We start from the raw sequence: 56,321 nt of genomic DNA, 5'->3' as shown, positions 1-56,321 counted from the left end.
GCGACGAACGGATCGATGTCGATCTGCTCCCAGCCGGCCAGGTCGGTCAGCTGGTTCAGCCAGATCTGGATGCTGTAGAACAGCAGCAGCATCAGGACGAGATCGGGCACCGAGCGGATCAGCGTCGTATAACCGGTCGCGAGCGAACGCAGCGCCCGGTTGTGCGACAACTTAGCCACCGCGCCGATCAGCCCGAGCACCACCGCAGTGGCGAGCGACAGCACCGACAGCTCGATCGTCTGCACGGTGCCCGCCCACAGGACGGGACCAAAGCCGTAAAGAAACACGCGCGTCTCCAGAACGTGAATGAAAGCCGGCACAATTTCCTGTCCGCGCCGGGCTGACGCGCATAGTCGCAAGCGAAAATACTTGTCTCAAATTAGTGTCCGCGCGGTTGCTGCGTCGCAACAATCCGCTTCACGATTCGCAACTGCGTGCTAATTGCCTGTTTCGAAACGAAAAAGCCCGCTTCCTGACAGTCGGGCAACAGGTCGGGAAGCGGACTTTTTGCAATATTCCGGTCGCTTTTTCGATATAGCGACGGAGGCGGACGATTGATGACGAAACGGTCGCGGACGGCGCGCCGCGGTCAGCGCCCTTTCAGGATGTCGGAGCGCGACGTCGTGTACACGCGCCCGTCCGGGCCGAAATGCACGTTGAAGAACGCGTCCTGGTTGACGCCGTCCTCGAGCCAGCGCCAGCTCCACACCGTTTCGGGCTTGAGCGGATATTGCGCGATCTCGCCCGGCTTGCCGAGCAGGCGCCGCACCTCGTCCTCGCTCATCCCGGGCGCCACCTTCGCGAAGTTGGCCGCGGTCAGCACCTGCGTCGCGCCCATGTAGCGCCCGTTCGCGTCGATATCGACGAACCAGGTCTGGTTGCCCATCGGGCCGCGCGGATACTCGAAGCGCTTCGAGCCGTCGGTGAACACGCGCTCGGTCTCCGGCGGGCCCATCGTGCCGCGGATGTCGGCCTCGGTCGACTCGCCCGGCTTCAGGCCCTTCAGCAGCAATTGAGCCGGCTTGATCGCCTTGAAGAAGTCCCGGATGCGTTGCACGTTGAGCTCGCCTTGCTTGTCGTCGCACGCGGACAGCGCCAGCGCGGCAGCCAGCACGGCGACGGGGAACAGCCTGAAACGGAAAGTCATCGATGGAAATGCGCGTCGTGGAAAACACGCGGCAAGCATACCCGCGCGCCGCCAAAAGCGCGAGACGGGCGCGCGGCCCGTCTCGTTCAGTGCGTCGGTTCGGTTTCGCGCGCGGCGGCCTGCGCCTGCGCCTGCGGTGCGGGCGGCACGCTCGCCGTCATCCGGCGCCGCGTATGGGCAAGCTCGGCGAGCTGCCAGGAGCCGAGCGCGAGGCAGCCGAACACGACCTCGCGGGCGCGCTTCACGAGCGCGAGCGACAGCGCCGTATCGCGGTCGACGCCGAACATCTGCGCGAGCAGCACGACGGTCGCCTCCTGCACGCCGAGGCCGCCCGGCACCATGAACGCAGCGTGGCGCGCGGCCTGGGTCATCGCCTCGATCGCGAGCGCGCCGCCGATCGACACCGGATGGCCGAGCAGTTCGAGCGCCCAGTAGATCTCGAGCGCGCCGAGCGCATAGCCGGCCAATTGCCAGAAGAATGCGCTGAACAGCAGGCCCGTGCGCGACATCAGCGCGTCGATGTCCGCGTCGAGGCGCCGGCCGTCGACGCCCTGCAGCAGCCGGTGCGAATCGCCGAGCAGGCGGCCCGCGAAGCGCTCGATCGCATGGAAGATGCCGCCGCGCCGCATCAGCACGACGCCGAGCACCGGCAGCGGCAGCGACAGCAGCAGCGCGAGGCCGATCGTCCCGGCATCGACGTCGCGCGTCGTCGCGAGCAGCAGCACGAGGCCGAGCGCGGCGAACGCATACTGGACGACGATCGTCACGAGCACCTCGACGATCACCGACGCGGTCACGCGGCTCGCGTCCGGGGTCCGCCAGCGCACGAGGCGAATGCCGACGATCTCGCCGCCGATGCCGACCACCGGCAGCAGCCGGTTCACGGCCTCGCGCACGGTCGCGACCCACCACAGGAACGGCAGCGAGCTGCGCTTGTCGAGCAGCAGGTGCCACGCATACGCGTCGAGCAGCAGCGGCAGCGCGTGGAACGGCACGAGCCACAGGAGCGCGAACCCGGCGCGCCCGATCATCTGCGTGACGTCGCCGACGCCGTCATGCAGCACCAGCGCGAGCAGGATCGCGATGCCGATCGGCCAGCCGAGCCATTTGATCCACTTGCTCACGACGGCTGCGCTCCCGGTTGGCGCGCCGCGCGCGGCGCGCGCGACGGCGGGGTCTGGCCGAACACGTCGGCGAAACCGCCCGTCGCGACGCCGGCCGCCTTCAGCGCGGCGGCGACGCGCGGCGACAGCAGCGCGTCCAGCTCGTCGACGGGACGGTAGCCGGCCATCGTCGGTGTGATCGGGCCGTCGCCCGCCTCGGCCGGATGGCAATAGATCTCGCCGACGCCCGTCGGCAGGCTCGCGAGCGCGTCGAGCAGCACCGCCTCGTCCATGCCGCCCGTGTGCTCGATGCCGACCACGTAGTCGTTGTGTGCAAGCCCCGCGCGGTCGAGCCGCGCGCGCACGAGCCCGATCCACGGCTTGAGCCATGCGGGCGCGGTCGTCTCGTACGGCAGCCGGACCGCGCGCAGCCCGTAGTCGCGGCCGATCTCGACGATCATCGACAGCACGGTCGGATGCAGATGGAAATGCTTGTGCGCGTTCACGTGGTCGAGCGGCAGGCCGCTCGCCGCGAACGCGTCGAACTGCGCGCGGATCTCGCGGCGCAGCTGCGCACGAACGTGCGGCAGGAAGAAGAAGCGGCAGCCGTCCTTCGCCATCGCGTCGCCGAACCGCCCGTCGGGGCCGACGAGCGCGGGAATCTCACGGGCGGGCAGCGTGGCCGGGCCGTCCGCGAGGACGAGATGCAGGCCGACCGCGAGCGACGGCAGCCGCCGCGCGCGTTCGATCGCATCGGCCGCGGCCGGCGCGGCGACCATCAGGCTCGCGGCGTTCAGCACGCCGTCGCGATGCGCGCGCTCGACCGCCGCGTTGACGCGCGGATGCAGCCCGAAGTCGTCCGCGGTGAAGATGAGCGCCCGCGCCGCCCGCTGCGTCGTCACGAATCAGGCCTCGTGCGCGCGCAGGAAACGGAAGAATTCGACGCCCTCGCGCAGACGGCGCTTCATCATGTCCCAGCTCGTCAGCATCTCGCGGACGATCTCCCAGATCTTCGACGGACGGAAGTAGAACTCGCGATAGAACTGCTCGAGATGGTGATAGATCTCGTCGCGCGACAGATGCGCGTAGCCGATCGCCGCGAGCTGCACGCCTTCCTTGCTCACCAGGTTGATGGTCTTGTTCTCTTCCATCCAGCCGTTTTCCACGGCCTGCTTGTAGAGCGTCGTGCCCGGATACGGCGCGGCGAGCGAGACCTGGATCGTGTGCGGATTGATTTCCTTCGCGTACTCGATCGTCTTCTTGATGGTTTCCTGCGTCTCGCCCGGCAGGCCGAGAATGAAGGTGCCGTGGATCTTGATGCCGAGCTTCTTGCAGTCCGCGCTGAAGCGGCGCGCGAAATCGGTGCGCACGCCCTTCTTGATGTTCACGAGGATCTGGTCGTCGCCGGATTCGAAGCCGACCAGCAGCAGGCGCAGGCCGTTTTCCTTCATGACCTTGAGCGTCTTGTACGGCACGTTGGCCTTCGCGTTGCACGACCACGTCATGCCGAGCTTGCCCAGACCGATGGCGATCGCTTCGGCGCGCGGCAGATCGTCGGTGAAGGTGTCGTCGTCGAACATCAGTTCCTTCACTTCCGGCATGTTGTCGCGGATCCACTTCGCTTCCGCGAGCACGTTCTCGACCGAGCGCGTGCGGTAGCGATGGCCGCTGACCGTCTGCGGCCACAGGCAGAACGTGCAGCGCGACTTGCAGCCGCGGCCCGTGTAGATCGACACGTACGGGTAGTTCAGGTAGCCGATGAAGTAGTTGTCGATCTTCAGGTCGCGCTTGTAGATGGGCGCGACGAACGGCAGTTCGTCCATGTTCTCGAGGATCGGACGCGCTTCGTTGTGCTCGATCGAGCCGTCCTTCGCGCGCCAGCTCAAGCCCTTGATCTCGGGGAACGGCTTGCCTTCGGCGATTTCCTTGCAGGTGTAGTCGAATTCCTCGCGGCACACGAAGTCGATTGCCTCGCTCGCCGTGAGCGAGTTGTGCGGATCGACCATCACCTTCGCGCCCACCATGCCGACCAGCATCGACGGCTTCATCTTCTTGAGGTCCTGCGCGAACATCGCGTCGGTCGGGAACGACGGCGTGCTCGTGTGGATGATCACGAGGTCGTAGTCGTTCGCGATCTTCAGCGTTTCCTCGACCGACAGGCCGTCGGCCGGCGCATCGACGACGCGGCTGCCCGCCACGAGCGCGGCCGGCTGCGCGAGCCACGTCGGATACCAGAAGGAACGGATTTCACGCTTCGCCTGGTAGCGCGAGCCGGCACCACCGTCGAAGCCGTCGTACGAAGGGGCCTGCAAGAACAGGGTTTTCATCAATGCTCCGGTAGCCTGCATAGTTCGAGTTCGTTTCAAGAATCTAGTAAAAAAAACCGCGGGCTGCCCACCTGGGCGCCCGCCTCTCGTCATGGTTGGTCGGCCTGCGCCGTGCCGTTCAGCGGCCGTCGCCGCCCTCCACGGCCGTCGCGCGCTCGCCGCCGACGACCGTCATCCTGGCGCCGCGCCACACGACCTGCGTGCCGAACGCCGCAACGAGCCACTCGAGCGCGAGCAGCGTGTCGCGCACCGCGATCAGCGGCAAATCGCGCCAGAACGCGCGCCAGCCGTCCTCGCCGCGCGCGTGCAGCACGAGCCGGCCGAACGCGCCTGCCGCCGTCGCCGCGCCCGCCAGCGTGCCGGCGAACGTGCCGTCGAGACGCAGCGCAAGCCCCGCGCCGATCGCGAGCCACGGCGCGGTGAACGTGATGAACAGGAACGCGAAACCGGCCGGATTCAGCGACCGGATCGTGCGCAGCCAGCGCGTTTCGCGGTGCCAGAGCGGCCCGAACGCCGCCTCGATCACATCGGTCGCGACTTCGACCTCCGACAGCACCGTGCGCCGCCCGAGGCGGCGCGGCAGCTCGGCGAGCCAGAAATCGTCGGCCAGCTCGTCCTTCAGCGCCTTGAAGCCGCCGATCCGGTCGAGCGTGTCGCGCGTCAGCGCGAGCGTCGCGCCGAAGCCGAAGCGGCTCGAGCGACCGAGGTGCGTGATCCGCACCGACGGCGCGAACCACGCGTCGACGAACTGCGCGCCGATGCGCGTCCAGAACCCGCCGACACTGCGCGCATGATACAGGCAAGTGACGACGCCGACCGACGCATCGGCGAGCGGCGCCGTCACGCGCTCGAGATAATCCGGCTTCACCGCGATGTCGCTGTCGGCGATCACGATCCGCCCGTACTTCGCGCGCTCGGCAAGATTGATCAGGTTGCTGACCTTCAGGTTCTTGCCGTACACGCGCGCGTCGATCACGAGCGTGATGTCGCACTCCGGGTAGTCCGCGCGCAGCCGCTCGACGACCGCCACCGCCGGGTCCGACGCCGACGCGACGCCGAACAGCACCTCGTAGCGCGGATGGCGCTGCTCGCAGAACGTCGCGAGATTCTCGTACAGGTGCGGCTCCGCGCCGCACAGCGGCTTCAGCACGCTGACGGGCGCGAAACCGTCGCGCGCGGCCGTGCGCGGCGTGCGCGGACGCGGCGCGAACGCCGCGACGAGCGCATACCCGGCCGCAGCCAGCGTGAACGCAACCAGCAGCCACTCGATGAGCGATACGGCTGACGACGTCATGCGCACCGCCCTGCGGCGGCCGTGCCGCGGCGGTGATCGAACGGACAAGCGATGATGGATGATTCGATTGGGACGAACGCGGGCACGACCCGACTCCTTGTTCCGGCAGCGTCTGTATCAGGGGCATGCGATGCTCGAAAGCAGCCCTGCCCCGCTTGAGAGGCGCTCCTGCGCAACGCGCGGGCAAAACGCAGAAAATGCGAACGGCAACCGTGAGCGCGAGATGGACAATCGCCGGATTTTAACAGCCGGCGATACCCCGCGCTCGAACACGCCATGAAACGGACTGATGCAAAACCGTCAAATCCGGACGGCCGCCATTCTTTCGATGCAGCCTCGTTAACCCTAGCGTAAGCGGTTTGCAGGCGTATTGCAGTCTCCAAATCTTGGCCTTTCGTGGTTTTTTGTGTCTACGCACAAATTCGCACCCAATCTCCGTAAAATTTCGTAATTTTCAGATTATTACGTTGATTACGGAAACAATCGATACGCACGGCCCGGGCATCCCTGATGGCCGCAGGGATATCCGCGCGTCGCCAGCGCGATCCGGAACCCTTTGGCAAAATCTTCCGCATCTGTTGCGTCCGCGCATCACCGCGCGCCCTCACGTTCGAAGGCCCATCCGATGATTCCGTTTTCCGTACTCGATCTCGCCCCCATTCCGACCGGCGCCGACGCCGCGCAGGCGTTCCGCAACACCCTCGATCTCGCGCAGCATGCCGAGCGCTGGGGCTACCACCGCTACTGGCTCGCCGAGCACCACAACATGCCGGGCATCGCGAGCGCGGCGACCGCCGTCGTGATCGGCCACGTCGCCGGCGGCACGCGGACGATCCGCGTCGGCTCGGGCGGCATCATGCTGCCGAACCATTCGCCGCTCGTGATCGCCGAGCAGTTCGGCACGCTCGCGTCGCTGTACCCGGGCCGGATCGATCTCGGCCTCGGCCGTGCGCCCGGCACCGACCAGACCACGTCGCGCGCGCTACGCCGCGACCTGCTCGGCAGCGCCGATGCGTTCCCCGACGACGTGGCCGAGCTGCTGCGCTACTTCGCCGAGCCGGCGGCCGGCCAGCGCGTACGCGCGGTGCCCGGCGCGGGGCTCGACGTGCCGGTCTGGCTGCTCGGCTCGAGCCTGTTCAGCGCGCAGCTCGCCGCGATGCTCGGCCTGCCGTTCGCGTTCGCGTCGCACTTCGCGCCGGACTACCTGACGCGCGCGCTCGAGCTCTATCGCGCGCAATACCGGCCGTCGGCCGCGTGGCCGAAACCGTATGCGATGGTCGGGGTGAACGTGTTCGCGGCGCAAACCGATGCCGAGGCGCGACGCCTGTTCACGTCGCTGCAGCAGCAGTTCCTGAACCTGCGGCGCGGCACGCCGGGCAAGCTGCCGCCGCCCGTCGACGTGCTCGAGGCAACCGAGCTGGAGCTGGCGAGCGTCGCGCATTCGCTGTCGTTCGCCGCGGTCGGCTCGCGCGATACCGTGCGCGACAGGCTGCGCGAGCGGATCGCGCAGACCGGCGCGGACGAGCTGATCATCACCGCGCAGATCCACGATCACGCGGCGCGGCTGCGCTCGTTCGAGCTCGCCGCGCAGATTCGCGACGAGCTTGCGAGCGAGGCGCGCTAGCGCAGCACGTCAGGCAGCACGCCTGCCGTCGCGCCGCAGGGCGGCCCCGCTATTGCGGATGCGCCTGCGCGAGCCCGTCGAGCAGCGCCTTGTGGAACGCGTCCGGATCCTGGATCTGCGGCGCGTGGCCGAGCGCCGCGAACTCGACGAGCTGCGCGCCGGGAATCGCCGCCTGCGTGCGCTTCGCGAGTTCGGGATAGCGCCCGAGCTTCGCGTGGACGTCGGGCGGCGCGACGTCCTTGCCGATCGCGGTGGTGTCCTTGTCGCCGATCATCAGCAAGGTCGGCACGCGGATCGCGCCCAGCTCGTAGACCACCGGCTGCGTGAGGATCATGTCGTAGAGCAGCGCGGAATTCCATGCGACCGCGTCGCGGCCCGGCCCGCGGTACATCCCCGCGAGCATCTGCACCCAGCGCTCGTAGGACGGCGACCACTTGCCCGCGTAGTACGTCGCCTGCTCGTAGCGGCGGATGCCGTCGGCGCTCGTCTTCAGCTCGCGTGCGTACCAGTAGTCGACCGACAGCGGCGGCACGCCGAGCGCCTTCCAGTCTTCCAGCCCGATCGGGTTGACGAGCACGAGCTGCTCGGTCGCCTTCGGATACATCAGCGCGTAGCGCATCGCGAGCATGCCGCCCGTCGAGTGGCCGACGAGCGTCGCCGACTTCACGCCGATCGATTCGAGCAGCGCATGCGTGTTGCGCGCGAGCTGCTGGAAGCTGTACTGGTAGCGCTCGGGCTTCGACGACTTGCAGAAGCCGATCTGGTCCGGCGCGATCACGCGATAGCCCGCGTGGCTCAGCACCGCGATCGTCTCCTCCCAGGTCGCCGCGCAGAAGTTCTTCCCGTGCAGCAGCACGACGGTGCGCCCGTTCGGATGCGCGGGCTGCACGTCCATGTACACCATCTCGACGGTCTCGCGCTGCGACACGAACGAATAGCGGTGCACCGGCTCCGGATACGTGAAGCCTTCGAGCCGCGCGCCGTACGCGGGCCCGTCGTTGCCGGCGGGCGCCGGCGCCGGTGCCGCGGCGGACGCCGCGCATGCGGCGGCGAGACCGGCGCCGAGCATGGCGGTGCGGGCGGCGGACAACATCTTGCAAATCGAAACCATGGCGAACACGATGAGTGGAGACGCACGCGAATCACCGGACGGCGCCGCGCACCGCGATTCTACGCGGGTCGCGTTGACGACGGCGCGCAACACTCCGTTGCCGGGCGGCTTTCTCGCACACGACGAACTCGGGTATCGTGTGACGTGAACCTGGCCCGCGTGCAGGCGAATCCCCATGAAAAACGTCCTCAGCATTCAGTCTCACGTGATCTACGGCCACGCCGGCAACAGCGCGGCCGTGTTTCCCATGCAGCGCCTCGGCGTCAACGTCTGGCCGCTCAACACCGTCCAGCTGTCGAATCACATGCAGTACGGCCACTGGGCGGGCAGCGCGATCGACGCCGCGAAGATGGAGCAGCTCGTCGACGGCATCGCCGCGATCGGTGCGCTCAAGCGCTGCGACGCGGTGCTCTCCGGGTTCCTCGGCTCGCCCGCGCAGGCCCGCGCGACGGTCGAGATCGTGCGCGCGGTGAAGGCGACCAATCCGAACGCATGGTACTTCTGCGATCCGGCGATGGGCCAGACGGGCGGCATTCGCCCGGAGCCGGGCGTCGAGGAGTTCATCGTCCACGAGATGCCCGCGCTCGCGGACGGCATGGCGCCGAATCACACCGAACTGCAGAAGCTGGCGGGGCGGCGCATCGAGACCGTCGCCGAAGCCGTCGACGCGTGCCGCGCGCTGATCCGCCGCGGCCCGCAGATCGTGCTCGTCAAGCACCTGCACGACCGCAACAGCCCGGCCGACCGCTTCAACATGCTGGCCGTCACCGCCACCGAGGCCTGGATCGGCCAGCGCCCGCTGTATGCGTTTCCGCGCCATCCGGTCGGCGTCGGCGACCTGACGAGCGCGGTCTTCGTCGCGCGGCGGCTGCGCGGCGATTCGGTGCGCGCGGCGTTCGAACACACGCTCGCGGCCGTGCACGCGGTCGTCAAGGCGACCTATGACGCGCGCCGCTACGAGCTGGAACTGATCGCCGCGCAGGACGAGATCGCGAGCCCGAGCGAGTGGTTCGGCGCGTGGGTCACGGACGTCTGACGGCGCGCGCCGCGTGACGACGCCCGACGCGCATCGCCCGCCGCCGGTCCGTGCCGCGGTTCGTCCCGCGGTTCGCCCCGATGCAGCGGCCGCGACGCCGCACGCTTGCGCACGCCATCCCGCCGCGCTGCCCTGCCCGAGCGCGCAAACGTTTCCACCGCTTCACATGAATGACACCGTTTCGCCGCTATGCTCGCGGCGGCACGGCCCGGCACGCGCCCGCATTCGCGCGCCGGGGCAGCACGCTTGCCTCACTCCCCGCCATCCGGCGCCCATCTTTTCCGCACGATACCGACCATGACCCGATCGACCCGTCGTGACTTCCTGCGCGTCGCCGCCGGCACCGCCGGCGCCACCGCGCTGAACCTCTTCCCGCCCGTGATCCGCGACGCGCTCGCGATTCCCGCGAACCGCCGCACCGGCACGATCCGCGACATCGAGCACGTCGTGATCCTGATGCAGGAGAACCGCTCGTTCGACCATTACTTCGGCACGCTGCGCGGCGTGCGCGGCTTCGGCGACCCGCGCGCGCTGCGCTTGGCGAACGGCAAGTCGGTGTTCCACCAGCCGGTCGGCCTCGCGGAGCTGCTGCCGTTCCATCCGCGTGCCGACAAGCTCGGCATGCAGTTCCTGCAGGACCTGCCGCACGGCTGGCAGGACATGCACGCCGCGTGGAACAAGGGCCGCTACGACCAGTGGGTGCCGAACAAGGGCACGACGACGATGGCGTACCTGAAGCGCGACGACATCCCGTTCCACTACCAGCTCGCCGACGCGTTCACGATCTGCGACGCATACCACTGCGCGATCCCGAGCTCGACCGACCCGAACCGCTACTACATGTGGACGGGCTACGTCGGCAACGACGGCGTCGGCGGCGGCCCGGTGCTCGGCAACGAGGAGAAGGGCTACGGCTGGACCACCTATCCGGAAGTGCTCGAGCAGGCCGGCGTGTCGTGGAAGATCTACCAGGACGTCGGCACGGGCCTCGACGCGAACGGCTCTTGGGGCTGGACGCAGAACCCGTACATCGGCAACTACGGCGACAACGCGCTGCTCTACTTCAACCAGTACCGCACCGCGCAGCCCGGCTCGCCGCTGTACGAGAAGGCGCGCACCGGCACCAACATCAGCGCGGGCGGCACGCTGTTCGACGTGCTGCAGCAGGACGTGAAGAACGGGACGCTGCCGCAGGTGTCGTGGATCTGCGCGCCGGAAGCGTATTCGGAGCACCCGAACTGGCCGGCCAACTACGGCGCGTGGTACATCGAGCAGGTGCTGAAGACGCTCGTGTCGAACCCGGACGTGTGGAGCAAGACCGCGCTCTTCATCACCTACGACGAGAACGACGGCTTCTTCGACCACGTGCCGCCGCCGTTCGCGCCGCAGTCACGCGACAACGGACTGTCGACGGTCGCGACCACCAACGAGGCGTTCCCCGGCGACGCGTCGCACATGGCCGGCCCGTACGGCCTCGGCCCGCGCGTGCCGATGCTCGTCGTGTCGCCATGGACGAAAGGCGGCTGGGTCTGCTCGCAGACGTTCGATCACACGTCGCTGCTGCAATTCATCGAGGCGCGCTTCGGCACGCAGTACGCGGTGACGGCCGGCAACGTGTCGCCGTGGCGGCGCACGGTGTGCGGCGACCTGACGTCCGCGTTCGACTTCGCGTCGACCGACGCGAGCTGGCCGCAACTGCCGGACACGAGCGGCTACGCGCCGCCCGACCGCAACCGCCATCCCGACTACATCCCGGTCCCGCCGCTCGCGCAGAAGCTGCCGAAGCAGGAGGCCGGCCTGCGGCCGGCGCGCGCGCTGCCCTACGAGCTGTTTGCGTACGGCCGGATCGACAACGCGAGCGGCCAGTTCCGGCTCACCTTCGCGAACACCGGCCGCGCGGGCGCGGCGTTCCAGGTCCAGGCGCGCAATCGCGTCGACGGCCCGTGGACCTACACGGTGGAAGCCGGCAAGCGCCTCTCCGACACGTGGAGCCCCGCGCCGTCGCTCGGCCTGTACGACCTCGACGTGTACGGCCCGAACGGCTTCTACTGCCACTTCCGCACCCCCGCCGCACCGGCGGTCGGGCCGGCGAGCGTCAATCCGGAAGTGATCTACGGCTACGACGTCGCGAACGGCAACATCACGCTGCGCCTGATGAACCGCGGCCACCGGGCGGTGCGCCTCAAGGTGACGAGCGCCTACGGCCATGCGCATCCGCGCGTGTTCGACCTGGCGCCCGGCGCGCGCGTCGACGACTACTGGGACCTGCGCGGCAGCCACGGCTGGTACGACCTGACCGTCAGCGACGGCAAGCCGCTCGGCTTCGTGCGCCGCTTCGCCGGCCACGTCGAGACGGGCCGCCCGAGCACGAGCGATCCGCTGATCCGCACCGAGCCGGCATCGGCGTCCGCCGCTGACGACGCGGTCGAGGCCGAGGTCGGGGCCGCCGAGTAACGCCAGCGCCGACACCAAGCCCTGCGCCGGCCGTTCGATGCGGCCGGCGCCCCCTTCCCGCCGCTGCGGACGCGGCATCCGCCACCACGCCCGCCCCGCCGCCGCCCGGCGCGGGAATTCCCTCATCGCCGCTTTCCCTTGTCGCACCGACGCTGTGCGGAAATCCGCACGTTTCGTGCGCCGAATCGACAAGACTCGCCCAATTTGGCCCCCTATAACTCGTCGTCAGACGCTCGGGCCTGCCTTCGGCCGTGCTCGCAGAAGCGTCGCCCGCGCGCGCCGTTGCGCGCGTTCTCGTGTCTCGCCGTCCAAGGAATGAATATGAAATTCCGCCCATCGCTGCTGTCCCTCTCGCTCGCCACCGCGCTCGCCGTCCTCTCGCATCAGGCCGCGCAGGCGGCCGGCGACACCGACATCAAGGTCGGCTTCGCCGCGCCGCTCACCGGCGTCAACGCCGGCTACGGCAAGGATCTGCAGAACGGCGTCCAGCTCGCGCTCGACGACGCCGCCGCGCAGAAGATCCAGATCGCCGGCAAGCCGGCGCGCTTCGATCTCGTCGTGCAGGACGACCAGGCCGACCCGCGAATCGGCGTGCAGGCCGCGCAAAGCCTCGTCGACCAGAACGTGTCGGTCGTCGTCGGCCACTTCAACTCGGGCACGACGATTCCGGCGTCGGTCGTCTACGACAAGGCCGGCATCCCCGTGATCGACCCGGCCGCGACCAACCCGACGCTCACGTCGCGCGGGCTCGCCAACATGTTCATGGTGATCGCGACCGACGGCCAGAACGCCGGCAACGCGGGCCGGTACGCGGTCGACGTGACGAAGGCGAAGCGCATCGCGATCGTCGACGACCGCACCGCTTTCGGCCAGGGCGAAGCGGACGAATTCGAGAAGGCGGTGAAGGCGGCCGGCGGCGCGATCGTCGCGCGCGAATTCACGAGCAACCAGGCGGTCGACTTCCGCGCGCAGATCACCAGCCTGAAAGGCAAGAACCCCGACCTGATCTTCTTCGGCGGCCTCGATTCGCTCGCCGCGAACTTCATCAAGCAGATGCGCCAGCTCGGGCTGAACGCGCAGTTCGTCGGCGGCGGCGGCGTGAAGGACAACGAGTTCATCAAGATCGCCGGCCCCGCCGCGGAAGGCGCGATGGCGTGGGAATACGGCCGGCCGCTCGACGAGCTGCCGCAAGGAAAGGATTTCGAGCAGCGCTTCAGGAAGCGCTTCGGGGCCGACGTGCTGTCGTACGCGCAGTTCGGCTACGACGCGACCTGGGCCGCGATCAAGGCGATGCAGGCGGCCGGCTCGACCGATCCGAAGGTCTATCGGCCGGCGCTCAAGAAGATCGACTTCGAGGGGATCACCGGCCGCATCTCGTTCGCGAACGACGGCTCGCTGAAGAGCGGCATGTCGACGCTTTACCAGGTGAAAAGCGGCGCCTGGAAGACGATCGTGACGAAGGGCGGTTGAGTGCGGAACGCCCGCGCCGGCCTTGCGTCGGCGGCGCGGGCGTCGTCATTCGACGTGATGCACGCTGCAATCATACGATGACTGATATTTGATGAAACCGCGCCGCCGCGCCGAGCCCCGACGGCGCGCGCCGGCGGACCGGCGGCCTACTCGGCGTGCGCGTCCCGCCCCGCCTCGGCCGCCTCGTGCGCGCGGCGCAGCCGCTCCCGGCTGTTGGTCAGGTGCGTGCGCATCGCGGCGCGCGCCGCTTCCGGGTCGTGGCGCGCGATCGCCTCGTAGATGTCCTCGTGCTCGTGGTTCAGCCGGCCCACGTAGCGCTCCAGGTCGTCGCCCGCGAAGCGCGCGGAATTTACCCGCGTGCGCGGGATGATCGACGCGCCGAGCTGCGTCATGATGTCGACGAAATACCGGTTGCCGGTCGATTGCGCGATCTGCAGGTGGAACTGGTAGTCGAGCTGCGCGGTGTCGCGGCCGCCGCCCGAGCCCGATGCGATCGCGTCGAGCGCGCGCCGCAGCGCCGCGAGGTCCGCATCGTTCGCGCGCTGCGCGGCGAGGCTCGCGCACTCGCTCTCGAGGCTGATGCGCAGCTCGAGCACCGCGAGCACGTCGCGCAGCGTCGTGATCGTCGCGGGATCGATGCCGAGCGCCTGGCGGCGCGACGGCTCGAGCACGAAGCTGCCGATGCCGTGACGCGTCTCGACCAGGCCGCTCGCCTGCATCCGCGAGATCGCCTCGCGCACGACCGTGCGGCTCACGCCCTGCGTCGCCATCACTTCGGTTTCGGTCGGCAGCTTGTCGCCGGGACGCAGCGTGCCGTTTTCGATCTGCGCGGTCAGCGCGTCGACGACATCTTGTGCGAGGCTGCGCGCGCGACGACGCGGCGCTGCGGGGAGCGTAGGCACGGACATGGGCCGGTTCCTTTTTGAATATCGTATCGGTAAGCCGAGGGTTTACGCGGGGTTTGAGCGAAAGCCGTCGATTCATTATACTGCGTCACAAGTCATCCGACGACTGATGATCGCTCGATCTGTCTCCTGTCGACCAACGCTGGCATCGGACGATTCGCACCGCTATCGTGGATTCATCGCCCCAGTGCCGCGGTCGTTGCCGTTCCGCGCACGTCGGTTGTCGAATGATCGCACCTCCTGCCGCGCCCGGCAAAGCTTTTGCGGGGCGCGGCGCCCCCCACCCATTTGCCATCGCCGCCCATGAACGCCGCCACTTCCCCGCCCCGACACGACACGCCGCGCATCGTCGACCTGCAAGCGATCCCGGTTGCCGGCCACGACAGCATGCTGCTCAACCTGAGCGGCGCGCACGGTCCGTTCTTTACCCGCAACCTCGTGATCCTGACGGACAGCGCGGGGCGCACCGGCGTCGGCGAAGTGCCGGGCGGCGAGAGCATCCGGCGCACGCTCGACGACGCGCGCGCGCTCGTCGTCGGCCAGCCGGTCGGCAACTACCACGCGGTGCTCAATGACGTGCGCCGCCGCTTCGCGGACCGCGACGCGGGCGGCCGCGGGCTGCAGACCTTCGACCTGCGCACGACGATCCATGCGGTCACCGCGCTCGAAGCCGCGCTGCTCGACCTGCTCGGCCAGCACCTCGGCGTGCCCGTCGCCGCGCTGCTCGGCGAAGGCCAGCAGCGCGAGCGGGTCGAAATGCTCGGCTACCTGTTCTACGTCGGCGACCGCACGCGGACCGCGCTGCCCTACCGCGACAGCAGCGGCGCGACCGACGACTGGACGCGCGTGCGCAACGAGCCCGCGCTGACGCCGGAGGCCGTCGTGCGGCTCGCCGAGGCCGCGCATGCGCGCTACGGCTTCAACGACTTCAAGCTGAAGGGCGGCGTGTTCGAAGGCGCGCGCGAGATCGAGGCCGTGACCGCACTGGCCGAGCGCTTCCCCGGCGCGCGCGTGACGCTCGATCCGAACGGCGCGTGGTCGCTCGACGAGGCCGTGCGGCTGTGCCGCGACCTCCATCACGTGCTGGCGTACGCGGAAGACCCGTGCGGCGCGGAGAACGGCTACTCGGGCCGTGAAGTGATGGCGGAATTCCGCCGCGCGACGGGGCTGCCGACGGCGACCAACATGATCGCGACCGACTGGCGGCAGATGGGCCACGCGGTGCAGTTGCACGCGGTCGACATCCCGCTCGCCGATCCGCATTTCTGGACGATGCAGGGCTCGGTGCGCGTCGCGCAGATGTGCCGCGACTGGGGCCTGACGTGGGGCTCGCATTCGAACAACCACTTCGACGTGTCGCTCGCGATGTTCACGCACGTCGCGGCCGCCGCGCCCGGCAAGGTCACGGCGATCGACACGCACTGGATCTGGCAGGACGGCGAGCAGCTCACGCGCGAGCCGCTGAAGATCGAGAACGGGCTGGTGGACGTGCCGCAGCGGCCGGGGCTCGGCGTCGAGCTCGACATGGACGCGGTCGCGGCCGCGCACGCGCTTTACAAGCAGCACGGCCTCGGCGCGCGCGACGATGCGGCGGCGATGCAGTACCTGATTCCGGGGTGGACGTTCGACAACAAGCGCCCCTGCCTCGCGCGCTGAGCGGCGGGCAGGCCTGCGGCGACGGATCAAACGCGGGCCGGCATTGTCTCCCGCACCGACGCAATGACGCGGCGCGCCGCGCCGGACATGTCAGACGATCTGCTTGAGCGCCGCGTCGAGCGCGAGCACCGCGACGCGGTCACCCTCGGTCGCGAGCGGCGCACGCATCACGATCTGCCGGTTATGGCCGACGGCCGCCGGCGAATCCCACAGCAGCTCGACTTTCGGCCGCTTGAACCAGCTGCCGCGGGGCAGCGCGACGGGCGGCGGGCAGTCCTGCGGCGGGTCGCCCTGAACCTGGCGGCTCGCCGAGCCGGAGCCGGAGTGGCCGGGCCAGCGCACCGACAGCTCGCGCGCGTCGTATTGCCCGACCTTGCGGCTTTCCATCCAGACGATCACGGTGCGCGTCAGCGTATCGAGGGAGATCGCGTAGCGGCCGACCGCGAACCGCCGCGCGGCGACGTTGGTGCGCCACAGCGGCCGCGGCCGGCAGATCCAGACGACGGCCGCGTACAGCGCCGGCGCGGCGACGAGCCAGCCGTTGGTCGCGGTCACCGCATGCATCGCCCGGCGCCAGCCGGCCGCCCACACGTAGACGCCGATCGACCAGACGGCGAACAGGAAACCGATCAGCGCGAAGAAACGGAGCGCCTGGCGCAGCCATTGAGGCAGCGGATGGAACGGGCGCTCGGCGCGCGCGACCGCGCCCGGCAACGCGAGCAGCAGGAAGATCAGGACCAGGTAGACGAATGCCCATGGCGACGACGCCATCGCCGACAACGACTCGCGATAGCCCATCTGCGACATCGAGAACAGCCACCGGGCGAGCAGCACGAGACCGATCGCGCGCAACGCGAAGATCACGCCGGCGCCGGGGGCCGGGGCTGCGCGCGTGGGTTTCGTTCTCGCCAAGACTGCTCTCCTCTCGATGATCTGCGGGGCCGGATTTTACGGCACGGCCATTATAGGGACATTACCGGCTGGACAGACGAACAGCAGGCATGCGCAGGCGCGTTCCGGCCCGTCGCGGCCGCCGCGCGCGGCGAGAATACAACACATTGGCCATCGGCGCCGCAAATGCGACGACGCCCCGCCGGATGACCCGGACGGGGCGTCGCCGTGAAGCCAGCCGCCGCGAGGCGGCCGGCCGGACTCAGCCTGCGTTGACTTCGCGCAGCACGGTGCGGCGCTTCTGGCGCAGCAGCTCTTCGTAGCCCTTCACGTAGTTCTGCGCCATCACCTTCGACGAGAAGCGCGCTTCGAACGCGGCGCGGACCTTCTCGCGCGGCAGCGTGTCCAGGCGCTTGAGCGCCGCGACGGCCGACAGCTCGTCCTCGACGACGAAGCCCGACACGCCGTTCTCGATCACTTCCGGCACCGAGCCGCGCTTGAACGCGATCACCGGCGTGCCGCAGGCCATCGCCTCGATCATCACCAGGCCGAACGGCTCCGGCCAGTCGATCGGGAACAGCAGCGCGTGCGCGTTGCCCAGGAACTCGGTCTTCTCGGATTCGCTGATCTCACCGATGTACTCGACGTGCGGCAGCGCGAACAGCGGCTTGATCTTCTCTTCGTAGTACGCGCGGTCGGCCTTGTCGAGCTTCGCGGCGATCTTGATCGGCAGGCCGGCCTGCTCGGCGATGCGGATCGCCGTGTCGACGCGCTTTTCCGGCGAGATGCGGCCGAGGAACGCGAGGTAGCTCGGCTTCACGTTCGGGATCGGCGTCAGCAGGTTTTCCGGCAGGCCGTGGTAGACGGTCGACAGCCAGTTCGCCTGCGGCAGCGGGATGCGCTGGTTGTCGGAGATCGACACGACCGGCACGTCGCTGAACGCATTGAAGATCGGCTGCAGTTCGGGCAGGTCGAGACGGCCGTGCATCGTCGTCAGATGCGGGACCGGCTGGCGCGAGAACAGCGAGAACGGGTAGTAGTCGATGTGGCAGTGCAGGACGTCGAACTCTTCCGCGCGGCGGCGCACCTGCTCGAGCAGCAGCATGTGCGGGGCCATCACGTCGCGGATCGTCGGGTCGAGGCGCAGCGCCTGCGGCCAGCAGGCTTCGAGCTTCGCGGAGGTTTGCGAATCGCCGCTCGCGAACAGCGTGACGTCATGCCCCATCTCGACGAGCGCTTCGGTCAGGTAGGACACCACCCGTTCGGTACCACCGTACAGCTTCGGGGGAACCGCTTCGTGCAACGGAGCGATTTGGGCGATTCGCATGCGTAACTCCTAAAAAATCGGCAATAAACCAAGCATTGGGTCAGCAGCCTGCCGGCGATCCTGGCTGGACGCAGTTCATCCGACATTCGGACGATTCGGCCTGCTGGCGGCGTCGAACCCGCGCTGCTCGAGGAGCGTCGGCGACGCGACAGGCATAGAACGTTTGAAACGAAGACCCGTTGACAGGGGTTCGTAAAAATACCAAGGCGCGAACCCGGAGCCGATTATCTAGGGTTAATCCCGATACGGCGCACAACATTTCAAACACTTTACTTTGTTACAAAGCGGCAACACTTTGCAACCCGCGGACTTTGGCGTCCGTTCTAGAGTGGAAGGCCCTTTTGGCATTCCTCGCCGCCATCCGCACGACCGGGACCGCGAACGCGGCACCCATCGCATGGCGCGGAATGCCGAATTTTATCCCAAAATTAACTCAGCGCCTCCTGCCGTCGGCAAGATTCGCGCAGCGCGAGGCACGGCCTTGTTTACAATGCCGGATTACGTTGCGCCTGGCCCAAGGTCGGCATCCGGTCCGGCTGCAACGTTCAACCACCGATTCACCGCACGCATATTTTGGAAGCTCTCACCCCTGCCCAGCGCAACGCCTACAACGCGAAGCTGTCGAGCTACGCGCACCGGCCACTCGCGTTCCTGTTCCGCTACATCCGCCTGCATCCGGTCGCGCACTTCGTCGTGCTCTTCAGCGTGCTCGCCGCCGTCGGCTGCGCGCTCGGCTCGCAATACGCGATCAAGCACCTGATCGACGTCCTCGCGACCGGCCGCCACCACCCGGGCCCGCTGTGGAGCGCGTTCGCGCTGCTCGTCGGCCTGATCGCCGCCGACAACCTGCTGTGGCGCGTCGGCGGCTGGTTCGCCGCGCACACGTTCGTCGCGGTCACGGGCGACCTGCGGCGCGACCTGTTCCAGTACCTGATCGGCCACTCGCCGACGTATTACGCGGAAAAGCAGCCCGGCACGCTCGCGAGCCGCATCACCGCGACGTCGAACGCCGTCTATACGTCCGAGAATACGATGGCGTGGAACGTGCTGCCGCCGTGCATCGCGGTGATGGGCGCGATCCTGATGATCATCGTCGTCAACCCGCTGATGGCGGCTGGCCTGCTCGGCTGCTCGGCGGTGCTCTCCGTCGTGCTGTTCAAGCTCGCCGGACGCGGCTCCGCGCGCCATCACGCGTTCGCGGCGAAGGCCGCCGCGGTCGACGGCGAGCTCGTCGACGTGATCGGCAACATGGGCCTCGTGCGCGCGTTCGGGATGACGCTGCGCGAGCAGAAGCGCTTCGGCGCGACGGTCAAGGCCGAGATGGACGCGCGCCAGCAGAGCCTGCTCTATCTTGAAAAGCTGCGGCTGCTGCACGCGGTGATCACCGCGATGCTGTCCGCCGGCCTGCTCGGCTGGGCGCTGTGGCTGTGGGACCAGGGCAAAGCGACCTCGGGCGACATCGTGCTGGTCAGCTCGCTCGGCTTCACGATCCTGCACGGCACGCGCGACCTCGCGGTCGCGCTCGTCGACGTCACGCAGCATGTCGCGCGTCTCGCCGAAGCCGTGAAGACGCTGCTCGAACCGCACGGGATGCCGGACCACTCCGACGCGGTGCCGCTCGCCGCATCGGGCGGCCGCGTCGACTTCGAGCGCGTGACGTTCGCGTATCCGCACCGCCGCCCGATCCTCGACCACTTCGAGCTGCACATCGAGCCGGGCCAGCGCGTCGGCCTGATCGGCAAGTCCGGCGCCGGCAAGTCGACCGTACTCGCGCTGCTGCAGCGCTTCTACGACACCCAGGACGGCGTCGTGAAGGTCGACGGCCAGGACGTGAAGTCGATCACGCAGGACAGCCTGCGCCATGCGATCGCGCTCGTCCCGCAGGACATCTCGCTGATGCACCGGTCGATCTACGACAACATCGCGTACGGCCGCCCCGACGCGTCGCGCGACGAGGTGCTCGCCGCCGCGCGCGATGCGCGCTGCGCGGAGTTCATCGAGGCGATGCCGGAAGGCTACGACACGATCGTCGGCGACCGCGGCGTCAAGCTGTCCGGCGGCCAGCGCCAGCGCATCGCGATCGCGCGCGCGATCCTGAAGAACGCGCCGATCCTGCTGCTCGACGAGGCGACGTCGGCGCTCGACAGCGCGTCGGAGGAAGCGATCCAGAGCGCGCTCGACCGCCTGATGGTCGGCCGCACGGTGATCGCGATCGCACACCGCCTGTCGACGCTGCGCAATTTCGACCGGATCATCGTGATGAGCAGCGGCAAGGTGATCGACGACGGCAATCCGGAAGTCCTGCGCAACCGCCCCGGCCTGTACCGCGACCTGCTCGCGAAACAGCACGGCCGCCAGCACGTGGCGCCCGACGGCGGCCCGGCGGCCGGTGAACGCGTCGCCTGACGCGCGGCGCATCCGCTCAAAAACAAAGCCGCAGTGCATCACGCACCGCGGCTTTTTTCATTCCCGACGCCGCCCCGGGCGGCGGCTCAGGCGCGCTGCAGGTCGCGCAGGAAGTTGTCGCGCCACACCGACACGTTGTTCTCGCGCAGTTGCGCGATCATGTCCGCATAGCGCGCGCGCCGCTCGGCGAGCGGCATCGACAGCGCCCGCGACAGCGCTTCGGCCATCCCCGCGATGTCGATCGGATTGACGATCAGCGCGCCCGTCAGCTCGCGCGCGGCGCCCGCGAAGCGCGACAGCACCAGCACGCCCGGATCGTCGGGGTTCTGCGCGGACACGTACTCCTTCGCGACGAGGTTCATCCCGTCGCGCAGCGGCGTCACGTAGCCGACCCGCGCGAGCCGGTACAGCGCGGCGAGCAGCTGGCGGTCGTACTGGCGATGGATGTAGAGGATCGGCGCCCAGTCGAGCTCCGCAAAGCGTCCGTTGATGCGGCCCGACTCCGCTTCGAGCTGCAGGCGGATGTCCTGATACGCGCGCAGTTCCGCGCGGGTCGACGGCGCGATCTGCAGGAACGACACGCGGTTGCGGTGCGACGGCTCGTGCTCGAGCAGCTTCTCGAACGCGCGGAAGCGCTCGACGAGCCCCTTCGAGTAATCGAGCCGGTCGACACTCATGATCAGCTTGCGGCCGCGTAGCGACGTTGCCAGCGTGCGTACCCCCTTGCCGTGCTCGCCCGCCTGCGCCAGCGACGCGATCTCGTCCGGATGCACGCCGATCGGATACGCGGCTGCGCGCAGCGTCCGGCCGAACGCGCGCACGGTCACCGTGCGAACGTCGCGACCGTCGCGTTCGACCACGCCGTCCGCTTCCGACTCGACGTAGTCGCAGAACGCGCGCAGGTCGGGCTCGGTCTGGAAGCCGAGCAGGTCGAACGCGCACAGCGCCTCGACGAGCTCGCGATGCGGCGGCACGTTGACGAGCACCTGCGCCGCCGGAAACGGAATGTGCAGGAAAAAGCCGATGCGGTTCTTCACGCCGGCCGCGCGCAGCGCGCGGGCGAACGGGATCAGGTGATAATCGTGCACCCAGATCACGTCGTCGTCCTGCAGCAGCGGCACGAGCTGCTGTGCGAGCCACACGTTCACGCGGCCGTAGCCTTCAAACTCGTGGCGGTCGTACTGGATCAGGTCCGCGCGGTAGTGGAACGCGGGCCACAGCGTCGCGTTCGAGAAGCCGCGGTAGTACTGGTCATAGTCGCGCCGCGACAGGCCGATCGTCGCGAACGTGACCGGCCCGTGCTCCTCGACGCGGATCTGCGGCGCGCCGGACGCGACGACCTCGCCGCTCCAGCCGAACCACATGCCGCCGGTTTCCTTCAGCGCGTCGTACACGCCGATTGCAAGCCCGCCCGCCGCCGGCTCGCCTTCGGAAATCGGCGCGACGCGGTTCGAAACAATGATGAGACGGCTCATGCGTGCTGCGGCTCCACGTCGAGCCAGCGGCGAATCTGCGCGTGCAGCGCGTCGACCGAGTCGAGCCGCACGCGCGCCGACGTCTCGCCCGCACCGACCTTGATCGACAGGCCGCCGCGCGCGTTGACGACCGCGAACCCCTTCTCGTCGGTCAGGTCGTCGCCCGCGAACACCGGCGTGCGGCCCGCGAACGGCGGCTCGTCGAGGAAGGCCGCGAGCGCACGCCCCTTGTCGACGCCCTTCGGCTTGATCTCGAACACCATCTTGCCCGGCTGCAGCACGTACGCGTCCGCATAGTCGGCGACGAGCCGCTCGGCCGCCTCGCGCGCAATCGCCTCGCGCTCGGGCGCATTGCGGTAATGCAGCGCGACCGCCGCGCCCTTGATTTCGAGCAGCATGCCCGGATAGCGGTCGACGACGTCCGCGAGCTCGCGCTCGATGCGCAACAGGCGCGCGTCGTTGAAGCCGACGCGCTGCGTGTCGCCGTTGGCGTCGCGCCGCTCCGCGCCGTGCAGGCCGGCGACCGGCAGGTCGGGCATCTTCAGGTGCTGGTCGATGTTGTCGATGCCGCGGCCGGACAGGATCGCGACCGCGCCGTGCGCGCGGCGCCGCAGCGCGTCGATCAGTGCGAGCAGCGACGGCGGCACGTGAATGCTGTCGGGCGTCGGCGCCAGCTCGACGAGCGTGCCGTCGAAGTCGAAAAAGAACGCGGTATCGGTCAGGGACAGGGAAGCCGGGACGGATTGCATCGAGTCGATAGTCTGAGCGGCGGCCCGCAAGACCGCCGCTCTACGAGAGGAATTGTGCGCATCTTACCGCGCCTTCGCGTCCGGATGGGCGAAACCGGCGTGCGGCGCGGGCGATGCCTCCCAATAGGGCCGCTGCGACATATTGCCCCGCCACGGTGCGTCGCACGCGTTTCGCCGGGACGCTCGCGCGCGAATTGCGCTACAGTCGCAACCGCCGGCCGCGCGACGCTTGGCGTCGCGCCGGCCGTGCGTCCGTTCCGTCCGATCGAGCCCCTGGATGCCGCCTGCCCCATCTGCTCCATTTGTCCGTTGCGCGCCGCGCCGGCGCCTCTCCCGCGTCGTCCGCACCGTCGCGGCGCTCGCCGCCGCCGTGGCGCTCGCCGCCTGCACGCGCGGCGAACCGCGCTGGCGCCTGACTGACGTCACCGGCCACCTGCCCGACCTGTCGTTCACGCTGACGGGCGGCGACGGCCGGCCGGTCGACGCGTCCGCGTTCCGCGGCCGGGTCTCGCTCGTCTATTTCGGCTACACGCACTGCCCGGACGTCTGCCCCGAAACGATGGCGCGGCTGATGGAAGTCCTCGCGCAACTCGGCCCGCAGGCACGCAACGTGCGCATCCTGTTCGTGTCGGTCGACCCCGCGCGCGACACGCCGCAGGCGATGCAGTCGTATGTCGCCGCGTTCGACGCCGAGCACGCGCGCGGCCTGACGGGCACCGACCGCCAGATCGAATCGCTCGCGAAGCGCTATCGGGTCGCATATCAGATGGAGCAACGCGATCCGTCGGGCGGCTACGAAGTGACGCACAGCTCGGCGGTCTACATCTTCGACGCGAACGGCCGCGCGCGTCTGCTCGCGACCGACCGCGACAAGCCCGACGCCATCGCCGCCGATGTGCGCCGGATCCTCGACTCCGCTTCCTCCACCTGATCCCGAATCATGACAATGAAACTCAAGACGCTCGCCCTCCTCGCCGCGCTGTCCGTCGGCGCGCACGCCTATGCCGCCGGCGCGATCTCCGCGCAGAACGGCTGGGTGCGCTGGCTGCCGAACAAGCTGCCCGCGGGCGGCTACGTGACGCTCGTCAACACGAGCGACAAGCCGGTCGACCTCGTCGACGTCGACAGCCCCGACTACGGGATGGCGATGCTGCACCAGACGGTGTCGAACGGCTCGACGCAGAAGATGGAGATGGTCGACAAGCTGACGATTCCCGCGCGCGGCAAGGTCGACGTCGCGCCGGGCGGCTATCACTTCATGCTCGAGGAGCCGAAGCACGCGATCAAGCCCGGCGACACGGTGCGCATGCGCCTGAAATTCTCCGACGGCCAGACGCTCGACACGCCGTTCGTGGTGAAGTCGCCGGCCCAGGTGAAGTAACGCCGCGCGATGGATCTCCTGTACTGGCTCGATCCGTGGGAACCGTCGCCGACCGTGGTCGTCGCGGTGCTGGCGGCCGGCGTGCTGTTCGCGCGCGGCGTGAAGAAGGCCAGGGTCACGCCGCTGCGGCAGTTCTCGTTCTGGCTCGGGCTGACGGCGCTATACGTCGCGCTGCACACGCGGCTCGACTACTTCTTCGAGCACGAGTTCTTCCTGCATCGCGCGCAGCACCTCGTGCTGCATCATCTCGGGCCGTTCTTCATCGCGCTCGCGTATCCGGGCGCGGCGATCCGCGCGGGCATTCCGTTCCGCTGGCGGCAGCGCTTCGTGCGCCCCGCGCTCGCGTGGCGGCCGGTGCGTGCGACGCTCGACGTCGTGTTCAACCCGGTCGTCGCGGTCGTGCTGTTCGTCGGGCTGATCTATTTCTGGCTGCTTTCGCCGATCCACTTCGTCGCGATGCTCGACTGGCGCCTCTATCGCGTGATGAACTGGAGCATGGTGATCGACGGCCTGCTGTTCTGGTGGCTCGTCGTCGATCCGCGCCCGGCGCCGCCCGCGCGGCTCGCGCCGGGGCGCCGGATCCTGGTCGTCGTCGCGGCGATCCCGCCGCAGATCGTGCTCGGCGCGATGATCTTCTTCACGCCGCGGGAGCTGTATCCGATCTACTCGATCTGCGGACGCGCGTTCACGTGGCTGAGCCCGCTGCGCGACCAGCAGATCGGCGGCCTGCTGCTGTGGATTCCGGGCTCGATGATGAGCGTGATCGGCGCGGTGATCGCGCTGCGCCACTGGCTGCGGCTGTCCGCGCGCGGACGCCTGCGGGACGAACGCGCTGCGAAACGCGAAGCCGGGCGCGAGGCCGGCCGAGCGGTCGCGCACACCGTGCACGGCGCGCCGTGACGCGGCGCGCGCCGCCGCGTCAGGCGCGCGCGCTGCGCATCCACACGTGCGGAATGCCGTCCTCGTCGTGCACGTCCGAACTCGGCGCGAAGCCGAACGCGCCGTAGAAGCGCTGCAGATGGGCCTGCGCATGCAGGCTGACCGGCGTGTCGGGCCATTGCGCGCGGATGTGCCCGAGCGCGCGCGACAGCAGCGCGTTGCCGAGGCCCGCGCCGCGGAACGCGGCGGTCGTCAGCACGCGGCCGATCCGGACGTCGGGATCCTGCGCATCGGGCAGCAGCACGCGCAGGTAGCCGGCCAGCCGGCCCGCTTCGTCGTACGCGGCCAGATGCCATGCCGCCTGGTCCGCGTCGTCGATGTCGCGGTACACGCAATTCTGCTCGACGACGAACACCGCGCTGCGCGCCTCGAGAATCGTATAGACCTCGCGCGCCGACAGCGCGTCGAAGGCTTTCCAGCGCCATTCGAGCGCATCGGTGACGGGCGGGTTGGCGGCGGTTGCGGGTGCGTTCATGAGCGGTCCTGATTCGGGCTTCGGGCGCGCCGGCCGGCGCGCGGCAATCGACGATTATGCCTCGAAGCGCACGCGCCGCGCGATCGCCCTGCACGCACGACGACGGGCCCCGCATCACGCGGGGCCCGTCCGTCATGCCGGCATACTGCCGAAGCGGCCGCCGTTGAAGTCGTCGATCGCGGCGCGAATCTCCGCTTGCGAGTTCATCACGAACGGCCCGTAGCCGACCACCGGCTCGTCGATCGGCTCACCGCTCAGGATCAGCAGCTTCGCGTCGCCGTTCGCTTCGAGCTCGACGTCACGGCCGTCGCGGCTCAACTGCACGAACTGCGCTTCGCGCGCGACCGTTTCGCCGTTCACGAGCACCGTGCCGCTCAGCACGACCACCGCGAGCGTGCGCCCTTCCGCGACCGGAAACCGTGCGCGGCCGCCCGCCGCGAGCCGCACGTCCCACACGTCGATCGGCGTGTGCGTGCGGGCCGGGCCGCGCCGCCCGTCGAGTTCGCCCGCGATGATCCGCGCACGGCCCGCGCCTTCCGGCAGCTCGACCACGGGGATGTCGGCGTTCAGCAGTTCCTGGTAGCCGGGCGCAGCCATCTTGTCCGCGGCGGGCAGGTTCACCCACAGCTGCACCATTTCGAGCGGCCCGCCGCGCTTCGTGAACGCCTCCGAGTGAAATTCCTCGTGAAGGATCCCGCTCGCGGCCGTCATCCACTGGACGTCGCCGGGGCCGATCACGCCGCCCGCGCCCGTCGAGTCGCGGTGCGCGACCTCGCCGTCATAGACGATCGTGACCGTCTCGAACCCGCGGTGCGGATGCTGGCCGACGCCACGCGGCGCCGAGGCCGAACCCGGCTCGAACGTTGCCGGCCCCGCGTAATCGAGCAGCAGGAACGGGCTCAGATGCGCGCCATGCGACTGGTAGCTGAACATCGAGCGCACCGGAAACCCGTCGCCGACCCAATGGCCGCGCGGCGCACTGTACACACCCTGGATCTTCTTCATCTTCCTCTCCGAATTGCGGCGAAACCCGTGTTTCGCATCCTGGATAGGAATATAGAATCAGAACGATCGATCCGGTAGACTGCGAAAATCACACTCAGCGTTCTATTTGATGAACGATAGCCAGCGGGATCTGAACGATCTCTATTACTTCGTGCAGGTAGTCGACCACGGCGGCTTCGCGCCGGCAGGCCGTGCGCTGAACATGCCGAAATCGAAGCTGAGCCGGCGCATCGCACTGCTCGAGGCGCGTGTCGGCATGCGGCTGATCCAGCGCTCGACACGCCGCTTCACGGTGACCGAAGTCGGCCAGACCTACTACGCGCATTGCCGCGCGATGCTCGTCGAGGCCGACGCCGCCGACGAGGCGATCGCGCTGCTGCACGAGGAGCCGCGCGGCATCGTGCGGGTCACGTGCCCGGTCGCACTGCTCGACTCGCTCGTCGGCGAGATGATCGCGGCGTTCATGAACGCGTGCCCGGGCGTCGAGATTCATCTGGAAGCGACCAACCGGCGTGTCGACGTGGTCGGCGAAGGGATCGACGTCGCGTTGCGCGTGCGCCCGCCGCCGCTCGAGGACAGCGATCTCGCGCTGCGCGTGCTGGCCGAGCGCGGGCAATGTCTGGTCGCGAGTCCCGCGCTGCTGCGCGAGCGCGGCATGCCGGCCGTGCCTGCCGACCTCGCCCGCCTGCCGAGCCTCGACCTCGGCGCACCGCAGGCCGCGCACGTGTGGCGGCTGCAGGGGCCCGACGCCGCCCGTGCGGAGATTCATCACCAGCCGCGGCTCGTCACGGGCGGGATGCTTGCGTTGCGCGCGGCCGCGATCGCCGGCGTCGGCATCGTGCAGTTGCCGACGATGATGGTGCGCGACGCGGTCGCACAGGGTGCGCTGTCCACCGTGCTGCCGGACTGGGCGCCGCGCCGCGAGATCGTGCATGCGGTGTTCGCATCACGCCGCGGATTGCTGCCGGCAGTGCGCGCGCTGCTGGATTTCCTCGCGCAGCGCTTTGCCGAGCTCGAGCCCGACTGACCTGCGGCGCGAGCTTGCGCATTCGCGTGCGCGCTGACGCGCGCTGCACGTCGGCGGCATGTGCCGTAGACTGCCGCATGCGCGCATCGCGCATTTTTCGACCACCCTTGCGCATTCCAGCCATGTTCACGCTGTCCAACGACCCGCACGCTTCCAAGGCCGATCAATACGCGACGCTCGTCGAGCAGGCCCGCTCGCTCGTCGAATCGGAACGCGACCTGATCGCCAACGCCGCGAACTTCGCAGCGCTCGTCTATCACTCGCTCGACCGGCTCAACTGGGCCGGCTTCTATTTCTTCGACGGCGCCGAGCTCGTGGTCGGCCCGTTCCAGGGCAAGCCCGCCTGCGTGCGGATCGCGCTCGGCAAGGGCGTGTGCGGCACGGCCGCGCAGACGCGCGAGACGCAGGTGGTGCGCGACGTGCACGCGTTCCCGGGCCACATCGCATGCGACGCGGCGTCGGAATCCGAGATCGTCGTGCCGCTCGTCGCGCGCGACGGCACGCTGATCGGCGTATGGGACGTCGACAGCCCGGTCGCCGCGCGCTTCGACGACGAGGATCGGCAAGGGATGGAGGCGTTGTGCCGCGTGTTCGTCGAGCACGCGTGGGAGAAGGCGCGAGGCTGACCTGCAAGGGTGCCCCTGCGCATTCGCGTCCGTGCAATGCGCGCGCATAACCGCCAATGCCGCGTTGCGAAGCGCGAAAAAAAGCCCCGATGCATCGAGGCTTTGCATGGCGGCACAGCCGGCGTCGAGCCGGCTTCACCGGTTTCTGCCCCGCTCGGACGGGATCGGCATTTCCTGCGGGAAATGGTTGCTGTCGGGTCGGCGTCCGCTGGTGCGCTTCGGTGCTGCCCCGATTTGCACGCCTCCCTTGTTCGGGGGGCGCGACGCGGTTTCCCGCCCGCGCCCTCCTCGTTCAACGCCTGTTACTGAACGCTGACGAGTCGCGTGTGATCCATGCAATGCGCGACGATCTTGTACAGGAAGAAGAAGTAGCCGATGCCGAAGGTGACGATCGAGATGATCGTCCAGATGACGATTTTTCCTGTGATCGTCACGAGATCGATGGTGCACTCGAGCCGCCCGGCGACCTTGCCGTCACGATCGAGCGCGACCGTCTTGCTGATCACGAACCGGTACAGATAGTACGGGTACACGAAGAGTGCCAGGCCCAGCGTCACGATGGTCAGCAGGATCCAGATGACGGCGTGCCCAATGATGTCGGTGATGGACAAACGGGACTGCAGCGCGAGATTGTTCATTTTGGTTTCCTCGATTGATGGTTGGGTGATTTGTTTGTGAAAGGTCGATGCGCCCGCTTACTCGTCCCGGGCATCGACGTCGTCCGGCTTCGCAACTTTGCCTCGCTGCCGGGAGCCCGCGGTCTTCCGGTAGGGAACCAGCCGGCCCGCAATCGCGTCTTCGAACATCGACCCTACGAGCGAATCCGGCGTCATACGTACCGTCTCCGTCGACGTTACCTTGCCGTCGACCACGGTCCGGAACTTGGCGAACTTGCACGGCACTGCACAAGTCACCCGGCCGACGATGTCCGGATCATCTTCGTCGAGGATCAGCAAGGTATGCGTGCCGTCTCTGAATCCGACATAGCGCATCATGACCAACGCCTTCACGGCCTTGCCGGCCCGAATGTCGTCCTCACTCAATGCCGGCTCATACCCGTACGCGCCATCCTGATGGAGCACGTAATGGCGGCTCGAAACACCGGTTTCCGGACGCGCGGCATCCGGAGATGTCGGCGAGGGAACGTCGCTGCCGGCAACCGCGTCCGCACTCGGCGATGTCGCAGGGATATCCGCGCGGTCGTTCCTTGCATCACTGCATCCGCCGAACGCCGCGATCATCAAGCAGAGCATCGCAGCCCGCCCTATTGCTTTCCCCGCCCCCCGGGGTCTTCTCTTCGTGTTCATGTTTTTACTTCTGGCCATGGTGGGACCCAGGATGGCACGCGCCTCGCAGCCATTGCGAGTCGTGTGCTGTCGACACGTCTGTCCTTCTGCTCACAGACTGCCGCGCGCGCCGGCGGCCCCGTCCTCCCTAGCGCGAAAGGCGAATGTAACAATGCAAGCAGAGTGAAATCAACCGTTCATGTACGATTTTTTAACGCCTTGGGGAAACCGATTGGCGAAAGCGGCGCAAAAAAGCCCCGACTGAGCGGGGCTTTTTCAGGAAGCGCGAGCCGGAGTCGAACCAGCCTACGATGCGCAAATAGCGGCTCGGCGACGCGCCGTGAACTTCCTGAGGCAGACCACCGGGAACCGATCACGATCGTCGCCAAAAAGCCGGGGCCGCAGCGTACGCGTCGCCGTCATCCCGCACCCGGACTCAGGCGGCCGCGCTTGATCATCGCGCCGTCGGCAACGGCGGCTCGCCCGCCGTCGTTGCATTGCGCGCCCAATCGGCGAACTCGCTGTCGTAGCGGCGGCCGATGTACCCGACGTAGTTCTCATAGCCGTCGTAATCGCCCGCGCGGAAACGCGCAACGATCGTGTCGACGTCGGCGCGATGGCGCTCGAACATGAAGCGCGTCGCCATATAGCCCCACCGGTATGCACGCGCGACGTAGTCGCTCGACGAGTATCGCGTCCCGAGCACGTCCGAGAACCGGTACGCGCCCGTGTGCGCAGCGTCGATCGATTCCTGATTGTCGTTCTTTCTCGACAGATATTCGGCAACGCCTTCGATCCACCAGACCGTCGGCTTCGCGGTGCTCGCCGTGAAGTCGCCCGCCATGTCGTAGCGGCCGTCGAGATAGTGCGTGAACTCGTGCTCGAGGTTCCACACCTTGAACTCCGGCCGCAGCCACGATGCCTCGTGCGCGATGAAGCGCGCCTGGTTGCCGGGCGCCGACGGATCGCCTTCGAGATACATGCCGCCGTTGTCGGTGCTGATTCCGTAGATCACCGAAGCGTACTTGCGGTAGTTCGCGTAGTCGTCGAAGACGACAAGCTCGATCGTGTCGTTGCGATCGCCCGCGACCGGCTTGCGTCCGGTCTTCATCATCCGGTGAAAGTAATCGTCCTGCCGGGCGACCGCCGCACATACCGACTGCAGCTGCGGCGCCGTCATGTCCTGCGCGAGAATGCGCACGCTCGCGTTGCACGCGTAACGATGCGTCAGCACCGCGTCGGCCAGACGCTTCTTGTAGTCGCACGTGCCGTAATCCGCGCAGTTGCCGGAGTCGCCGTAGTCGACCGCTTCCGCGGCCGCGAGCCACAGATCGCTGTCCGCGCCCGTCATGCTCGTCGACGCGAGCATGTCCTGGATCATCTTCTTCACGCGCGGCTTCTGCATCGGATAACGGAGAAAGCGATAAGTCTCACGCGCCGCGTCGGCGAGCTGATACGCGGCGCCGGTATTCGACAGGCTCGCGCGGTTCGCGGTGACGAAGCGATTGAGCGTCTCGGGCAGGGTCGCGTCGCTGTCGAGCATCTGCTGCGCGCCGGCGCGCTGATGCGCATAGAAAAACACCGTCAGCAGGCCGGTGAAGCCGCCCGCCGCGCTGCGCTGCTGCAGCGGCGCCGCCGCCTGCGGATTCGCCGCGCTCGCCGTATAAAGCGCAACGCGGCTCTTCAGCGCAGGCAGGTAGTACGCCTCGTCCTTCATGTTCGTGATGAGCTTCATCAGCTCGTTCGCGGTGCTCGGCGCACGCGAATTCTCGCGATAGAGCGCATCGCCCTCGAGGCTTTGCTTGATGTACGGGCGCAGCTGCACCGCGAGATTCGGAATCGGATCAGCGATGCCCGATACGTCATATTGGTAATATGCGGAACGCAGATAAATCAGCAAATTGACCAGAATCAAATTGCTTGCATCATAGCGATATATCTCCTGCACGAAGCGACTCGCGACGGCGTGCACGTTTTCGGCATTAAAGATCTGCGCCGCCAAGGTTTTATCGACCGAAAACAGGCCGTAATGGCATTCATAATCGGGAAGATTGGCAATGTAATCGGCGAGTGCCGCGCCGCGATACTGGGTCATCACCGACATGTCGCGGCAATCGGCACCCGATGCGCTGCGTTTGCTGCGCTTGAGCGGCTGCTTCTGCTGCGAAGGCTTGGTCAGTATCGCGCGGTCCTGCTCGCTGAGCGGCAGGTTGTACTCGGCCTGTTCGGGCGAGACCGGCAGGTTCTGCGGCACGCGCGGCATGCGCGCCTGCTTTTGCTGCGTCGGCTGCGTGTTGGCCGACGCAGCGCCGACCAGCCCCGCGAATGCCGCCAATGCCACGGCGGCCGACCAGCGACGGGTTTTGCGAGATATCCTGGTTATTAGCATTCGAATTACCCTCGGTTATATTTATGGCCAAAAAATATAACACCACCGACTCGACAAATACAGGGCAATTACATACGGGCAGGCATATTAATGCACGATAATTTAAATATATGCATGAAATGCGCCTCGCTTTTCAACGAATAGCAGCATTCTGACCAGATCGATAAGTCCCGGCGGTATTAACGATCGTCAGCGCCTTCGACGGAGGCCGTCGGCAACGTGTATAGCGTCCGGCGACGAATGGAGGGGAGAAAAAAGAAAAGCCCCGACAGAGCGGGGCTTTTTCTGGAGGCGCGAGCCGGAGTCGAACCGGCCTAAACGGCTTTGCAGGCCGCTGCATAACCGCTTTGCTATCGCGCCGTAAGCGGACTGTTCACTCGCCGTGCCGGCAAGCGACAGATTTCTTTGATGACCGTCGGTCCATCAAATAAAAAGGGAAGCGCTGCTTCCCCAGTGTCTGGAGCGGGAGACGAGTCTCGAACTCGCGACCTCAACCTTGGCAAGGTTGCGCTCTACCAACTGAGCTACTCCCGCATTGTCCTGCAACTGCAACGCTTGCCGTACAACGCGTCGCCAAAAAACCTGGAGCGGGAGACGAGTCTCGAACTCGCGACCTCAACCTTGGCAAGGTTGCGCTCTACCAACTGAGCTACTCCCGCATTGTCCTGCAACTGCAGCGCTTGCCGTACAACGCGCCGCCAAAAACCTGGAGCGGGAGACGAGTCTCGAACTCGCGACCTCAACCTTGGCAAGGTTGCGCTCTACCAACTGAGCTACTCCCGCATGCTGCTTCTGCCTCGCCGCACTCACTTCGTCGTGCAGCGGAGAAGCGAGATTATGTCGAAGGCGCTTTCAGGTGTCAAGGGGTTTTCGCGCCCTTTTTCCAAAAAGTTCTCCGCCCCGGCATGGCTGACCGCGTCACACGCGGCTGCGCTCGCGAATCTGCGGCCACGCGAGCTTCATGTAGTACAGCATCGACCAGATCGTCAGCACTGCCGCGAGATACATCAGCCACTCGCCCCACACGCGCGTGTCGAGCGTCGCAAAACCGAGCGGCAGCGGCCCGTAGTACAGCAGCATCGGAATCGCGACCATCTGGCAAGCGGTCTTGAACTTGCCGAGCTGATTCACCGCGACGCTCTTCGACGCACCGATCTGTGCCATCCACTCACGCAGCGCCGAGATTGCGATCTCGCGGCCGACGATCACGAGCGCGATCGCCGCGTCGACCCGCGCGATCTGCACGAGGATCAGCAGCGCGGCCGTCACCATCAGCTTGTCCGCGACCGGATCGAGGAACGCGCCGAACGACGACGTCTGATTCCATTTGCGCGCCAGGAAGCCGTCGAACCAGTCCGTCAGCGCGGCGAGGATGAAGATCAGCGCCGCCGCGAGATTGCGGTGCGCGCCGCCCATCACCGTCTCCGGCAGATAGAACACGCCGACGACGAGCGGAATCAGCACGATCCGCACCCACGTCAGGAAAATCGGGAAATTGAACGGCATGGCATCCGGGACAGTAAAGGATTCGCAATTGTGCCGCGTCGACCGCCCTGCCACAAGCGAGGCGGGTGGCGGCGCCGTGTCAGTGCAACTGCCTGTAGATCTGCTCGGCGAGCGCGCGCGAAATGCCCTCGACGCTCGCGAGTTCGTCCACGCTCGCCGCGACGACGCCGCGCAGCCCGCCGAAGCGGGCGAGCAGCCGCTGCCGGCGTTTCGCGCCGACCCCCTCGAGCTCCTCGAGCCGTGACGTCTGGCGGGCCTTCGCCCGCTTCGCGCGCATCCCGGTGATCGCAAACCGGTGCGCCTCGTCGCGGATCTGCGCGACGAGCATCAGCGCGGCGCTCTCCTTGCCGAGCTCGAGCGGCGCGCGGCCGTCGGCGAACACGAGCGTCTCGAGCCCGACCTTGCGCCCCTCGCCCTTCGCGACGCCGACCAGCATCGACGTGTCGAGACCCAGCTCGGTGAACACCTGCCGCGCGATCTCGACCTGCCCCTTGCCGCCGTCGATCAGCACGATGTTCGGCAACAGGCTCGCGGCCTCGGCCTGGCGCGTCGTCTCGCCGTCGATGCCGGCCGCGTCGTCGGCTGCCGCGGCCTGCGCCGCCTGCTCGACCATCTTTTCGTAGCGGCGCGTCAGCACCTGCCGCATCGCCGCGTAATCGTCACCGGGCGTGATGCCGGTGATGTTGTAGCGCCGGTATTCGCCGGACTGCATCTTGTGATGGTGATAGACGACGCACGAAGCCTGGGTCGCCTCGCCCATCGTGTGGCTGATGTCGAAGCACTCGATCCGCAGATGCGCGAGGTCGTCGTTCTCGTAGCTGAGCGTGTCGGCGAGCGCGCGCGTGCGCGCCTGCTGCGAACCCTGCTCGGACAGCAGCCGCGCGAGCGCGAGGCCCGCGTTCTGCTCGGCCATCGACAGCCACGCGCGCCGCTGGCCCTGCGGCTGCCGCACCAGCGACACCTTGTGGCCGGCCTGCTCGGACAGCAGGTCGAGCAGGTCGCGGCTCGCGGGCGCATGGCTCACGACGAGCACCGGCGGCACGCGGTTGCCGAGATAGTGCTGCGCGATGAACGCGTCGAGCACCTCGGCCTCGACCGACGCCTGCGCATTGCGCGCGCCGCCCGCGTCTTCCGCCGGCTGGTCGGGCCGCGCGTCGACCGCCGGCTCGGCCTCGTCGTCGAGCCCGCCTTCCGCGAGCGTCAACGCGCTCTCGACGTGCGTCGGGAAATACGCCTTGTCGCCGAGATGCCGGCCGCCGCGCACCATCGCGAGGTTCACGCACACGCGCCCGCCCTGCGCGACCACCGCGAGGATGTCGACGTCGCTGTCGCTGCCGACCTCGATCGCCTGCTGATGCAGCACGGTCGCGAGCGAGCTCATCTGGTTGCGCACGGCCGCCGCCTGCTCGAACTTCAGCTCCGCCGCGAACCCGTGCATCTTCTCCTCGAGCTCCTTCATCACCTCGGATTGCCGGCCGAGCAGGAAGCGCGCGGCGTTCGACACGTCGCGCGCGTAGTCCTCGTCGGAGATCGCGCTGACGCACGGCGCGGTGCAGCGCCCGATCTGGTGCAGCAGGCACGGGCGCGTGCGGTTGTTGAACACCGAATCCTCGCAGGTGCGCAGCTGGAACACGCGCTGCAGGATCTGGATGCTCTCGCGCACGGCCCACGCGCTCGGGAACGGCCCGAAATACTGGTTCTGCTTGTCGACGGCGCCGCGGTAGTACGCCATCCGCGGAAAACGATGCGCGGTGAGCTTCAGGTACGGATACGACTTGTCGTCGCGAAACAGGATGTTGTAGCGCGGCGCGAGCGCCTTGATCAGGTTGTTCTCGAGCAGCAGCGCTTCCGCCTCCGAACGCGTGACGGTCGTCTCGACGCGCGCGATGCGCGTGACCATCATCGCGATGCGCGGCGACAGCTGCGTCTTCGTGAAATAGCTCGACACGCGCTTCTTCAGGTCGCGCGCCTTGCCGACGTAGAGCACCGCGCCGGCCGCGTCGTAATAGCGGTAGACGCCGGGCAGGTGCGGCAGTTGCGCGAGGATCTTCTTCGGTTCGAACGGGGCTGCGGAGGCTTCTGGGGATGTCATGCGTGATCCGGGCGCCGCGAGGCGCGCGAACGGGTCTATTAGAATCGCCAGTTTAGAGCATTCCACCTGCCCGCTTCGATGCCACGCACCGCCCCCCGCCCCCACGACCCGACCCCGCGCACGCCGGACGAAACCGTCGCCTGCGACATCTTCTGCACCGTCGTCGACAACTTCGGCGACATCGGCGTGTGTTGGCGCCTCGCGCGCCAGCTCGCGCACGAGCACGGCTGGCAGGTGCGGCTCATCGTCGACGACCTGCGCACGTTCGCGCGCCTGCTGCCCGGCGTCGAGCCCGACGCGCTGCGGCAGACCGCCGACGGGGTCGTGATCGAGCACTGGCACGCCGAGGTCGGTGATGCGATCGAGATCGCCGACGTCGTGATCGAGGCGTTCGCGTGCGAGCTGCCGGGCCCGTATCTCGCGGCGATGGCGCGCCGCGAGCGCCGGCCCGTCTGGATCAATCTCGAATACCTGAGCGCCGAGGACTGGGTTGCCGATTTCCATCTGCGGCCGTCGCCGCATCCGCGCTACCCGCTCGTCAAGACGTTCTTCTTTCCCGGCCTGTCGGCCGGCACCGGCGGCGTGCTGAAGGAACGCGGCCTCGACGCGCGCCGCGCGGCCTTCGACGCCGACGCGCCCGCGCGTGCCGCCTGGTGGCGGCGCACGACGGGCGACGCGCCGCCCGCGCCCGGCACGACGGTCGTCAGCCTGTTCGCGTACGAGAATCCGGCCCTCGACGCGCTTCTCGCGCAGTGGCGCGACGGCCCGGCGCCGGTCGTCGCGCTCGTGCCCGAGGGGCGCGTGTCGCCCGCCGTCGCGCGCTTTTTCGGGGTCGAGTCCGGGGTTGAATCATTCGGCGCCGGCACACGGGCGAGCCGCGGCAATCTCACCGCGTACGGGCTCGCGTTCGTCCCGCAGTCCGACTACGATCCGCTGCTGTGGATCGGCGACCTGAACTTCGTGCGCGGCGAGGATTCGTTCGTCCGCGCGCAATGGGCGCGCAAGCCGTTCGTATGGCACATCTATCCGCAGGCCGACGACGCGCACCTGCCGAAGCTCGACGCCGCGCTCGCGCATGTCGGCGCGGGCCTCGCCGACGCGCCTCGCGACGCCCTCGCCCGCTTCTGGCACGCATGGAACGGCGCGGGCACGCCCGACTGGGCCGATTTCTGGCAGCACCGCGCGGCGCTGGAGGCGAATGCGGCCGATTGGGCCGACGCGCTGGCGGCCGTCGGCGATCTCGCCGGAAAGCTGGCCGAATACGCAAAATCTCAGTTAAAATAAACGGTTATCCGACGGCTGACCACGCAAGCGCTTGCTTTTGGCGCCCGCCCGGAACGCACCCGCTTGGCGCCGTCACCCGTTGCGCAACGCTCAGGCACCTATTTATTTGATTTGATCAGGACAGTTTTTTTATGAAAACCGCACAGGAACTCCGCGTAGGCAACGTCGTGCAGATCGGCAGCGACGCTTGGGTCATCTCGAAGACGGAATACAACAAGTCGGGCCGTAACGCCGCCGTCGTCAAGATGAAGATGAAGAACCTGCTGACCAACGCAGGTCAGGAATCGGTCTACAAGGCCGACGACAAGTTCGACGTCGTCGTGCTCGACCGCAAGGAAGTGACGTACTCGTACTTCGCCGACCCGATGTACGTGTTCATGGACGCCGACTACAACCAGTTCGAAGTCGAAGCGGAAATGATGGGCGACGCGCTGCACTACCTCGAAGACGGCATGGCGTGCGAAGTCGTGTTCTACAACGAGAAGGCGATCTCGGTCGAACTGCCGACGGTCCTCGTGCGCGAAATCACCTACACCGAGCCGGCCGTCAAGGGCGACACGTCGTCGGGCAAGGTGCTGAAGAACGCGAAGCTCGCGACCGGTTTCGAACTGCAGGTTCCGCTGTTCTGCAACACCGGCGACAAGATCGAAATCGACACGCGTACGCACGAATACCGCAGCCGCGCGTAATCGGCGAGCGGTTTCCGCGTCGAACAAAGCGCCCTTCGGGGCGCTTTTGTTTTGCCGGCGTCAATAGCACACCCCGGCACGCCGCCGCGCCGACACCGGAATGCACCACAAAAGCGACGCATAAAGATATTCAATTTGTATCATCGGTAACTGTTTTATAGCGATGGAGAAATAATCTTCGTTAGGCGTTCGCAGGGGCATAAAATCAGTTTTTAATCTCGAAATGCGGCTGCGGATTTTTTGGCCGATGGCCCGCCTCTCTTGACACGACACGCGTCCACCATGCCACACGCCCTGATTGTCGAAGACGATCCCAACAGTCTGTCCGGCCTCACTGCGCTCCTCGCCGCGGACGGCTTCTCGGTCGACACGGCCACGTCGCTTGCCGAGGCGCGCACCGCGCTCGGCCGCTCGATCCCCGACGTCGTCCTCGTCGACCTGAACCTGCCGGACGGCAGCGGGTTCGACCTGCTGCAGCACCTGCCGCAGCAGCAGCCGAACGGCTCGCTGCCGGTCATCGTGCTGACCGGCAACGCGACGGTCGAAAGCGCGATCGAAGGCCTGCGCCACGGAATCTGGGACTACCTCCTCAAGCCGATCAACATTCCGCGCCTGCGCAGCCTGCTCGCGCGCATTCCCCGGCCCTACGAACTGATCGACGAAGTGCAGTCGCTGCGCGCATCGCTGCGCCACCTCGGCCGCTTCGGCGCGCTGGTCGGCCGCAGCGAAGCCATGCAGCACGTGTACGACATGATCGAGCACAATGCGCGCACCGAAACGGCCGTGCTGTTCTCGGGCGAGGCCGGCACCGGCAAGAAGCTGGCCGCGCGCACGCTGCATGACCTGAGCCGCCGCCGCAAGGGGCCGTTCGTCGCGTTCGACTGCCGCACGCTCGCGCAGGTCGGACGCCACGGCGCGGCGCTCGACAGCGTGCTGTTCGGCCACGAGCGCGGCGCATACGACGGCGCCGAGCGGCGCGAATCCGGCCTGTTCGAGCAGGCGAGCGGCGGCACGCTGTTCCTCGACGAGATCACCGCGCTGCCGCTCGTGCTGCAGGAAGCGCTGCTGCAAGCGCTCGATTCGCAGAATTTCATGCGCATCGGCGGCACGAGCCCGGTCGCGAGCGACTTCCGGCTGATCGCCGCCACGCGCCGTCCTGCGCGCGAAGCGGTTGCAAGCGGCACGCTGCGCGAAGATCTGTGGCTGCGCCTCGACGCGGCGTCGATCTCGATGCCGCCGCTGCGCGAACGCGACGGCGATGCGCTGTCGATCGCCGATGCGCTGATCGACGAACTGAACCGCGAAGCGCGCGCGACCGGCCGCAGCACGACCGACAAGCGCGCCGCGCCGGGTTTCGTGCGCGAATGCCTGTCCTACGAGTGGCCGGGCAACGTGCGCGAGCTGCAGGAGCGCGTGCGCTTCGCATACGAAGCGTCCGGCGACTTCATCGACACGCTGCGCGCCGGCGAAGCGAGCTTCTCGGCGGGCGCCGCGCTGAACGGCAGCAGCGTGCAGATCAAGGTCGGCACGCCGCTGTCGGACGTCGAGGACCTGTTGATCCGCGCGACGCTCGATGCGGTCGGCGGCACGCGCCATCGCGCGGCGACGCTGCTCGGCATCAGCCCGAAGACGCTGTACAACAAGCTGCAGCGAATGAAGGTGAACTGAGGCAGCACGGCGCGGCGCGGATCGCGCCGCCACCAATGAAACAGCCCGATCAGCGTTTGCCGATCGGGCTGTCTCGGTCAGGTCGACCGGCCTCTCGAAGCCGCGCAACTTGCGCGGCTTTTTCGTTTCGCGCGCTTACGCGAACGCGTCGCGCAGCAGCGCCTGCGCACGCAGATACTCGGGCTGCGCGATCAGCCTGTCCCACTTGGCCGGCTTGCCGCGCGCGCGCATCCGCTTGATGCGTCGCACCGAGTCCGGCGACGGCTGCGTCTTCAATCCGTTCAGCACGGCTTCGGCCGCATCCGGCTGGTTGCAAACCAGCACCATGTCGCACCCGGCCGCAAGCGCGGCCTCGGCCGCCTGCGTCAGCGTGCCGCCTTCTCGCGCGGCCTCCATCGACAGGTCGTCGCTGAAGATCGCGCCGGTGAAGCCGAGCCGGCCGCGCAGGATGTCCTGCAGCCAGACCCGCGAGAAACCGGCCGGCCGCGCGTCGACCTGCGTATAGATCACATGCGCCGGAATCACCGCCGCCAGCGACAGGCCGAGCCAGTCGTAAGGCGCGACGTCCTGCTTGAGGATCGTGTCGAGCGGCCGATCGTCGGTGGGCAGCGCGACGTGCGAATCGGCTTCCGCGAAACCGTGCCCGGGAAAATGCTTGCCGCAGTTCGCCATGCCGGCGAGCGAGAGCCCGTGGTTCAGGCTCTGCGCGAGCATCGTCACGACGCGCGGATCGCGATGGAACGCGCGATCGCCGATCACTTTCGAGTGGCCGTAGTCGAGGTCGAGCACGGGCGTGAAGCTCATGTCGATCCCGCATGCGCGCAGCTCCGCGGCGAGGATGTAGCCGACCGCGGTCGCGACCTTCGTCGCCCGCAGCACGTCCTGGTCCCACAGCTCGCCGAGGCGGCGCATCGCGGGCAGCACCGTGAAGCCGTCGGTGCGAAAGCGCTGCACGCGGCCGCCCTCGTGATCGACGGCAATCAGCACGTCCTCGCGGACCGCGCGAATGGCGTCGGTCAGCGCAGTCAGCTGCGCACGATTCTGGAAGTGCCGCGCGAACAGGATCACGCCGCCGGTGTTCGGATGCGCGAGACGGCGCGCATCGTCGCGCGTCAGGGCCGTGCCGACGACGTCGAGCATGACCGGGCCGGGAGTCGTTTTCATCGAATCGGGAATCCGTCAGGAAGAAGATCGTGGAACCGGCGGGGCCGCCGCAGGCAAGTCGGCCGCCCGCATGCCGGTCTCGGCGATCACGAACGACACCGCGTAGTCGCGCTCGTCGCTGACCGTCACGCGGGCGGTGATGCCGCGTGCCGCAAGCCAGTCGGCCAGCTCGCCGGACGCGACGACATACGGCTCGCCGCTCGGTTGATTGAGGGTCTGCAGCGCGCGCCACGTCATCGGCCAGTGCATGCCGAGCCCGATCGCCTTCGAGAACGCTTCCTTCGCGGAAAAGCGCGTCGCGAGGAATGCGATGCCGCGCGCCTCGGAGCGTGCGCGGCGCGCGTGGAACACGCGCAGCTCGTCGGGCCCCAGCACTTTCTCGGCGAACCGGCCGCCGGTGCGCTCGAGCACCGCCGCGATGCGGCTCAGCTGGACGATGTCGGTACCGATGCCGTAGATCGCCATGCGTTCAGCGTTCAACGTGCGCCGTGCAGCGCCGCGACGCGCGCCGCGACCATGATGGCCTTCATCTCGCGCACCGCGTTGTCCCAGCCCGCGAAGATCGCATGCGCGACGATCGCGTGGCCGATGTTCAGCTCGACGATGCCGTCGATCGCGGCGATCTGCTGCACGTTCGTGTAATGCAGGCCGTGCCCCGCGTTGACCTTCAGGCCGAGCGTCGCACCCGCCTGCACGCCCGCGACGATCCGCTCGTATTCGCGCTGCTGCTCGGCCGCGTCGTGCGCGTCGGCATAGCGGCCCGTATGCAGTTCGATCACCGGCGCGCCCGCTTCGTGCGCGGCGCGGATCTGCGTCTCGTCCGGATCGATGAACAGCGACACGCGCACGCCGGCGTCGGCGAGTTGCCGGCACGCGGCGCGCACGGCCTCGAAGCGCCCCGCGACGTCGAGGCCGCCTTCGGTCGTCAGCTCCTCGCGCTTTTCGGGCACGAGGCACGCGTCGTGCGGCTTGACCTCGCACGCGATGTCGAGCATCTCGGCCGTCACCGCGCATTCGAGGTTCATGCGCGTCTTCAGGAGCGGGCGCAGCTTGCGCACGTCCGCGTCGACGATGTGCCGGCGATCCTCGCGCAGGTGCAGCGTGATCGCGTCGGCGCCGGCCTCTTCGGCGGCGAGCGCCGCACGGATCGGATCGGGATAGGTCGTGCCGCGCGCGTTGCGCAGCGTTGCGACGTGGTCGATGTTGACGCCGAGATCGATGGCGGTGGGCGAAGTCAGGAAGAAGCTCATAGATTTTGCAGGTCGATCAGGATCTGGCGCGTCGCGAGCGGCGTGCCGCCGAGATAAGTGTTCAGCAGGAAGCGCATCAGCGTCTTGCTTTGCGCGACGGTCTGGGCTCGATGGTAATCGTCCTGCTCCATGTCGAGCAACGTCTGTCCGGAGACCACCGGCCAGTGCGACGGCACGTCGTCGTCCGCGCCGCGCACGCCGCGCTCGGGATCGAACACGTACAGGCGGTCGGCCTCGACCGCGCGGCGCGCGACCGTGCGGTTCAGCGCCATCGCATAGCCCGTTTCGCGCAGCAGCACGCGCTCGAACGAGCGCAGCACCTGCACCGCGGGCTCGCCATGCGCGAGGCGCGTGAGCGTCACGACGTAATGGTTGAAGAGCGGCGGTTGCGGATCTTCACGTGCGCAGAACTTGACGAGCAGTTCGTTCGCGTAGAAGCCGCACAGCAGCGCGTCGCCGGCGAGCGGCAGCATCCCGCCGACCCATTCGGCGCCCGTCAGCGTGCGCATCTCGGACTTGCCGGACCACGACAGCAGCAGCGGCTGGAACGTCTGCAGCACGCCGCGCAGCGCGGAATGCGGGCGCTTCGCGCCTTTCGCGACGAGCGCGAGCCGGCCGTGATCGCGCGTCAGCACGTCGATGATCAGGCTCGTTTCACGATAGGGATAGCTGTGCAGCACGAACGCCGGCTGCTCGGCGACGCGGAAATCGGACGTGCGCGAGGTCGCGCGCCGCGCCTTGCGCGGCGGTGCGGGGGGCGCGGCAGGCGGCGGCGCGTCGGCGCCCGCCTCTACCGCGTCTTCGGTCGACGTCAGCGCGTCATTCGTACCCATAGGCACGAAGCCCCGCTTCGTTGTCGGCCCAGCCGCTCTTCACCTTGACGAAGGTCTCGAGATAGACGGGGCCGTCGAACAGCTTTTCCATGTCCATCCGCGCTTCGGTGCTGATCTGCTTGAGCTTCGCGCCCTTCTTGCCGATCACCATCGCCTTGTGCGTATCGCGCTCGACGAGGATCGTCGCGAAGACGCGCTTCAGCCGCCCTTCCTCCTCGAACTTGTCGATGATGACCGTGCTCGTATACGGCAGCTCGTCGCCGGTCCAGCGGAACACCTTCTCGCGCAGGATCTCGGCCGCGAGGAAGCGCGAGCTGCGGTCGGTCAGGTCGTCCTCGCCGTAGATCGGCTCGCCTTCCGGCAGGTACGGCTTGACCGTCTGCATCAGGCGCTGGATGTCTTCGACGTGCTTTGCCGACAGCGGCACGATCTCGGTGAACTCGCGCAGCGCGCTCACCTGCTGCATGAACGGGTACAGCGTCGTCTTGTCGTTCACGCGGTCGAGCTTGTTCGCGATCAGCAGCGTCGGCACGCCGGGCGGAATCAGGTCGAGCACCTTCTGGTCATCCGGCCCGAAGCGGCCGGCCTCGATCACGAACAGGATCGCGTCGACCGACGTCAGCGTCGACGTGACCGCGCGGTTCAGCGAGCGGTTCAGCGCGGTGCTGTGGCGGGTCTGGAAGCCGGGCGTATCGACGAAGATGAATTGCGCGTCTTCGGTCGTGTTGATGCCGGTGATGCGATGGCGGGTCGTCTGCGCCTTGCGGGACGTGATGCTGATCTTCTGGCCGACGAGCGCGTTCATCAGCGTCGACTTGCCGACGTTCGGACGGCCCACGATCGCGATCATGCCGCAGCGGAAACCAGTGGGAGCGGTAGCGTTCATATCGATTGGGAGACAGGTTCGGAACCGGCCGCGCGGCGCGCGGCACGATCGATGGGCAATTCAGTGGCCGGCATCGGCCACGCGCGCCGGCGCAGCGGCGAGGCTCGTTTCGCCGGAAGACGCGTCCTGGCCGGGCGTCACGTCGCGCACGCGCGGCGCGGCGCGCTCGGCGGCCTTCTCGGTCTTCTCGGCCGCGTGAGGCGCAGCGTCGGCGCGGTGGTCGGCAGGCTTGTCGGCTGCACGCGGCGCGGCATCGGTTCGCTCGACCGCCTTGTCGGCAGGTTTCGGCGCGGCATCGGCGCGGTCCGCGGGCTTGTCCGTCGCCGGCTTCGCCGCCCGCTCGGCCTTGTCCGCACCATGCTCGACATGCGCGGCGCGAATCGCGGCCACCGGCGCCTGCGCCGCGCGCTCGACTGCCTCCGCCACGCTGCCCGCGCCTGCCGGAGCCGCCGCAGCCTTCGCTTCGGCGCGCGCCGCGGCGCGCTCCTTCCGCTCGGGCGAGCGCAGGTCGAGCGCTTCCTGCACGCCTTTCACGCCGGGCACGATTTCCGGCTCCACATGCTTGGCCGAGCGTGCGTTCTTCGAACGTTTCGGCTTCGCGGCCAGCATCGGCGCGGCCGCGACCACTTCGTCGAGCGCCTTCTTCGCCGCGGCCTGCTCGGCCGCACGACGGCTCGCGCCGGAACCGGACACCTTGACGTCCAGCTTCGGCACCGTGCATTCGACCTCGAACTGCTGATTGTGCGCCGCACCATGCGTCGCGACGACCGTGTAGGTCGGCAGCGCGATCTTGTGCCCCTGCAGGTATTCCTGCAGCAGCGTCTTCGCGTCCTTGCCGAGCGTGCGCGGATCGATGTGATCGAGAATCGGGATGTAGAGCCGCTTGATCACCCCTTGGGCGGCTTCGAAGCCGCCATCGAGGAATACGGCCCCGATGATGGCTTCGAATGCGTCCGCGAGGATCGACGGGCGGCGGAACCCGCCGCTGCGCAGTTCGCCCTCGCCCAGCCGCAGCCCGTCGGAAATATTCAGGGCCTGAGCAATTTCGTACAGCGACTGCTGTTTGACGAGGTTCGCCCGCACCCGCGACAGATCGCCTTCGTCCAGCTTGCCGAAACGCTGGAACAAAAGGGCGGCCACCGCGCAATTGAGAACGGAATCGCCGAGAAACTCGAGCCGCTCGTTGTGCGTGGCACTGTGACTGCGATGGGTCAAAGCCTGGCGCAGCAATTCCGCATTGCGAAATTCATAGCGCAGCCGGCTTTCCAACTGAGATAGGGGCATGTGCAGGAGTATAACGCGGGCGCCGGTCGCGCCGAAACGACGCAGCCGGCCCCGAAAAGGCATGACGAAGCGGTGTTACCGCCGGTTCTTAAAGTAGTTCGGCAATACGCGGCGCGGCCCGTGCGTCGCGTATTGCGCGTGCATCGATCGGGATCAGTTGAAGGAGCCGATCCGCTTCAGGTCGCCGAAGTTCATCCAGATGAAGAACGCGCGGCCGACGATGTTCTGGTCCGGCACGAAGCCCCAGTAGCGGCTGTCCGCGCTGTTGTCGCGGTTGTCGCCCATCATGAAGTAGTGGCCCGCCGGCACCTTGCAGATCACGCCGCGGCTGTTGTACGTGCAATTGTCGCGATACGGATAGTCGTATGCGCCCATCACGAACGGCGGCACCGCAGGGTTGTTGAGGATCGCGTTCTTGCGGCCGCCGAGCGACTCCTCGAACTGCTTCGCGTAGTTCTGCCGCTCTTCGTCGAAGTAGTCGGCCAGCGGCGCTTCGGGCACCGGCTTGCCGTTGATCGTCAGCTGCTTGTCCTGGTAAGCGACGGTGTCGCCCGGCAGGCCGATCACGCGCTTGATGTAGTCGACCGACTCGTCCTTCGGGTAGCGGAACACGACGACGTCGCCGCGTTCGAGCGGACGGCCTTGCGTGAGCTTCGTGTTCGTGACCGGCATGCGCAGGCCGTAGTCGAACTTGTTGACGAGGATGAAGTCGCCGACGAGCAGCGTCGGCACCATCGAGCCCGACGGGATCTTGAACGGCTCGACGATGAACGAACGCACGACGAACACCGCGAGGATCACCGGGAAGAAGCTCGCGGTGTACTCGAGCCACCACGGCTGGCGCAGCTTCTCGTCGCGCAGCTTCGAACGGGTCTGCACCGCGTTCTCGTCGGCGAAACGCTTGTCGACACGCGACTGCTGCTGGTCGAACGCGTCGACTGCCGCATCGGCCGCCCGCCGGCGCTGCGGCAGGAACACCATCTTGTCCGCAACCCACGCCACGCCCGTCAGTGCGACGAGCACAAAAAGAATCAGCGCAAAATTCATAAAAGGATCAGTCCTGTTATTTGTCTTCGACGCGCAAGATCGCCAGGAACGCTTCCTGCGGAATCTCGACCGAACCCACCTGCTTCATCCGCTTCTTGCCTTCCTTCTGCTTCTCGAGCAGCTTCTTCTTCCGCGTGATGTCGCCGCCGTAGCACTTCGCGAGCACGTTCTTGCGCAGCGCCTTGATGTTCTCGCGCGCGATGATGTGCGCGCCGATCGCGGCCTGAATCGCCACGTCGTACATCTGGCGCGGGATGATCTCGCGCATCTTCGCGGCGACTTCGCGGCCGCGGTACTGCGACTGCGAACGGTGCACGATGATCGACAGCGCATCGACCTTGTCGCCGTTGATCAGCATGTCGACCTTCACGACATCCGCCGAGCGGTATTCCTTGAACTCGTAGTCCATCGACGCGTAGCCGCGCGACACCGACTTCAGGCGATCGAAGAAGTCGAGCACGATCTCGGCCATCGGGATTTCGTACGTGAGCTGCACCTGGCGGCCGTGGTACTGCATGTTGATCTGCACGCCGCGCTTCTGCTCGCACAGCGTGATCACCGAGCCGACGTAGTCCTGCGGCATGTACAGGTTCACGGTGACGATCGGCTCGCGGATCTCGCCGATCCGCGCGGGCTCCGGCATCTTCGCCGGGTTCTCGACCATGATCGTCGTGCCGTCGCTCTGCACGACCTCGTAGACCACGGTCGGCGCGGTCGTGATGAGGTCCATGTCGAACTCGCGCTCGAGCCGCTCCTGCACGATCTCCATGTGCAGCAGGCCGAGGAAGCCGCAGCGGAAGCCGAAGCCGAGCGCCTGCGACACTTCCGGCTCGTACTGCAGCGATGCGTCGTTGAGCTTGAGCTTTTCCAGCGATTCGCGCAGCGCATCGTACTGGTTCGCCTCGACCGGGTACAGGCCCGCGAACACCTGCGGCTTCACTTCCTTGAAGCCCGGCAGCGGCTCGGCGGCCGACTTGGTCGCGTGCGTGACCGTGTCGCCCACCTTCGCGGCGTTCAGTTCCTTGATGCCGGCGATGATGAAGCCCACCTGCCCCGCCGACAGCGATTCGAGATTGCGCGACTTCGGCGTGAACACGCCGATGTGCTCGACCGGATACTGCGCGCCGGTCGCCATCAGCTTGATCTTCTCCTTCGGACGCAACGTGCCGTTGACGATGCGCACGAGCATCACGACGCCGACATAGTTGTCGAACCACGAGTCGATGATCAGCGCCTGCAGCGGCGCGGCCGGATCGCCCTTCGGCGGCGGCACCTTCGCGATCAGCGCTTCGAGCACGTCCTCGACGCCGAGGCCCGTCTTCGCGCTGCAGCGGGTGGCGTCCATCGCGTCGATGCCGATCACGTCCTCGATCTCCTCGATCGCGTTCTCGGGGTTCGCGGCCGGCAGGTCGATCTTGTTCAGCACCGGCACGACCTCGACGCCCAGCTCGATCGCCGTGTAGCAGTTGGCAACCGTCTGCGCCTCGACGCCCTGGCTCGCGTCGACCACGAGCAGCGCGCCCTCGCACGCGGACAGCGAGCGGCTGACCTCGTACGAGAAGTCGACGTGCCCCGGCGTGTCGATCAGGTTCAGGTTGTACACCTTGCCGTCGCGCGCGCGATACGACAACGCGGCAGTCTGCGCCTTGATCGTGATGCCGCGCTCGCGCTCGATATCCATCGAGTCGAGCACCTGCGCTTCCATTTCACGGTCGGCGAGCCCGCCGCATACCTGGATGATGCGATCCGCGAGCGTCGACTTGCCATGGTCGATGTGCGCGATGATCGAGAAGTTGCGAATATGATCCATTCAGTGCCGATCAAGCGAAAAAGGCGCGCTCGACGACTGCGGAGCACGCCTTGTAAGTCGGTGAAAAAACGGCTTATTTTAGCCGAAAAGCCCCCCCACCGGGAGGCATTTTGGCGGCCGGCCGCCGCCGGGCCTCAGCGCCGGGCGGCGAGCGCGTTCCGCACCCGCATCTCGTCGAAGCGGTGACGGCACACTTCCGCGCCATCCAGCAGCAGCACCGGCACGTCCTCGTCGTAGCGGGCGACGAGCGCCGCGTCCGCGTCGATGTCGACGTAGTCGACCGTCACGCCGAATTCGGCCGCCACCGGCGCCAGTGCGGCGCGCATGTCATCGCACAGGTGGCACCAGCCGCGGCCGTAGAGCGTGAACATCGCGCTCGCGTTACTTCTGGCGCGGACGCAGCGGGAAGAACTGCGTATTGTCGCCGCGCCGCACCAGCACCGCGACCGCCTTTTGCGGATCGAGCTGGGCGGTGACGTCGGCGAACTGCTTCGCGCTCGTGATGTCGGTGTCGCCGACGCGCAGCACGATGTCGCCGCGCTGCAGCCCCGCGCGCGCCGCCGGACCGTCGACGCCGTCGACCTGCACGCCGCTCCTCAGCTTCAGCGCCTTCAACTGGTCGGCCGGAATGTCACTGACCGTCAAGCCGAGCGCGTTGCTCTGGCGCGGCTTCTGCGGCGGCTTCTTGCCCGGATCGGCCTTCGCGGCCGTTTCGGCCGGCGTCTCGGCGATCGTGATCGGCAGATCGCGTGCCTGACCCTTGCGCCACACGTTGATCGTCGCCTTCGCGCCCGGCTTCGTGTCGCCGACCATGCGCGGCAGATCCGATGCCGTGTCGACCGGCTTGCCGTTGAACTTCAGGATGATGTCGCCCGGCTGGACGCCCGCCTTGTCGGCCGGCCCACCCGGCTCGACGCTGCTGACGAGCGCGCCTTCCGTCTTCGGCAGGCCGATCGAGTCGGCCACGTCCTTCGTCACCTCGCCGATCGCCACCGCGATCCGGCCGCGCGTGACCTTGCCGGTCGCCTTCAGCTGGTCGGCCACGCGCATCGCCTCGTCGATCGGGATCGCGAACGAGATGCCCATGAAACCGCCCGTGCGGCTGTAGATCTGCGAATTGATGCCGATCACCTCGCCCTGCATGTTGATCAGCGGGCCGCCGGAGTTGCCGGGGTTCACGGCCACGTCGGTCTGGATGAACGGCAGGTAGTCGCCCGTGTTGCGGCTCTTCGAGCTGACGATGCCGGCCGTCACCGTGTTGTCGAGGCCGAACGGCGAGCCGATCGCGACGACCCATTCGCCGACGCGCACCTTGTTCGAATCGCCGATCGCGACGACCGGCAGGTTCGACGCCTGGATCTTGACGACCGCGACGTCGGTGCGATCGTCGACGCCGATCAGCTTCGCCTTGAACTCGCGCTTGTCGGTCAGCGTCACGTAGATCGTGTCGGCGTCATCGATGACGTGCGCATTGGTCATCACGTAGCCGTCGGCCGACACGATGAAGCCCGAGCCGACGCCGCGGTTCTGCTCGGTGTCGGGCGGATTGTCGGGCTGAGGCGCGTTCTTCGGGTTGCCCGGCGCCTGCGGCAGCGGAATGCCGAAGAAGCGGCGGAAGAATTCCGACATGTCGCCGTTGTCGAAACCCGGCGGGAGCGCGCCGCGCGGACTGCCCGACGGTACGTTGGCGGTCGTCCGGATGTTGACGACGGCCGGCCCGACCTTTTCGACCAGATCCGCGAAATCGGGAAGGCTGGCGGCGGGCGCCGCCGCCGCGGAATGCGGCATGAGCGGCAGGCAAGCCGCCACCGCCGCAACGGCCAGCCATTTGCGCAGCGTGAGTTTCATCATGTCGGGAACGGAAAGCGTTACTTGGAAGCCTTGTATTCTATGGCAGACGCGAATTGCTGCAACGTGGCCGGCGGCACTTCGCCGAGCACGGTGATCCAGTAGCCCCCGCGGCGCTTGACGAGCACGTGCGTCGCGCCGGTGCTGCCCGCGCCTTCCTTGCGCGTATTCTTCTCGGCCGGCTCGACGAACACCGAGACCGTCGCGAGCCCGTCGGTAAAGACGGCCTGATCGACCGGAATCGGCGGGTCGCCCGCATCGCGCGCGGCCATCGGCCGCCGCACCTCGCGGATCTTCTGGAAGCCGGCAATGCTTGGCGCGAGCTGCCAGCCCTGCGCCTCCATGTCGACCGGCGCCACCGGCGGGCGCACGACCGTCCAGCCGCCCAGGCTGCGCATGCCGGACATGATCGCCGACTTGTCGGCCGCGCCCGCGCCACCCATCTGCAACTGGGAGAACGCGATCTGCTCGAGCACGTGGTCGCTCGCATCGAGCGTCTGCGACCGCAGCAGCAGGCCGGTGCGGGCGTCGGCCCACAGCTTGTAGGTGAAGCGGTACCCGTCCTTCGGCGCCAGTTCGACGACCTGCGCATCGAGCCCCGCCACGCGATCCTTGCCGAGCAGCTTCGCGTCGTAGACCGACATCACGCGCTCGCCGCTCGCACCGAGCAGCGCGGGAAACGAGTCCCGGGCCTGCCGGCGCTCGACGACGCACAGCTTGCGCTCGGGCACGAACGTATACAGCTCGTCGTTATGCCGCAGCAGCTTGCGGGGCTTGCCGTCGAGACTCTCGATCCGCTCGAATTCGCCGTCGCGCGAGGCGACATGCGTGATCCGCGACGACTGCACGTATCCGCCTCGCTGGTAGACGAACGTGCCTTCGTAACTCTGCTGCTGCGCCGCCTGCTGGATGCGGTCGAGCCAGTCCGCGGCGGCCTTGCGGGTCGCGACGGGATCGTCCGGCTGCTGCGCGTTGGCGTGAAGGGATTGAACGGACAACAACGCGGCTGCGCAAAGCAGGAAGGCCGGCAGCCGCTTCCATCCGGAGATGGCGTGATTCAACCGCAATGTCCGCATCGGGTTATTGGCTTGGCGTCGTCGTGGTCACGGCAGCGCGAATCAGCGGCATCGAGCCCGTGACGACGGGCTGCTGCGCGAATTGCTGATGCGCTTCAAGGTACTGGTCGAGGCTTGCGTCGCGAATGATGTTCGCTTCCTGCAGCCCCTGCTGCGACGGCGCCTGCGCGACCGTCACGCGCTGCAGGCCGTTCTGCTGCGACGCACCGGCCGATGCGACCTGAACGGCGCCCGGTGCACCGGGCGTCTGCATCTGCGGGACGACGATCCACGTCAGCGTCGCGGCGGCCGCGGCAACCGCGAAGGCCGGCACGACGCGCCGGCGCAGCGACAGCAGCCTGCGGGAAAGCGGCGCGGCGGCCGGCGCGAGCAGATGCGGCTCGGCTTCGAGTCGCTCCGACAGGCGCGCGGTGAACGACGCGCTCATCGCCGGCGCCAGCGCCAGCTCGTCCGAGCGCAGCGCATCGCCGATCAGGTGGTAGTGGGCCCACGCAGCGCGATCCGCGCGGTCGAGCTCAGCCAGAAACTGCCCGTGATCCGGGCCGTCGAACATTTCGCCGTCGACCAGAGCGGAAAGGCGCTCGCCGCGCGGGCACGCCTGCGACTGCGTATTGACCGACCCCATGATGCTCCCCATCTTGCACACCCCGTCGTGACTTCACGACTCTATCGTAACTGGACCCCGACCGCGCCGGTCCGCCCACAACGCTTACCAGCGCTTGCCTTCGGGCGTATCGAGCAGCGGACGCAATTTTGTCGCGATTGCCTCGCGCGCCCGGAAAATCCGCGAGCGGACCGTCCCGATCGGGCAGCCCATCATTTCCGCGATTTCCTCGTAGCTCAGGCCTTCGATCTCGCGCAGCGTGATCGCCTGGCGCAGCTCCTCGGGCAGAACGGCCATTGCAGCATTGACCGTCTCGGCAATCTGCTTGCTCATCAACATCGACTCAGGCGTGTTGATATCCCTTAGTTGGTCTGCGTCGGAGAAAGTTTCCGCCTCCTCGGCATCCGCCTCGGTCGAGGTCGGCGCCCGGCGACCCTGCGTCGCAAGGTAGTTCTTCGCCGTATTCACGGCAATCCGGTACAACCACGTGTAGAACGCGGACTCGCCGCGGAACTGCGGCAGCGCGCGGTACGCCTTGATGAACGCGTCCTGGGCCACGTCCTCGACCTCGGCGGGATCCCGCACGAGGCGCGAGATCAGCCGAATGATCTTGCGGTGGTATTTGGAGACCAGGAGTTCGAACGCCGCCTTGTCGCCTTTCTGAACGCGCTCGACCAGAACCTGATCGATTTCTTTTTCACTCACCTGACAAATCCGTTAACTAGGGATGCAACGCGGAGGGCTATTGTAGCGTTCCCGCGCCGGCCGCTGGTTACGATGCGTAACGGCCGCGCCGTCACGCCGGCCGCGCCGCCGTCGCGGTTCTCGCCAGCACGGACAGCGCGCTGAACGACGGCGCGTCGAGCGCGTCGGCCGGAATCAGCAACGGACGCGCACGGCGCCCGCCCTGCCCGACCGACAGCACGAGCAGCAGGCTGCTCCAGTGAGCGTAACCGGTCACGCGGCCGCGCGCGAGCAATTGCCCGGCGCGACCGAATGCCGCAACCTCGCCGAGTGCATCGATCCGCACCTCGGCCGGCAGTCGCCGCGCGCAAGCACGCACCACGCCGAAGGCCAGCAGCGCCGCCGTCACGGCCATCGCACCCGTCCCGGCCGCGACGCCGACGCGCGGCGCGACGAACAGGTGCACCGCCACTGCAGCCGCCGCGATGAAAACGGCCAGCACCACATACAACACGGCCGAGGCCCGCAGCGCGAAACGCTGCGGGCACCCGGCCGTGGTTCCGACAGGATTCGTCAAGCGATTCCGCGTCAGGCGCGCTTGAACACCAGCGTGCCGTTGGTGCCGCCGAAGCCGAAATTGTTCTTCACGGCCACGTCGATCTTCATGTCACGCGCGGTGTTCGCACAATAGTCGAGATCGCACTCCGGATCCTGGTTGAAGATGTTGATCGTCGGCGGCGACACGTTGTTGTGCAGCGCCAGCACCGTGAACACCGATTCGAGGCCGCCCGCGCCACCCAGCAGGTGGCCCGTCATCGACTTCGTTGAGTTCACGACGAGCTTGTACGCGTGGTCGCCGAACGCAGCCTTGACGGCATCGGATTCGTTCTTGTCGCCCAGCGGCGTCGACGTGCCGTGCGCGTTCAGGTACTGGACCTCGTCCGGGTTCATGCCGGCGTCGCGCAGTGCCGCGACCATGCAGCGGCGCGGACCGTCCATGTTCGGCGCGGTCATGTGGTACGCGTCGCCCGTCATGCCGAAGCCCGCGACTTCCGCGTAGATCCTTGCGCCGCGCGCCTTCGCCGACTCGTACTCTTCCAGCACCATCACGCCTGCGCCCTCGCCCAGCACGAAGCCGTCGCGGTCCTTGTCCCACGGACGGGACGCGGTCGCCGGATCGTCGTTGCGGGTCGACAGCGCACGCGCCGCCGCGAAGCCGCCGATGCCGAGCGGCGACACCGTCGATTCGGCGCCGCCCGCGACCATCACGTCGGCGTCGCCGGCCTGGATCAGGCGTGCGGCGAGACCGATGCTGTGCAGGCCGGTCGTGCAGGCCGTGACGGCCGCGAGGTTCGGGCCCTTCAGGCCGAACATGATGCTCAGGTGGCCCGAGATCATGTTGATGATCGAACCCGGCACGAAGAACGGCGAAATCCGGCGCGGGCCGCGATCGACGTAGGTCTGATGGGTTTCCTCGATCATCGGCAGACCGCCGATGCCGGAGCCGACCATCACGCCGATGCGTTCCGCATTGGCTTCGGTCACTTCCAGCCCGCTGTCCCTGAACGCCTGCATGCCGGCGGCAATGCCGTAATGAATGAAGGTGTCCATGCTGCGGGCTTCCTTCGCCGGGATGTACTCCTCGGCATTGAAGCCCTTCACCTCGCCCGCGAAATGCACGGCCAGGTTCGACGAATCGAATTTGGTGACGGTGGCGATGCCGGACTTGCCGGCCACGAGATTGGCCCAGCCGTCGGCAACACTATTGCCAACAGGCGAAATCAGCCCCAGGCCTGTAACGACAACACGACGGCGGCTCACGGTAACCTCTTTTCCATTGGATGACAAAAACAAAAGCCACAGCGGCCACAGGAACCAGCCCTGCAAGCCCTGTGGCTGTTACTCCGTCCGGCAAGGATGCCGGCAGGATGGCGCGTCAAATGCGACAGTCGCGAAAAGCGCGGACAGCGCTTACGCCTTGACGTTTGCGCGAGCGTAGTCGATCGCTTGCTGAACCGTCGTGATCTTCTCGGCTTCTTCGTCCGGGATTTCCATGCCGAACTCGTCTTCCAGGGCCATCACGAGCTCGACGGTGTCGAGCGAGTCGGCGCCCAGATCGTTCACGAACGAAGCTTCGTTCTTGATCTCGGCTTCTGCGACGCCCAGTTGCTCAGCGACGATCTTCTTGACACGTTGTTCGATATTGTCCATTACCCCTCCGAGGGAAAGTTCAGATTTACAAGTGCGCGCATTTTATCAGGTTTGCTGCCGGCCAAAACGCGCGTTGGCTTGATGGTCGATCAAGCGCCGATCCGCCAATAACCGGATACGGCGCGGATGGTAAACGAAAATCCTTACGACATGTACATGCCGCCGTTCACGTGCAGCGTCGTGCCGGTGATGTAACCGGCCTGCGGCGATGCGAGGAACGCGACGGCATGGGCGATGTCTTCCGGGCTGCCGAGGCGGCCAAGCGGAATCTGGGTCTTGAGCGCGGCCTGCTGTTCTTCCGGCAGCGTCTTCGTCATGTCGGTGTCGATGAAGCCCGGCGCCACGCAGTTGACCGTGATGCCGCGGCTGCCGATCTCGCGCGCGAGCGCGCGGGTCATGCCCGCGACGCCGGCCTTCGCGGCCGCGTAGTTCGCCTGGCCCGGGTTGCCGGCCGAGCCGACCACCGACGTGATGTTGATGATGCGGCCGCCGCGCGCCTTCATCATCGGGCGCAGCACCGCGCGCGACAGGCGGAACACCGACTTCAGGTTGGTGTCGATCACGGCGTCCCAGTCCTCGTCCTTCATCCGCATCGCGAGCTGGTCCTGCGTGATGCCCGCGTTGTTGACGAGCACGTGCAGCGCGCCGAATTCCTTGACCGTCGCGTCGATCAGCGCTTCGGCCGCCGCCGCGTCGTTGACGTTCAGTACCGCGCCGCGGCCCGTGACGCCAGCTTCCGCGAAGGCCGCGGCAATGGCGGACGCGCCCGATTCGCTCGTGGCCGTGCCGATCACCGTCGCGCCCAGGCGCGCCAGCTCGAGCGCGATCGCCCGGCCGATGCCGCGCGACGCGCCGGTCACGATCGCAACCTGTTTATCGAGAGTCTTTTCCATGGATCGAATATCCGTCTCTGGTGGAAAGGCGCCGCCGGGTCAGGCGGTCGCCAGCTTGAGCGCTTCGTCGAGCGACTCCGGATCGAACACCGACGCGCCCGTCAGGTTGGCGTCGATGCGCTTCGTGAGGCCCGCGAGCACCTTGCCCGGACCGCATTCGATCACGTGCGTGACGCCGGTGCCGGCGATGTGCCGCACGCACTCGACCCAGCGCACCGGCCCTGCGGCCTGGCGCACCAGCGCGTCCTTGATCGCGGCCGGATCGCTCACGACCGCGACGTCGATGTTGTTGACCACCGGGATCTGCGGCGCCTTCACGTCGACGGTCGCGAGGTAGTCGCGCAGCTGGTCCGATGCCGGCTTCAGCAGCGACGAGTGGAACGGCGCCGACACCGGCAGCGGCAGTGCGCGCTTCGCGCCCTTCGCCTTCGCGATCTCGCAGGCCTTCTCGACAGCCGCCTTGTTGCCGGCGATGACGACCTGCGCCGGCGCGTTGAAGTTCACTGCTTCGACGACGCCCGCTTCCGCGGCTTCGGCGCACACTGCGCGCACCGTGTCGTCGTCGAGGCCGAGGATCGCGGCCATGCCGCCCTGGCCGACCGGCACCGCGGTCTGCATCGCCTGCGCCCGGAAGCGCACGAGCGGCACCGCGTCCTTGAACGCGATCGCACCGGCGGCAACCAGCGCCGTGTATTCGCCGAGGCTGTGGCCGGCGACGATCGACGGCGCCGGGCCGCCCGCCTGCTGCCACGCGCGGTAGCACGCATACGCGGCCGTCAGCATCACGGGCTGGGTGTTGGTGGTGAGATTCAGCTCTTCAGCCGGACCTTCGGCGATCAGCTTGCCGAGATCCTGGTTGAGCGCATCGGACGCTTCCTGGAGCGTTTCGCGCACGACAGCCAGATCGGCGAATGCATTGAGCATGCCGACCGACTGCGAGCCCTGCCCCGGAAAAACGAACGCAAATTTCATATCGTCCCCAATTGAATCGATTCGGACGGCGCGCGCATACGGCGCGCCGGATGGGAGCGCGCGCAGCGGGCGCGCGCAGCAGGTACGCGCAGCAGTCGCGTGTGACGGATCAGAAGCGGAACACCGACGCGCCCCACGTGAAGCCGCCGCCGACGCCCTCGATCAGCACGTGCTGGCCGCGCTTGATGCGGCCGTCGCGCACCGCGGCGTCGAGCGCGAGCGGAATCGACGCGGCCGACGTGTTGCCGTGCTCGCCGACCGTCACGACCATGCGCTCCTGCGGCAGACCCAGCTTGCGGCAGGTGCTCGTCATGATGCGGATGTTGGCCTGATGCGGAATCAGCCAGTCGACCTGCTGCGGCGCGAGGTTCGCCTTGGCGAGCGCCTCGATCGCGACCTTCTCGAGCACGTTGACCG

At 67.5% G+C, this 56,321-nt stretch carries 52 protein-coding genes and 4 tRNA genes (2 of these 56 cut by a window edge); 14 read left to right on the top strand and 42 right to left on the bottom strand.

Going from position 1 to position 56,321, the window contains the following annotated elements:
* From HWX31_RS05855 to hpnI, 6 genes are all read right to left on the bottom strand, one after another.
* Positions 1-287, bottom strand: the 5' portion of a protein-coding gene (locus tag HWX31_RS05855; RefSeq protein WP_174965153.1) for an ABC transporter permease. Its footprint begins 403 nt before the window's first position; 287 of the gene's 690 nt are visible here — the first part of the coding sequence; the start codon lies at positions 285-287; the stop codon falls past the left edge of the window.
* Between the two features lie 302 nt (positions 288-589).
* Positions 590-1,147, bottom strand: a complete 558-nt coding sequence (locus HWX31_RS05850) for a hypothetical protein (RefSeq protein WP_059653196.1) — start codon at positions 1,145-1,147, stop codon at positions 590-592.
* 86 nt (positions 1,148-1,233) lie between these two features.
* Positions 1,234-2,271 carry a lysylphosphatidylglycerol synthase domain-containing protein gene (locus tag HWX31_RS05845; RefSeq protein ID WP_174965154.1) on the bottom strand — a complete coding sequence of 346 codons (1,038 nt, stop codon included), beginning with the start codon at positions 2,269-2,271 and terminating at the stop codon, positions 1,234-1,236.
* Positions 2,268-3,152: a hopanoid biosynthesis-associated protein HpnK gene (gene hpnK, locus HWX31_RS05840; protein ID WP_174965155.1), complete on the bottom strand. Its 885-nt coding sequence runs from the start codon at positions 3,150-3,152 to the stop codon at positions 2,268-2,270. Before hpnK ends, HWX31_RS05845 begins: the two co-directional genes overlap by 4 nt.
* A 3-nt stretch (positions 3,153-3,155) precedes the next feature.
* On the bottom strand, positions 3,156-4,577 hold the full coding sequence (gene hpnJ, locus HWX31_RS05835) for a hopanoid biosynthesis associated radical SAM protein HpnJ (protein ID WP_174965156.1): 1,422 nt from the start codon (positions 4,575-4,577) through the stop codon (positions 3,156-3,158).
* Positions 4,578-4,695: 118 nt separating this feature from the next.
* Entirely contained in the window at positions 4,696-5,871 is a 1,176-nt protein-coding gene (gene hpnI / locus HWX31_RS05830; protein WP_174965157.1) for a bacteriohopanetetrol glucosamine biosynthesis glycosyltransferase HpnI, read from the bottom strand.
* Positions 5,872-6,496: 625 nt separating this feature from the next.
* On the opposite strand from hpnI, the gene HWX31_RS05825 reads away from it, so the two are divergent.
* Positions 6,497-7,495: an LLM class flavin-dependent oxidoreductase gene (locus tag HWX31_RS05825; protein WP_174965158.1), complete on the top strand. Its 999-nt coding sequence runs from the start codon at positions 6,497-6,499 to the stop codon at positions 7,493-7,495.
* A 49-nt stretch (positions 7,496-7,544) separates the two neighbouring features.
* On the opposite strand, the gene HWX31_RS05820 is transcribed toward HWX31_RS05825, so the two are convergent.
* The gene (locus tag HWX31_RS05820; RefSeq protein ID WP_174965159.1) at positions 7,545-8,606 is read right to left on the bottom strand and encodes an alpha/beta fold hydrolase; all 1,062 of its coding nucleotides are present in this window, start codon (positions 8,604-8,606) and stop codon (positions 7,545-7,547) included.
* A gap of 175 nt (positions 8,607-8,781) precedes the next feature.
* On the opposite strand from HWX31_RS05820, the gene pdxY reads away from it, so the two are divergent.
* The 3 genes from pdxY (at position 8,782) to HWX31_RS05805 (ending at position 13,566) form a co-directional block, all read left to right on the top strand.
* Positions 8,782-9,642: a pyridoxal kinase PdxY gene (pdxY, locus tag HWX31_RS05815; protein WP_059614657.1), complete on the top strand. Its 861-nt coding sequence runs from the start codon at positions 8,782-8,784 to the stop codon at positions 9,640-9,642.
* Between the two features lie 297 nt (positions 9,643-9,939).
* Positions 9,940-12,096 carry a phosphocholine-specific phospholipase C gene (locus tag HWX31_RS05810; RefSeq protein ID WP_174965160.1) on the top strand — a complete coding sequence of 719 codons (2,157 nt, stop codon included), beginning with the start codon at positions 9,940-9,942 and terminating at the stop codon, positions 12,094-12,096.
* 321 nt (positions 12,097-12,417) lie between these two features.
* Complete coding sequence (locus HWX31_RS05805) at positions 12,418-13,566, top strand: branched-chain amino acid ABC transporter substrate-binding protein (protein ID WP_174965161.1); 1,149 nt, start codon at positions 12,418-12,420, stop codon at positions 13,564-13,566.
* Positions 13,567-13,712: 146 nt separating this feature from the next.
* Here the strand turns inward: HWX31_RS05805 and HWX31_RS05800 are convergent, their stop codons facing one another.
* Positions 13,713-14,474 (bottom strand): FadR/GntR family transcriptional regulator, encoded by a 762-nt coding sequence (locus tag HWX31_RS05800; protein ID WP_059614661.1) that lies wholly within the window; start codon positions 14,472-14,474, stop codon positions 13,713-13,715.
* 300 nt (positions 14,475-14,774) lie between these two features.
* Here HWX31_RS05800 and gudD point away from each other — a divergent pair, with 300 nt between their 5' ends.
* On the top strand, positions 14,775-16,127 hold the full coding sequence (gene gudD / locus HWX31_RS05795; protein WP_059909705.1) for a glucarate dehydratase: 1,353 nt from the start codon (positions 14,775-14,777) through the stop codon (positions 16,125-16,127).
* 90 nt (positions 16,128-16,217) lie between these two features.
* Here the strand turns inward: gudD and HWX31_RS05790 are convergent, their stop codons facing one another.
* A complete protein-coding gene (locus HWX31_RS05790; RefSeq protein ID WP_059909708.1) occupies positions 16,218-17,039 on the bottom strand; it encodes a hypothetical protein in 822 nt (273 codons plus the stop codon).
* A 241-nt stretch (positions 17,040-17,280) separates the two neighbouring features.
* Positions 17,281-18,345, bottom strand: coding sequence for a glycosyltransferase family 4 protein (locus HWX31_RS05785; protein ID WP_044844742.1), 1,065 nt, complete (start codon positions 18,343-18,345; stop codon positions 17,281-17,283).
* A 573-nt stretch (positions 18,346-18,918) separates the two neighbouring features.
* Here HWX31_RS05785 and HWX31_RS05780 point away from each other — a divergent pair.
* Complete coding sequence (locus HWX31_RS05780; RefSeq protein ID WP_059614667.1) at positions 18,919-20,751, top strand: ABC transporter ATP-binding protein; 1,833 nt, start codon at positions 18,919-18,921, stop codon at positions 20,749-20,751.
* Positions 20,752-20,837: 86 nt separating this feature from the next.
* Here HWX31_RS05780 and otsA read toward each other — a convergent pair whose 3' ends face one another.
* Both otsA and otsB read right to left on the bottom strand, forming a co-directional pair.
* Complete coding sequence (otsA, locus tag HWX31_RS05775) at positions 20,838-22,226, bottom strand: alpha,alpha-trehalose-phosphate synthase (UDP-forming) (protein WP_174965162.1); 1,389 nt, start codon at positions 22,224-22,226, stop codon at positions 20,838-20,840.
* On the bottom strand, positions 22,223-22,975 hold the full coding sequence (otsB, locus tag HWX31_RS05770; protein WP_059614671.1) for a trehalose-phosphatase: 753 nt from the start codon (positions 22,973-22,975) through the stop codon (positions 22,223-22,225). The genes otsA and otsB overlap by 4 nt, the downstream gene beginning before the upstream one ends.
* Positions 22,976-23,252: 277 nt before the next feature.
* Here otsB and HWX31_RS05765 point away from each other — a divergent pair, with 277 nt between their 5' ends.
* Genes HWX31_RS05765 through HWX31_RS05755 form a run of 3 tightly spaced genes read left to right on the top strand, consistent with a single transcriptional unit; the run spans position 23,253 to position 25,256 of the window.
* The gene (locus HWX31_RS05765; RefSeq protein ID WP_174965163.1) at positions 23,253-23,906 is read left to right on the top strand and encodes an SCO family protein; all 654 of its coding nucleotides are present in this window, start codon (positions 23,253-23,255) and stop codon (positions 23,904-23,906) included.
* A gap of 9 nt (positions 23,907-23,915) precedes the next feature.
* Positions 23,916-24,356 carry a copper chaperone PCu(A)C gene (locus tag HWX31_RS05760; RefSeq protein ID WP_174965164.1) on the top strand — a complete coding sequence of 147 codons (441 nt, stop codon included), beginning with the start codon at positions 23,916-23,918 and terminating at the stop codon, positions 24,354-24,356.
* A gap of 9 nt (positions 24,357-24,365) precedes the next feature.
* Positions 24,366-25,256, top strand: a complete 891-nt coding sequence (locus tag HWX31_RS05755) for a cytochrome c oxidase assembly protein (protein ID WP_174965165.1) — start codon at positions 24,366-24,368, stop codon at positions 25,254-25,256.
* Between the two features lie 19 nt (positions 25,257-25,275).
* Here HWX31_RS05755 and HWX31_RS05750 read toward each other — a convergent pair whose 3' ends face one another.
* Positions 25,276-25,770: a GNAT family N-acetyltransferase gene (locus HWX31_RS05750; protein WP_174965166.1), complete on the bottom strand. Its 495-nt coding sequence runs from the start codon at positions 25,768-25,770 to the stop codon at positions 25,276-25,278.
* A 132-nt stretch (positions 25,771-25,902) separates the two neighbouring features.
* Positions 25,903-26,775, bottom strand: coding sequence for a pirin family protein (locus HWX31_RS05745; protein ID WP_174965167.1), 873 nt, complete (start codon positions 26,773-26,775; stop codon positions 25,903-25,905).
* Positions 26,776-26,884: 109 nt separating this feature from the next.
* Here HWX31_RS05745 and HWX31_RS05740 point away from each other — a divergent pair, with 109 nt between their 5' ends.
* The gene (locus HWX31_RS05740) at positions 26,885-27,802 is read left to right on the top strand and encodes a LysR family transcriptional regulator (protein WP_174965168.1); all 918 of its coding nucleotides are present in this window, start codon (positions 26,885-26,887) and stop codon (positions 27,800-27,802) included.
* 122 nt (positions 27,803-27,924) lie between these two features.
* The gene (locus HWX31_RS05735) at positions 27,925-28,428 is read left to right on the top strand and encodes a GAF domain-containing protein (protein WP_174965169.1); all 504 of its coding nucleotides are present in this window, start codon (positions 27,925-27,927) and stop codon (positions 28,426-28,428) included.
* 302 nt (positions 28,429-28,730) lie between these two features.
* On the opposite strand, the gene HWX31_RS05730 is transcribed toward HWX31_RS05735, so the two are convergent.
* From HWX31_RS05730 to uvrC, 9 genes are all read right to left on the bottom strand, one after another.
* Positions 28,731-29,066: a DUF6693 family protein gene (locus HWX31_RS05730; protein WP_059614686.1), complete on the bottom strand. Its 336-nt coding sequence runs from the start codon at positions 29,064-29,066 to the stop codon at positions 28,731-28,733.
* Positions 29,067-29,123: 57 nt separating this feature from the next.
* Entirely contained in the window at positions 29,124-29,735 is a 612-nt protein-coding gene (locus HWX31_RS05725) for a hypothetical protein (RefSeq protein WP_175933877.1), read from the bottom strand.
* A 433-nt stretch (positions 29,736-30,168) separates the two neighbouring features.
* Positions 30,169-32,103, bottom strand: coding sequence for a collagenase (locus HWX31_RS05720; protein WP_174965171.1), 1,935 nt, complete (start codon positions 32,101-32,103; stop codon positions 30,169-30,171).
* A gap of 286 nt (positions 32,104-32,389) precedes the next feature.
* Positions 32,390-32,463: transfer RNA gene (locus HWX31_RS05715), tRNA-Cys, on the bottom strand.
* Between the two features lie 98 nt (positions 32,464-32,561).
* Positions 32,562-32,637 (bottom strand) — tRNA-Gly (locus HWX31_RS05710).
* Between the two features lie 49 nt (positions 32,638-32,686).
* Positions 32,687-32,762, bottom strand: a tRNA-Gly gene (locus HWX31_RS05705).
* A 48-nt stretch (positions 32,763-32,810) separates the two neighbouring features.
* A tRNA-Gly gene (locus tag HWX31_RS05700) sits at positions 32,811-32,886 on the bottom strand.
* A gap of 135 nt (positions 32,887-33,021) precedes the next feature.
* On the bottom strand, positions 33,022-33,609 hold the full coding sequence (gene pgsA, locus HWX31_RS05695; protein WP_174964799.1) for a CDP-diacylglycerol--glycerol-3-phosphate 3-phosphatidyltransferase: 588 nt from the start codon (positions 33,607-33,609) through the stop codon (positions 33,022-33,024).
* A gap of 79 nt (positions 33,610-33,688) precedes the next feature.
* Positions 33,689-35,701, bottom strand: a complete 2,013-nt coding sequence (gene uvrC / locus HWX31_RS05690) for an excinuclease ABC subunit UvrC (protein WP_174964800.1) — start codon at positions 35,699-35,701, stop codon at positions 33,689-33,691.
* Positions 35,702-35,779: 78 nt separating this feature from the next.
* On the opposite strand from uvrC, the gene earP reads away from it, so the two are divergent.
* The 3 genes from earP (at position 35,780) to HWX31_RS05675 (ending at position 39,342) form a co-directional block, all read left to right on the top strand.
* Positions 35,780-36,985 (top strand): elongation factor P maturation arginine rhamnosyltransferase EarP, encoded by a 1,206-nt coding sequence (gene earP / locus HWX31_RS05685; RefSeq protein ID WP_174964801.1) that lies wholly within the window; start codon positions 35,780-35,782, stop codon positions 36,983-36,985.
* Positions 36,986-37,116: 131 nt separating this feature from the next.
* Positions 37,117-37,674 carry an elongation factor P gene (efp, locus tag HWX31_RS05680; RefSeq protein WP_059614699.1) on the top strand — a complete coding sequence of 186 codons (558 nt, stop codon included), beginning with the start codon at positions 37,117-37,119 and terminating at the stop codon, positions 37,672-37,674.
* Between the two features lie 282 nt (positions 37,675-37,956).
* Positions 37,957-39,342 (top strand): sigma-54-dependent transcriptional regulator, encoded by a 1,386-nt coding sequence (locus tag HWX31_RS05675; protein ID WP_174964802.1) that lies wholly within the window; start codon positions 37,957-37,959, stop codon positions 39,340-39,342.
* A gap of 135 nt (positions 39,343-39,477) precedes the next feature.
* Here the strand turns inward: HWX31_RS05675 and nagZ are convergent, their stop codons facing one another.
* The 19 genes from nagZ to HWX31_RS05580 form a co-directional block, all read right to left on the bottom strand.
* Positions 39,478-40,506: a beta-N-acetylhexosaminidase gene (gene nagZ, locus HWX31_RS05670; RefSeq protein ID WP_174964803.1), complete on the bottom strand. Its 1,029-nt coding sequence runs from the start codon at positions 40,504-40,506 to the stop codon at positions 39,478-39,480.
* A 15-nt stretch (positions 40,507-40,521) separates the two neighbouring features.
* Positions 40,522-40,971: a holo-ACP synthase gene (acpS, locus tag HWX31_RS05665; protein WP_059619252.1), complete on the bottom strand. Its 450-nt coding sequence runs from the start codon at positions 40,969-40,971 to the stop codon at positions 40,522-40,524.
* Between the two features lie 11 nt (positions 40,972-40,982).
* The gene (pdxJ, locus tag HWX31_RS05660) at positions 40,983-41,756 is read right to left on the bottom strand and encodes a pyridoxine 5'-phosphate synthase (protein WP_174964804.1); all 774 of its coding nucleotides are present in this window, start codon (positions 41,754-41,756) and stop codon (positions 40,983-40,985) included.
* Positions 41,753-42,589: a DNA repair protein RecO gene (gene recO, locus HWX31_RS05655; RefSeq protein ID WP_059614709.1), complete on the bottom strand. Its 837-nt coding sequence runs from the start codon at positions 42,587-42,589 to the stop codon at positions 41,753-41,755. Before recO ends, pdxJ begins: the two co-directional genes overlap by 4 nt.
* Positions 42,576-43,475, bottom strand: a complete 900-nt coding sequence (era, locus tag HWX31_RS05650; protein ID WP_059757398.1) for a GTPase Era — start codon at positions 43,473-43,475, stop codon at positions 42,576-42,578. Before era ends, recO begins: the two co-directional genes overlap by 14 nt.
* A 60-nt stretch (positions 43,476-43,535) precedes the next feature.
* Positions 43,536-44,759, bottom strand: coding sequence for a ribonuclease III (gene rnc / locus HWX31_RS05645; protein WP_174964829.1), 1,224 nt, complete (start codon positions 44,757-44,759; stop codon positions 43,536-43,538).
* 153 nt (positions 44,760-44,912) lie between these two features.
* A complete protein-coding gene (gene lepB / locus HWX31_RS05640) occupies positions 44,913-45,806 on the bottom strand; it encodes a signal peptidase I (RefSeq protein ID WP_174964805.1) in 894 nt (297 codons plus the stop codon).
* Positions 45,807-45,822: 16 nt separating this feature from the next.
* Entirely contained in the window at positions 45,823-47,616 is a 1,794-nt protein-coding gene (lepA, locus tag HWX31_RS05635) for a translation elongation factor 4 (protein ID WP_059564752.1), read from the bottom strand.
* A 134-nt stretch (positions 47,617-47,750) separates the two neighbouring features.
* Complete coding sequence (locus HWX31_RS05630; RefSeq protein WP_174964806.1) at positions 47,751-47,987, bottom strand: glutaredoxin family protein; 237 nt, start codon at positions 47,985-47,987, stop codon at positions 47,751-47,753.
* A gap of 10 nt (positions 47,988-47,997) precedes the next feature.
* Positions 47,998-49,467, bottom strand: coding sequence for a DegQ family serine endoprotease (locus HWX31_RS05625; RefSeq protein WP_174964807.1), 1,470 nt, complete (start codon positions 49,465-49,467; stop codon positions 47,998-48,000).
* A gap of 17 nt (positions 49,468-49,484) precedes the next feature.
* Positions 49,485-50,540 carry a MucB/RseB C-terminal domain-containing protein gene (locus tag HWX31_RS05620; protein WP_174964808.1) on the bottom strand — a complete coding sequence of 352 codons (1,056 nt, stop codon included), beginning with the start codon at positions 50,538-50,540 and terminating at the stop codon, positions 49,485-49,487.
* A gap of 4 nt (positions 50,541-50,544) precedes the next feature.
* Complete coding sequence (locus tag HWX31_RS05615) at positions 50,545-51,165, bottom strand: sigma-E factor negative regulatory protein (protein ID WP_174964809.1); 621 nt, start codon at positions 51,163-51,165, stop codon at positions 50,545-50,547.
* Positions 51,166-51,249: 84 nt separating this feature from the next.
* Positions 51,250-51,849: an RNA polymerase sigma factor RpoE gene (gene rpoE, locus HWX31_RS05610; RefSeq protein WP_042583474.1), complete on the bottom strand. Its 600-nt coding sequence runs from the start codon at positions 51,847-51,849 to the stop codon at positions 51,250-51,252.
* 91 nt (positions 51,850-51,940) lie between these two features.
* Positions 51,941-52,405 (bottom strand): hypothetical protein, encoded by a 465-nt coding sequence (locus HWX31_RS05605; RefSeq protein WP_174964810.1) that lies wholly within the window; start codon positions 52,403-52,405, stop codon positions 51,941-51,943.
* A gap of 11 nt (positions 52,406-52,416) precedes the next feature.
* On the bottom strand, positions 52,417-53,649 hold the full coding sequence (gene fabF / locus HWX31_RS05600; RefSeq protein ID WP_059878389.1) for a beta-ketoacyl-ACP synthase II: 1,233 nt from the start codon (positions 53,647-53,649) through the stop codon (positions 52,417-52,419).
* A gap of 150 nt (positions 53,650-53,799) precedes the next feature.
* Complete coding sequence (gene acpP, locus HWX31_RS05595) at positions 53,800-54,039, bottom strand: acyl carrier protein (RefSeq protein ID WP_004197638.1); 240 nt, start codon at positions 54,037-54,039, stop codon at positions 53,800-53,802.
* Between the two features lie 143 nt (positions 54,040-54,182).
* Positions 54,183-54,932: a 3-oxoacyl-ACP reductase FabG gene (gene fabG, locus HWX31_RS05590; RefSeq protein WP_174964811.1), complete on the bottom strand. Its 750-nt coding sequence runs from the start codon at positions 54,930-54,932 to the stop codon at positions 54,183-54,185.
* A 39-nt stretch (positions 54,933-54,971) separates the two neighbouring features.
* On the bottom strand, positions 54,972-55,904 hold the full coding sequence (gene fabD / locus HWX31_RS05585) for an ACP S-malonyltransferase (RefSeq protein ID WP_174964812.1): 933 nt from the start codon (positions 55,902-55,904) through the stop codon (positions 54,972-54,974).
* Between the two features lie 109 nt (positions 55,905-56,013).
* Positions 56,014-56,321, bottom strand: partial view of a beta-ketoacyl-ACP synthase III gene (locus HWX31_RS05580; protein WP_174964813.1) — the 3' end only. The gene runs 682 nt beyond the window's last position; only the last 308 of its 990 coding nucleotides appear in the window; the start codon falls outside the window, past its right edge; the stop codon is at positions 56,014-56,016.

Source organism: Burkholderia ubonensis (assembly GCF_902833085.1).
GTDB classification, from domain to species: Bacteria; Pseudomonadota; Gammaproteobacteria; order Burkholderiales; family Burkholderiaceae; genus Burkholderia; species Burkholderia ubonensis.
Note: the sequence above shows the minus strand (reverse complement) of the source record. Positions and strands in the feature narration are given on the sequence as shown.

Bases quoted from the DNA above. Each gene is read 5' to 3' on its own strand.
- HWX31_RS05800 (WP_059614661.1), bottom strand. From the start codon at position 14,474: ATGTCCGTGCCTACGCTCCCCGCAGCGCCGCGTCGTCGCGCGCGCAGC.
- HWX31_RS05630 (WP_174964806.1), bottom strand. From the start codon at position 47,987: ATGTTCACGCTCTACGGCCGCGGCTGGTGCCACCTGTGCGATGACATG.
- HWX31_RS05615 (WP_174964809.1), bottom strand. From the start codon at position 51,165: ATGGGGTCGGTCAATACGCAGTCGCAGGCGTGCCCGCGCGGCGAGCGC.
- hpnI (WP_174965157.1), bottom strand. From the start codon at position 5,871: ATGACGTCGTCAGCCGTATCGCTCATCGAGTGGCTGCTGGTTGCGTTC.
- efp (WP_059614699.1), top strand. From the start codon at position 37,117: ATGAAAACCGCACAGGAACTCCGCGTAGGCAACGTCGTGCAGATCGGC.
- HWX31_RS05745 (WP_174965167.1), bottom strand. From the start codon at position 26,775: ATGAAGAAGATCCAGGGTGTGTACAGTGCGCCGCGCGGCCATTGGGTC.
- HWX31_RS05760 (WP_174965164.1), top strand. From the start codon at position 23,916: ATGACAATGAAACTCAAGACGCTCGCCCTCCTCGCCGCGCTGTCCGTC.
- fabG (WP_174964811.1), bottom strand. From the start codon at position 54,932: ATGGAAAAGACTCTCGATAAACAGGTTGCGATCGTGACCGGCGCGTCG.
- hpnJ (WP_174965156.1), bottom strand. From the start codon at position 4,577: ATGAAAACCCTGTTCTTGCAGGCCCCTTCGTACGACGGCTTCGACGGT.
- HWX31_RS05755 (WP_174965165.1), top strand. From the start codon at position 24,366: ATGGATCTCCTGTACTGGCTCGATCCGTGGGAACCGTCGCCGACCGTG.
- fabD (WP_174964812.1), bottom strand. From the start codon at position 55,904: ATGAAATTTGCGTTCGTTTTTCCGGGGCAGGGCTCGCAGTCGGTCGGC.
- pdxJ (WP_174964804.1), bottom strand. From the start codon at position 41,756: ATGAGCTTCTTCCTGACTTCGCCCACCGCCATCGATCTCGGCGTCAAC.
- HWX31_RS05750 (WP_174965166.1), bottom strand. From the start codon at position 25,770: ATGAACGCACCCGCAACCGCCGCCAACCCGCCCGTCACCGATGCGCTC.
- HWX31_RS05785 (WP_044844742.1), bottom strand. From the start codon at position 18,345: ATGCGAATCGCCCAAATCGCTCCGTTGCACGAAGCGGTTCCCCCGAAG.
- rnc (WP_174964829.1), bottom strand. From the start codon at position 44,759: ATGCCCCTATCTCAGTTGGAAAGCCGGCTGCGCTATGAATTTCGCAAT.
- HWX31_RS05725 (WP_175933877.1), bottom strand. From the start codon at position 29,735: ATGAACACGAAGAGAAGACCCCGGGGGGCGGGGAAAGCAATAGGGCGG.
- HWX31_RS05825 (WP_174965158.1), top strand. From the start codon at position 6,497: ATGATTCCGTTTTCCGTACTCGATCTCGCCCCCATTCCGACCGGCGCC.
- earP (WP_174964801.1), top strand. From the start codon at position 35,780: ATGCCACGCACCGCCCCCCGCCCCCACGACCCGACCCCGCGCACGCCG.
- lepB (WP_174964805.1), bottom strand. From the start codon at position 45,806: ATGAATTTTGCGCTGATTCTTTTTGTGCTCGTCGCACTGACGGGCGTG.
- nagZ (WP_174964803.1), bottom strand. From the start codon at position 40,506: ATGAAAACGACTCCCGGCCCGGTCATGCTCGACGTCGTCGGCACGGCC.
- HWX31_RS05720 (WP_174965171.1), bottom strand. From the start codon at position 32,103: ATGCTAATAACCAGGATATCTCGCAAAACCCGTCGCTGGTCGGCCGCC.
- HWX31_RS05805 (WP_174965161.1), top strand. From the start codon at position 12,418: ATGAAATTCCGCCCATCGCTGCTGTCCCTCTCGCTCGCCACCGCGCTC.
- HWX31_RS05765 (WP_174965163.1), top strand. From the start codon at position 23,253: ATGCCGCCTGCCCCATCTGCTCCATTTGTCCGTTGCGCGCCGCGCCGG.
- HWX31_RS05620 (WP_174964808.1), bottom strand. From the start codon at position 50,540: ATGCGGACATTGCGGTTGAATCACGCCATCTCCGGATGGAAGCGGCTG.
- HWX31_RS05730 (WP_059614686.1), bottom strand. From the start codon at position 29,066: ATGAACAATCTCGCGCTGCAGTCCCGTTTGTCCATCACCGACATCATT.
- HWX31_RS05810 (WP_174965160.1), top strand. From the start codon at position 9,940: ATGACCCGATCGACCCGTCGTGACTTCCTGCGCGTCGCCGCCGGCACC.
- HWX31_RS05820 (WP_174965159.1), bottom strand. From the start codon at position 8,606: ATGGTTTCGATTTGCAAGATGTTGTCCGCCGCCCGCACCGCCATGCTC.
- pdxY (WP_059614657.1), top strand. From the start codon at position 8,782: ATGAAAAACGTCCTCAGCATTCAGTCTCACGTGATCTACGGCCACGCC.
- otsA (WP_174965162.1), bottom strand. From the start codon at position 22,226: ATGAGCCGTCTCATCATTGTTTCGAACCGCGTCGCGCCGATTTCCGAA.
- HWX31_RS05625 (WP_174964807.1), bottom strand. From the start codon at position 49,467: ATGATGAAACTCACGCTGCGCAAATGGCTGGCCGTTGCGGCGGTGGCG.
- acpS (WP_059619252.1), bottom strand. From the start codon at position 40,971: ATGGCGATCTACGGCATCGGTACCGACATCGTCCAGCTGAGCCGCATC.
- lepA (WP_059564752.1), bottom strand. From the start codon at position 47,616: ATGGATCATATTCGCAACTTCTCGATCATCGCGCACATCGACCATGGC.
- HWX31_RS05740 (WP_174965168.1), top strand. From the start codon at position 26,885: ATGAACGATAGCCAGCGGGATCTGAACGATCTCTATTACTTCGTGCAG.
- era (WP_059757398.1), bottom strand. From the start codon at position 43,475: ATGAACGCTACCGCTCCCACTGGTTTCCGCTGCGGCATGATCGCGATC.
- acpP (WP_004197638.1), bottom strand. From the start codon at position 54,039: ATGGACAATATCGAACAACGTGTCAAGAAGATCGTCGCTGAGCAACTG.
- otsB (WP_059614671.1), bottom strand. From the start codon at position 22,975: ATGCAATCCGTCCCGGCTTCCCTGTCCCTGACCGATACCGCGTTCTTT.
- recO (WP_059614709.1), bottom strand. From the start codon at position 42,589: ATGGGTACGAATGACGCGCTGACGTCGACCGAAGACGCGGTAGAGGCG.
- HWX31_RS05735 (WP_174965169.1), top strand. From the start codon at position 27,925: ATGTTCACGCTGTCCAACGACCCGCACGCTTCCAAGGCCGATCAATAC.
- pgsA (WP_174964799.1), bottom strand. From the start codon at position 33,609: ATGCCGTTCAATTTCCCGATTTTCCTGACGTGGGTGCGGATCGTGCTG.
- HWX31_RS05850 (WP_059653196.1), bottom strand. From the start codon at position 1,147: ATGACTTTCCGTTTCAGGCTGTTCCCCGTCGCCGTGCTGGCTGCCGCG.
- uvrC (WP_174964800.1), bottom strand. From the start codon at position 35,701: ATGACATCCCCAGAAGCCTCCGCAGCCCCGTTCGAACCGAAGAAGATC.
- HWX31_RS05675 (WP_174964802.1), top strand. From the start codon at position 37,957: ATGCCACACGCCCTGATTGTCGAAGACGATCCCAACAGTCTGTCCGGC.
- gudD (WP_059909705.1), top strand. From the start codon at position 14,775: ATGAACGCCGCCACTTCCCCGCCCCGACACGACACGCCGCGCATCGTC.